Origin of the sequence: Tenacibaculum sp. TC6 (assembly GCF_050606265.1) — a bacterium.
GTDB lineage: Bacteria > Bacteroidota > Bacteroidia > Flavobacteriales > Flavobacteriaceae > Polaribacter.
In genome coordinates, this window is sequence record NZ_JBOCUK010000005.1 from 115,344 (window position 1) to 170,657 (window position 55,314).

Annotated in this window: 68 protein-coding genes and 1 riboswitch (1 of these 69 cut by a window edge); of the genes, 17 read left to right on the forward strand and 51 right to left on the reverse strand. The window is 31.9% G+C overall.

Translation table 11 applies throughout. From position 1 onward, the window contains the following. The 3 genes in view from ACQY1Q_RS04415 to thiS are tightly spaced (at most 58 nt apart) and all read right to left on the reverse strand, a layout consistent with a single transcriptional unit that may run on beyond the window. Positions 1–26: the 5' portion of a thiamine phosphate synthase gene (locus ACQY1Q_RS04415; protein ID WP_431004080.1), read on the reverse strand. It extends 586 nt beyond the left edge of the window; only the first 26 of its 612 coding nucleotides appear in the window; its start codon is at positions 24–26; its stop codon lies off the left edge, out of view. A 53-nt stretch (positions 27–79) separates the two neighbouring features. Continuing rightward, positions 80–1,939 (reverse strand): phosphomethylpyrimidine synthase ThiC, encoded by a 1,860-nt coding sequence (gene thiC, locus ACQY1Q_RS04420; RefSeq protein WP_431004081.1) that lies wholly within the window; start codon positions 1,937–1,939, stop codon positions 80–82. 58 nt (positions 1,940–1,997) lie between these two features. Further along, complete coding sequence (thiS, locus tag ACQY1Q_RS04425; protein WP_431004082.1) at positions 1,998–2,201, reverse strand: sulfur carrier protein ThiS; 204 nt, start codon at positions 2,199–2,201, stop codon at positions 1,998–2,000. Between the two features lie 69 nt (positions 2,202–2,270). Then, positions 2,271–2,365: riboswitch (TPP riboswitch) on the reverse strand. A gap of 283 nt (positions 2,366–2,648) precedes the next feature. On the opposite strand from thiS, the gene ACQY1Q_RS04430 reads away from it, so the two are divergent. Next, a complete protein-coding gene (locus tag ACQY1Q_RS04430) occupies positions 2,649–3,101 on the forward strand; it encodes a hypothetical protein (protein WP_431004083.1) in 453 nt (150 codons plus the stop codon). A gap of 53 nt (positions 3,102–3,154) precedes the next feature. Here the strand turns inward: ACQY1Q_RS04430 and ACQY1Q_RS04435 are convergent, their stop codons facing one another. The 3 genes from ACQY1Q_RS04435 to ACQY1Q_RS04445 form a co-directional block, all read right to left on the reverse strand. Then, positions 3,155–4,108 (reverse strand): arginase, encoded by a 954-nt coding sequence (locus tag ACQY1Q_RS04435; protein WP_431004084.1) that lies wholly within the window; start codon positions 4,106–4,108, stop codon positions 3,155–3,157. Positions 4,109–4,172: 64 nt separating this feature from the next. After that, the gene (locus ACQY1Q_RS04440) at positions 4,173–5,456 is read right to left on the reverse strand and encodes a citrate synthase (RefSeq protein WP_431004085.1); all 1,284 of its coding nucleotides are present in this window, start codon (positions 5,454–5,456) and stop codon (positions 4,173–4,175) included. A 375-nt stretch (positions 5,457–5,831) separates the two neighbouring features. Next, entirely contained in the window at positions 5,832–6,590 is a 759-nt protein-coding gene (locus ACQY1Q_RS04445; protein ID WP_431004086.1) for a hypothetical protein, read from the reverse strand. A gap of 530 nt (positions 6,591–7,120) precedes the next feature. Between ACQY1Q_RS04445 and ACQY1Q_RS04450 the strand changes: the two genes are divergently transcribed. Beyond that, on the forward strand, positions 7,121–7,978 hold the full coding sequence (locus tag ACQY1Q_RS04450; protein ID WP_431004087.1) for a hypothetical protein: 858 nt from the start codon (positions 7,121–7,123) through the stop codon (positions 7,976–7,978). Between the two features lie 196 nt (positions 7,979–8,174). On the opposite strand, the gene eno is transcribed toward ACQY1Q_RS04450, so the two are convergent. The 34 genes from eno to rpsL form a co-directional block, all read right to left on the reverse strand. Continuing rightward, positions 8,175–9,464 (reverse strand): phosphopyruvate hydratase, encoded by a 1,290-nt coding sequence (gene eno, locus ACQY1Q_RS04455; RefSeq protein WP_431004088.1) that lies wholly within the window; start codon positions 9,462–9,464, stop codon positions 8,175–8,177. A gap of 130 nt (positions 9,465–9,594) precedes the next feature. After that, a complete protein-coding gene (carA, locus tag ACQY1Q_RS04460; protein ID WP_431004089.1) occupies positions 9,595–10,704 on the reverse strand; it encodes a glutamine-hydrolyzing carbamoyl-phosphate synthase small subunit in 1,110 nt (369 codons plus the stop codon). Positions 10,705–10,803: 99 nt separating this feature from the next. After that, on the reverse strand, positions 10,804–11,280 hold the full coding sequence (gene rplQ, locus ACQY1Q_RS04465; RefSeq protein WP_431004090.1) for a 50S ribosomal protein L17: 477 nt from the start codon (positions 11,278–11,280) through the stop codon (positions 10,804–10,806). Positions 11,281–11,341: 61 nt separating this feature from the next. Next, positions 11,342–12,334, reverse strand: a complete 993-nt coding sequence (locus tag ACQY1Q_RS04470; RefSeq protein WP_431004091.1) for a DNA-directed RNA polymerase subunit alpha — start codon at positions 12,332–12,334, stop codon at positions 11,342–11,344. Between the two features lie 96 nt (positions 12,335–12,430). Beyond that, entirely contained in the window at positions 12,431–13,036 is a 606-nt protein-coding gene (rpsD, locus tag ACQY1Q_RS04475) for a 30S ribosomal protein S4 (protein ID WP_431004092.1), read from the reverse strand. Positions 13,037–13,159: 123 nt separating this feature from the next. Next, positions 13,160–13,546 (reverse strand): 30S ribosomal protein S11, encoded by a 387-nt coding sequence (gene rpsK, locus ACQY1Q_RS04480; protein WP_431004093.1) that lies wholly within the window; start codon positions 13,544–13,546, stop codon positions 13,160–13,162. Between the two features lie 33 nt (positions 13,547–13,579). Then, positions 13,580–13,945: a 30S ribosomal protein S13 gene (rpsM, locus tag ACQY1Q_RS04485; RefSeq protein WP_431004094.1), complete on the reverse strand. Its 366-nt coding sequence runs from the start codon at positions 13,943–13,945 to the stop codon at positions 13,580–13,582. A gap of 2 nt (positions 13,946–13,947) precedes the next feature. Continuing rightward, on the reverse strand, positions 13,948–14,064 hold the full coding sequence (ykgO, locus tag ACQY1Q_RS04490; protein ID WP_013621733.1) for a type B 50S ribosomal protein L36: 117 nt from the start codon (positions 14,062–14,064) through the stop codon (positions 13,948–13,950). Positions 14,065–14,076: 12 nt separating this feature from the next. Then, positions 14,077–14,292, reverse strand: coding sequence for a translation initiation factor IF-1 (infA, locus tag ACQY1Q_RS04495; protein ID WP_004568721.1), 216 nt, complete (start codon positions 14,290–14,292; stop codon positions 14,077–14,079). A gap of 1 nt (position 14,293) precedes the next feature. Next, entirely contained in the window at positions 14,294–15,616 is a 1,323-nt protein-coding gene (gene secY, locus ACQY1Q_RS04500; protein ID WP_431004142.1) for a preprotein translocase subunit SecY, read from the reverse strand. A gap of 14 nt (positions 15,617–15,630) precedes the next feature. Continuing rightward, entirely contained in the window at positions 15,631–16,083 is a 453-nt protein-coding gene (gene rplO, locus ACQY1Q_RS04505; RefSeq protein ID WP_431004095.1) for a 50S ribosomal protein L15, read from the reverse strand. An 11-nt stretch (positions 16,084–16,094) separates the two neighbouring features. Then, entirely contained in the window at positions 16,095–16,277 is a 183-nt protein-coding gene (gene rpmD, locus ACQY1Q_RS04510) for a 50S ribosomal protein L30 (RefSeq protein WP_431004096.1), read from the reverse strand. Positions 16,278–16,288: 11 nt separating this feature from the next. Continuing rightward, positions 16,289–16,810: a 30S ribosomal protein S5 gene (gene rpsE, locus ACQY1Q_RS04515; RefSeq protein ID WP_431004097.1), complete on the reverse strand. Its 522-nt coding sequence runs from the start codon at positions 16,808–16,810 to the stop codon at positions 16,289–16,291. 11 nt (positions 16,811–16,821) lie between these two features. Beyond that, on the reverse strand, positions 16,822–17,172 hold the full coding sequence (rplR, locus tag ACQY1Q_RS04520; RefSeq protein WP_431004098.1) for a 50S ribosomal protein L18: 351 nt from the start codon (positions 17,170–17,172) through the stop codon (positions 16,822–16,824). Between the two features lie 19 nt (positions 17,173–17,191). Further along, on the reverse strand, positions 17,192–17,737 hold the full coding sequence (gene rplF / locus ACQY1Q_RS04525; protein ID WP_431004099.1) for a 50S ribosomal protein L6: 546 nt from the start codon (positions 17,735–17,737) through the stop codon (positions 17,192–17,194). 15 nt (positions 17,738–17,752) lie between these two features. After that, complete coding sequence (gene rpsH, locus ACQY1Q_RS04530; protein WP_431004100.1) at positions 17,753–18,151, reverse strand: 30S ribosomal protein S8; 399 nt, start codon at positions 18,149–18,151, stop codon at positions 17,753–17,755. A 382-nt stretch (positions 18,152–18,533) separates the two neighbouring features. Next, positions 18,534–18,803, reverse strand: a complete 270-nt coding sequence (gene rpsN, locus ACQY1Q_RS04535; protein ID WP_431004101.1) for a 30S ribosomal protein S14 — start codon at positions 18,801–18,803, stop codon at positions 18,534–18,536. A gap of 5 nt (positions 18,804–18,808) precedes the next feature. Next, positions 18,809–19,360 (reverse strand): 50S ribosomal protein L5, encoded by a 552-nt coding sequence (rplE, locus tag ACQY1Q_RS04540; protein WP_431004102.1) that lies wholly within the window; start codon positions 19,358–19,360, stop codon positions 18,809–18,811. A 2-nt stretch (positions 19,361–19,362) separates the two neighbouring features. Further along, complete coding sequence (gene rplX, locus ACQY1Q_RS04545) at positions 19,363–19,671, reverse strand: 50S ribosomal protein L24 (protein ID WP_431004103.1); 309 nt, start codon at positions 19,669–19,671, stop codon at positions 19,363–19,365. A 13-nt stretch (positions 19,672–19,684) separates the two neighbouring features. Then, entirely contained in the window at positions 19,685–20,053 is a 369-nt protein-coding gene (rplN, locus tag ACQY1Q_RS04550) for a 50S ribosomal protein L14 (RefSeq protein WP_132793408.1), read from the reverse strand. Between the two features lies 1 nt (position 20,054). Continuing rightward, positions 20,055–20,312 carry a 30S ribosomal protein S17 gene (rpsQ, locus tag ACQY1Q_RS04555; protein ID WP_075342609.1) on the reverse strand — a complete coding sequence of 86 codons (258 nt, stop codon included), beginning with the start codon at positions 20,310–20,312 and terminating at the stop codon, positions 20,055–20,057. An 18-nt stretch (positions 20,313–20,330) separates the two neighbouring features. Further along, positions 20,331–20,522 (reverse strand): 50S ribosomal protein L29, encoded by a 192-nt coding sequence (gene rpmC, locus ACQY1Q_RS04560; protein WP_431004104.1) that lies wholly within the window; start codon positions 20,520–20,522, stop codon positions 20,331–20,333. Positions 20,523–20,533: 11 nt separating this feature from the next. After that, on the reverse strand, positions 20,534–20,965 hold the full coding sequence (gene rplP / locus ACQY1Q_RS04565; protein WP_431004105.1) for a 50S ribosomal protein L16: 432 nt from the start codon (positions 20,963–20,965) through the stop codon (positions 20,534–20,536). 19 nt (positions 20,966–20,984) lie between these two features. Further along, positions 20,985–21,701, reverse strand: a complete 717-nt coding sequence (gene rpsC / locus ACQY1Q_RS04570; RefSeq protein ID WP_431004106.1) for a 30S ribosomal protein S3 — start codon at positions 21,699–21,701, stop codon at positions 20,985–20,987. 11 nt (positions 21,702–21,712) lie between these two features. Beyond that, entirely contained in the window at positions 21,713–22,117 is a 405-nt protein-coding gene (gene rplV / locus ACQY1Q_RS04575; RefSeq protein ID WP_431004107.1) for a 50S ribosomal protein L22, read from the reverse strand. Positions 22,118–22,126: 9 nt separating this feature from the next. Beyond that, positions 22,127–22,405 (reverse strand): 30S ribosomal protein S19, encoded by a 279-nt coding sequence (gene rpsS, locus ACQY1Q_RS04580; RefSeq protein WP_105004307.1) that lies wholly within the window; start codon positions 22,403–22,405, stop codon positions 22,127–22,129. A gap of 6 nt (positions 22,406–22,411) precedes the next feature. After that, on the reverse strand, positions 22,412–23,236 hold the full coding sequence (gene rplB / locus ACQY1Q_RS04585; protein WP_431004108.1) for a 50S ribosomal protein L2: 825 nt from the start codon (positions 23,234–23,236) through the stop codon (positions 22,412–22,414). Between the two features lie 13 nt (positions 23,237–23,249). Beyond that, positions 23,250–23,540: a 50S ribosomal protein L23 gene (gene rplW, locus ACQY1Q_RS04590; protein WP_431004109.1), complete on the reverse strand. Its 291-nt coding sequence runs from the start codon at positions 23,538–23,540 to the stop codon at positions 23,250–23,252. A gap of 8 nt (positions 23,541–23,548) precedes the next feature. Continuing rightward, positions 23,549–24,178, reverse strand: coding sequence for a 50S ribosomal protein L4 (gene rplD / locus ACQY1Q_RS04595; protein ID WP_431004110.1), 630 nt, complete (start codon positions 24,176–24,178; stop codon positions 23,549–23,551). Further along, the gene (gene rplC / locus ACQY1Q_RS04600) at positions 24,178–24,795 is read right to left on the reverse strand and encodes a 50S ribosomal protein L3 (protein WP_431004111.1); all 618 of its coding nucleotides are present in this window, start codon (positions 24,793–24,795) and stop codon (positions 24,178–24,180) included. The genes rplD and rplC overlap by 1 nt, the downstream gene beginning before the upstream one ends. A 289-nt stretch (positions 24,796–25,084) precedes the next feature. Then, entirely contained in the window at positions 25,085–25,390 is a 306-nt protein-coding gene (rpsJ, locus tag ACQY1Q_RS04605) for a 30S ribosomal protein S10 (protein WP_075342599.1), read from the reverse strand. Positions 25,391–25,395: 5 nt separating this feature from the next. Beyond that, on the reverse strand, positions 25,396–27,513 hold the full coding sequence (fusA, locus tag ACQY1Q_RS04610; protein WP_431004112.1) for an elongation factor G: 2,118 nt from the start codon (positions 27,511–27,513) through the stop codon (positions 25,396–25,398). A gap of 6 nt (positions 27,514–27,519) precedes the next feature. Continuing rightward, positions 27,520–27,996, reverse strand: a complete 477-nt coding sequence (rpsG, locus tag ACQY1Q_RS04615; protein WP_431004113.1) for a 30S ribosomal protein S7 — start codon at positions 27,994–27,996, stop codon at positions 27,520–27,522. Between the two features lie 31 nt (positions 27,997–28,027). Then, on the reverse strand, positions 28,028–28,408 hold the full coding sequence (rpsL, locus tag ACQY1Q_RS04620) for a 30S ribosomal protein S12 (protein WP_431004114.1): 381 nt from the start codon (positions 28,406–28,408) through the stop codon (positions 28,028–28,030). Positions 28,409–28,552: 144 nt separating this feature from the next. On the opposite strand from rpsL, the gene ACQY1Q_RS04625 reads away from it, so the two are divergent. The 7 genes from ACQY1Q_RS04625 (at position 28,553) to ACQY1Q_RS04655 (ending at position 38,677) form a co-directional block, all read left to right on the forward strand. Further along, positions 28,553–30,211, forward strand: a complete 1,659-nt coding sequence (locus ACQY1Q_RS04625; protein ID WP_431004115.1) for a hypothetical protein — start codon at positions 28,553–28,555, stop codon at positions 30,209–30,211. Positions 30,212–30,347: 136 nt separating this feature from the next. Continuing rightward, positions 30,348–33,587: a SusC/RagA family TonB-linked outer membrane protein gene (locus ACQY1Q_RS04630; RefSeq protein ID WP_431004116.1), complete on the forward strand. Its 3,240-nt coding sequence runs from the start codon at positions 30,348–30,350 to the stop codon at positions 33,585–33,587. A gap of 14 nt (positions 33,588–33,601) precedes the next feature. Further along, entirely contained in the window at positions 33,602–35,065 is a 1,464-nt protein-coding gene (locus ACQY1Q_RS04635) for a SusD/RagB family nutrient-binding outer membrane lipoprotein (protein WP_431004117.1), read from the forward strand. Positions 35,066–35,392: 327 nt separating this feature from the next. Then, entirely contained in the window at positions 35,393–36,295 is a 903-nt protein-coding gene (locus ACQY1Q_RS04640) for a DUF898 family protein (RefSeq protein WP_431004118.1), read from the forward strand. A 22-nt stretch (positions 36,296–36,317) separates the two neighbouring features. Beyond that, positions 36,318–37,001 (forward strand): SDR family NAD(P)-dependent oxidoreductase, encoded by a 684-nt coding sequence (locus ACQY1Q_RS04645; RefSeq protein WP_431004119.1) that lies wholly within the window; start codon positions 36,318–36,320, stop codon positions 36,999–37,001. Between the two features lie 10 nt (positions 37,002–37,011). Next, complete coding sequence (locus ACQY1Q_RS04650) at positions 37,012–37,596, forward strand: SprT-like domain-containing protein (RefSeq protein WP_431004120.1); 585 nt, start codon at positions 37,012–37,014, stop codon at positions 37,594–37,596. A gap of 16 nt (positions 37,597–37,612) precedes the next feature. After that, complete coding sequence (locus ACQY1Q_RS04655; protein ID WP_431004121.1) at positions 37,613–38,677, forward strand: mannose-1-phosphate guanylyltransferase; 1,065 nt, start codon at positions 37,613–37,615, stop codon at positions 38,675–38,677. A 36-nt stretch (positions 38,678–38,713) separates the two neighbouring features. On the opposite strand, the gene ACQY1Q_RS04660 is transcribed toward ACQY1Q_RS04655, so the two are convergent. Both ACQY1Q_RS04660 and lpxK read right to left on the reverse strand, forming a co-directional pair. After that, positions 38,714–39,184 carry a thioredoxin family protein gene (locus ACQY1Q_RS04660; RefSeq protein WP_431004122.1) on the reverse strand — a complete coding sequence of 157 codons (471 nt, stop codon included), beginning with the start codon at positions 39,182–39,184 and terminating at the stop codon, positions 38,714–38,716. A 51-nt stretch (positions 39,185–39,235) separates the two neighbouring features. Continuing rightward, positions 39,236–40,267, reverse strand: coding sequence for a tetraacyldisaccharide 4'-kinase (gene lpxK, locus ACQY1Q_RS04665; protein WP_431004123.1), 1,032 nt, complete (start codon positions 40,265–40,267; stop codon positions 39,236–39,238). Positions 40,268–40,327: 60 nt separating this feature from the next. Between lpxK and ACQY1Q_RS04670 the strand changes: the two genes are divergently transcribed. Both ACQY1Q_RS04670 and ACQY1Q_RS04675 read left to right on the forward strand, forming a co-directional pair. Further along, on the forward strand, positions 40,328–41,422 hold the full coding sequence (locus tag ACQY1Q_RS04670) for a Nif3-like dinuclear metal center hexameric protein (RefSeq protein WP_431004124.1): 1,095 nt from the start codon (positions 40,328–40,330) through the stop codon (positions 41,420–41,422). A gap of 3 nt (positions 41,423–41,425) precedes the next feature. Then, positions 41,426–42,196: a zinc ribbon domain-containing protein gene (locus tag ACQY1Q_RS04675; protein WP_431004125.1), complete on the forward strand. Its 771-nt coding sequence runs from the start codon at positions 41,426–41,428 to the stop codon at positions 42,194–42,196. A 68-nt stretch (positions 42,197–42,264) separates the two neighbouring features. Here ACQY1Q_RS04675 and rpsU read toward each other — a convergent pair whose 3' ends face one another. Further along, the gene (gene rpsU / locus ACQY1Q_RS04680) at positions 42,265–42,453 is read right to left on the reverse strand and encodes a 30S ribosomal protein S21 (RefSeq protein WP_431004126.1); all 189 of its coding nucleotides are present in this window, start codon (positions 42,451–42,453) and stop codon (positions 42,265–42,267) included. Between the two features lie 323 nt (positions 42,454–42,776). Next, complete coding sequence (gene prfA / locus ACQY1Q_RS04685) at positions 42,777–43,853, reverse strand: peptide chain release factor 1 (RefSeq protein ID WP_431004127.1); 1,077 nt, start codon at positions 43,851–43,853, stop codon at positions 42,777–42,779. 79 nt (positions 43,854–43,932) lie between these two features. Here prfA and ACQY1Q_RS04690 point away from each other — a divergent pair, with 79 nt between their 5' ends. From ACQY1Q_RS04690 to ACQY1Q_RS04710, 5 genes are all read left to right on the forward strand, one after another. Further along, positions 43,933–44,364 carry a hypothetical protein gene (locus tag ACQY1Q_RS04690; RefSeq protein ID WP_431004128.1) on the forward strand — a complete coding sequence of 144 codons (432 nt, stop codon included), beginning with the start codon at positions 43,933–43,935 and terminating at the stop codon, positions 44,362–44,364. A gap of 106 nt (positions 44,365–44,470) precedes the next feature. Further along, complete coding sequence (locus ACQY1Q_RS04695) at positions 44,471–45,151, forward strand: TetR/AcrR family transcriptional regulator (RefSeq protein WP_431004129.1); 681 nt, start codon at positions 44,471–44,473, stop codon at positions 45,149–45,151. After that, positions 45,141–46,802, forward strand: coding sequence for a peptidase domain-containing ABC transporter (locus ACQY1Q_RS04700; RefSeq protein ID WP_431004130.1), 1,662 nt, complete (start codon positions 45,141–45,143; stop codon positions 46,800–46,802). Before ACQY1Q_RS04695 ends, ACQY1Q_RS04700 begins: the two co-directional genes overlap by 11 nt. A 6-nt stretch (positions 46,803–46,808) precedes the next feature. Next, positions 46,809–48,164, forward strand: coding sequence for an HlyD family secretion protein (locus ACQY1Q_RS04705; RefSeq protein WP_431004131.1), 1,356 nt, complete (start codon positions 46,809–46,811; stop codon positions 48,162–48,164). 53 nt (positions 48,165–48,217) lie between these two features. After that, positions 48,218–49,609: a TolC family protein gene (locus ACQY1Q_RS04710; protein WP_431004132.1), complete on the forward strand. Its 1,392-nt coding sequence runs from the start codon at positions 48,218–48,220 to the stop codon at positions 49,607–49,609. Between the two features lie 372 nt (positions 49,610–49,981). Here the strand turns inward: ACQY1Q_RS04710 and ACQY1Q_RS04715 are convergent, their stop codons facing one another. Genes ACQY1Q_RS04715 through ACQY1Q_RS04745 form a run of 7 tightly spaced genes read right to left on the reverse strand, consistent with a single transcriptional unit; the run spans position 49,982 to position 54,255 of the window. Then, positions 49,982–50,266, reverse strand: a complete 285-nt coding sequence (locus ACQY1Q_RS04715; RefSeq protein ID WP_431004133.1) for a hypothetical protein — start codon at positions 50,264–50,266, stop codon at positions 49,982–49,984. Position 50,267: 1 nt separating this feature from the next. Further along, positions 50,268–50,543, reverse strand: a complete 276-nt coding sequence (locus ACQY1Q_RS04720) for an ATP-dependent Clp protease adaptor ClpS (RefSeq protein ID WP_431004134.1) — start codon at positions 50,541–50,543, stop codon at positions 50,268–50,270. Positions 50,544–50,550: 7 nt separating this feature from the next. Then, complete coding sequence (gene prmA / locus ACQY1Q_RS04725; protein WP_431004135.1) at positions 50,551–51,384, reverse strand: 50S ribosomal protein L11 methyltransferase; 834 nt, start codon at positions 51,382–51,384, stop codon at positions 50,551–50,553. After that, positions 51,384–52,142 (reverse strand): triose-phosphate isomerase, encoded by a 759-nt coding sequence (tpiA, locus tag ACQY1Q_RS04730; RefSeq protein WP_431004136.1) that lies wholly within the window; start codon positions 52,140–52,142, stop codon positions 51,384–51,386. The genes prmA and tpiA overlap by 1 nt, the downstream gene beginning before the upstream one ends. Positions 52,143–52,201: 59 nt before the next feature. Further along, the gene (locus ACQY1Q_RS04735; protein ID WP_431004137.1) at positions 52,202–52,699 is read right to left on the reverse strand and encodes a TlpA family protein disulfide reductase; all 498 of its coding nucleotides are present in this window, start codon (positions 52,697–52,699) and stop codon (positions 52,202–52,204) included. A 7-nt stretch (positions 52,700–52,706) separates the two neighbouring features. After that, positions 52,707–53,177 (reverse strand): TlpA family protein disulfide reductase, encoded by a 471-nt coding sequence (locus ACQY1Q_RS04740; protein ID WP_431004138.1) that lies wholly within the window; start codon positions 53,175–53,177, stop codon positions 52,707–52,709. A 1-nt stretch (position 53,178) separates the two neighbouring features. After that, complete coding sequence (locus tag ACQY1Q_RS04745; protein WP_431004139.1) at positions 53,179–54,255, reverse strand: ABC transporter permease; 1,077 nt, start codon at positions 54,253–54,255, stop codon at positions 53,179–53,181. Positions 54,256–54,318: 63 nt separating this feature from the next. Between ACQY1Q_RS04745 and pyrF the strand changes: the two genes are divergently transcribed. Then, a complete protein-coding gene (gene pyrF / locus ACQY1Q_RS04750) occupies positions 54,319–55,146 on the forward strand; it encodes an orotidine-5'-phosphate decarboxylase (RefSeq protein WP_431004140.1) in 828 nt (275 codons plus the stop codon). Positions 55,147–55,314: the final 168 nt, after the last annotated feature.

Consider the following 55,314-nt stretch of genomic DNA (forward strand, 5'->3'; position numbering starts at 1 on the left):
CTTTCCGGAGCGATTACTACAATCATACAATCAATTTTTGAATTACGAATTATGAATTTGGAAATTTTTAATTCGTAATTTACAGATAAACTTCTGACCCTTTTGTTTTAAACTCTTCTGATTTTTCTTTCATTCCTTCTTCTATGGCTTCTGAAGACTCTAATTCTTTTTGCGCCGCATAATCTCGAACTTCCTGAGTTATTTTCATAGAACAGAATTTTGGTCCGCACATAGAACAAAAATGTGCAATTTTAGCACCTTCAGCCGGAAGTGTTTCATCATGATATTCTTTTGCTAATTCCGGATCTAAACTTAAATTGAATTGGTCTTCCCATCGGAATTCAAAACGTGCTTTACTTAAAACATCATCTCTATGTTGTGCTCCCGGGTGTCCTTTTGCTAAATCAGCGGCATGTGCAGCTAACTTATAAGTAACTACTCCGGTGCGTACGTCTTCTTTATTTGGTAAACCTAAATGTTCTTTAGGTGTTACATAACATAACATTGCTGTACCGTACCAACCAATCATTGCGGCTCCAATTCCAGAAGTAATATGGTCATATCCAGGTGCTATATCTGTAGTTAAAGGGCCTAATGTATAAAAAGGTGCTTCCCCACAGGCTTCCAATTGTTTATCCATATTAGCCTTAATCATGTGCATAGGTACGTGCCCCGGTCCTTCAATAAAACATTGTACTTCATGTTTCCATGCTATTTTGGTTAACTCTCCTAATGTTTCTAATTCGGCAAACTGAGCTTCATCATTAGCATCAGCTATACACCCCGGTCGTAACCCATCGCCTAATGAAAAGGCTACATCATAAGCTTTCATAATTTCACAAATCTCTTCGAAATGGGTATATAAAAAACTCTCTTTGTGATGTGCCAAACACCATTTTGCCATAATAGATCCTCCTCTGGAAACAATTCCGGTAATACGTTTTGCTGTCATTGGCACATATGCTAAGCGTACTCCTGCGTGTATGGTAAAATAATCTACACCTTGTTCTGCTTGTTCTATTAGTGTATCTCTAAAAATATCCCAAGTTAAGTCTTCAGCAATTCCGTTTACTTTTTCTAAAGCTTGATAAATGGGCACTGTACCCACAGGTACTGGTGAATTACGGATAATCCACTCACGAGTTTCGTGAATATTTTTTCCTGTAGACAAATCCATAATATTATCAGCTCCCCAACGGCATGCCCAAACTGCTTTTTCTACTTCTTCTTCAATAGAAGAGGTAGTAGCCGAGTTACCAATGTTTGCATTTATTTTTACTAAAAAGTTACGACCTAAAATCATAGGTTCTGCTTCCGGGTGATTGATATTTGAAGGAATTACCGCACGCCCTCTGGCAACCTCTTCTCTTACAAATTCAGGAGTAATCTTTTCAGGAATACTTGCTCCGAAATCTTGCCCCGGATGTTGTTTAGACAAACGAGTCATTTCATCTATTCGTTGATTTTCTCGAATGGCTACATATTCCATTTCAGGCGTAATTATTCCTTTTTTAGCATAATGTAATTGCGTTACATTTTTTCCTTTTTTAGCTCTTTTGGGTTTATGTTTTAAGTTAAATCGTAAATGATCTAAACTTGCATCTTTCAATCGTTCGTTACAATATTCAGAAGTAAACTCATTTAAAATTTCTACATCTTCTCTGTTCACTATCCATTCTTCTCTAATGCGCTCTAACCCATTATGAATGTTAATTTCTTTAGTCGGATCAGTATAAGGACCTGAAGTATCGTACACCGTTATCGGTTCATTAGGAGTTCTTTTCTTTGTCATTGAATCTACTGTATCGCTCAATTCAATTTCACGCATAGCAACTTCTATCTGCGGATGAATTTTTCCTTGAACATATATTTTTCTCGAATTTGGAAACGGTTGTCTAGTTATTCCGTTTTGTTTAGGTGCAGTATCTTTTTTCTTCATTTGTTAAGGTTGTTAGTTTTGAATACAAAAATGTATTTGTTTGTTATTTGTAGTTAGTTTATCCTCCTTGTGTAGATTTTATGATTAAAATAGCATCATTATCATGAAGTATTTGTGAAGTCCAATCCTCTCTTTTTATTACACTTCCGTTAATAGCAATAGCAATACCATTGGTATGTAATTTTAATACAGCTACCAGTTCGTGTAATGTTAAGGTATTTGAAAATTTCTTTTGAACGTCGTTTACTTTTATTGTTATCATATGAAACTTTTTAAAGTAAACTGTAGAAGAAGTTTAGTATCGCTCTGTAAAAAAAAATACGATACTAAAAAAGATGTGACAACTTTTCCCTACGCTGGTGTTAACCATATCAGGTTCAAAGGATCTTTCTCAAACTAGCGAACTAGCTACTCCTAAAGTTTACTACAACAAATATAAAGGTTTATTTTTTCCTAATCTTCTTTTTCTACCTCCTTTTCAATCAATCATACTTAAAAAACTAACTTTCAATACATTAAATTTAAAACCACTTTTACTTTTTTAGAACTTTGATATAAAACTTGAAATTTTAATCTAATTCAAAATATTGATTCTACTTACCTGATTAACTTCTAAAGTTTGGAAAAAATGAGATTTCTATTCCTCTTACTGAAGTTATCTGGCATAACTAAAAAATTAAAATTATTCATTCATTAAAAAAAAGAAATTATGGCAACTACCTTAGAAAAAACTCACATTGAGTCTAATCAAGAATTAGAAAAATTGGCCTCAGGAACGGTTAGCATTATTGCTAAATATGCTTTCCAAAATCCATATTCTATAAATGGTCCTTTCGGAACCTTAGAATTAACGATTACGGAAGATTCTTCTTCTGTTACTAAAAACGCTTTTGGTGATATTGTAATTAACACTTTATGGGGACTTGGCTCTTACACAAACCTAAAGTTTACTGGACCTGCAAAATTTAATGGTAGTACCGGTTATACTTCTATTGAAGCTGATTCAAAAGGTACAATTACTGTACGCCCGAATCCACCTAAATCTATTGAAGCTAAAGTGAGCATTACATTGCAACCCGGGTTTCAAGAAGGAACATTAAGTGTTGAAGGTTTTTTTAGTGATTTTGCTATAAAGGCCACTTATGTTCATTATCAAAAATAAGACATGATATTTATAAAAAAACGAGCTTAATTAAGCTCGTTTTTTGTAGATTTTTATATATTCTCTATTGTTTTCGTTATTTCTTCAAGTACTTCAAAAGCAGTTTCTGCCATTTTATTTCCTTTTAAATCTAATAACGGGTTTACTTCAACAAACTCTATGCAAGCCACTTTTTTACTTGCCAACAGTCCTTTTATAATTTCTATAATTTCGTATTGATCAAATCCTTTTGGCACCGGTGTGCCTGTTCCGTAAGAAATCATATCACAATCCATTGCATCTACATCAAACGACACATAAATTACATCGCAATCACTAAGTTTCTCAAGGGTTTCATTAACACAAACCTCAATTCCTCTGAAACGAACTTCTGCTACTTTATAATTTTTTATTCCGTACTTTTCAATTTGTTTATCTTCTGGCTCTTCAGTGTCTCTAACTCCATAGAAAACTAGATTTTCAGGTGCTACCTTTTGTCCTGGGACTCCTACATTTTTCATTTGTTCCCAAAACTCTGCAGTTTCTCTGCTTACATCATTAATTTGACAGTCTAAGTTATCATCAGCTATTGTTGCCGCTAACGGCATTCCATGAATATTTCCCGATGGTGAAGTATAAGGTGAATGTAAATCTCCATGTGCATCAATCCAAACAACACCTACTTTCTTTGTAGGATTAGCAGCTTTTATACCACTAATAGTTCCTAACGCAGAAGAATGATCTCCGGAAATAACTATAGGAAAGTTTCCTTCTTGTAAATTTACTTTAACGTGATTTGCTAATCGTTTGCATTGATTAAACACGTTTTCTATTCGTTTAGCAAAGGAATTATTTTCTCTGTTATAAATAGATTCATTTTCAGTTATTACATCTTCATGTGTAAATCTATCAAAATAATTACTTCCTCTATTAATAGCAGCAATTTCTATGGCATCAACTCCCATATCGGAACCCCGCGTTCCTGCTCCTATATCAGATCTATTTTTTATAATTTTTATTTCTTTCATTTGGTAAGTATGAATTCAATAAAAAAATGCCATCTATAAATTAAATGACATTTTGTTAATTTTTTTATTTGTTTATTTTCCCAACAAAAGGACGGTAGTTATATCCGGTATATACCTGACGTGGTCTTCCTATTGGTTCTTTCCTTAAACGCATTTCTCTCCATTGAGCTATCCATCCAGGTAAACGTCCTAAAGCAAACATTACGGTAAACATTTCTACCGGAATTCCCATAGCACGGTAAATAATTCCTGAATAGAAATCTACGTTAGGATATAATTTTCTATCTACAAAGTATTGATCTTCTAAAGCTTCTCTTTCTAAACCTTTAGCGATATCTAAAATTGGATCACTTACTCCTAAATCTGCTAATACTTCATCAGCCGCTTTTTTAATAATTCTGGCACGTGGATCAAAATTCTTGTACACACGGTGACCGAATCCCATTAAACGGAATGGATCATTTTTGTCTTTTGCTTTAGCCATGTATTTTTTGGTATCTCCTCCATCAGCTTTAATTGCTTCTAACATTTCAAGAACCGCTTGGTTAGCACCTCCATGTAAAGGTCCCCATAAAGCAGAAATACCTGCAGATAAAGAGGCAAATAAACCAGCATGAGAAGATCCTACTATACGTACTGTTGATGTAGAACAGTTTTGCTCATGATCTGCATGTAAGATTAATAGTTTATCTAAAGCATTAATCATAATAGGGTTTAATTCATACTCGTCATTTGGTTTTTGAAACATCATTGTTAAAATATTTTCAACATACCCTAATTTACGAGATCCGTAGTTTAATGGTAATCCTTGTTTTTTACGTAAAGTCCAAGCCACTAACACAGGGAATTTACCCATAATTTTTACGATAGCTTTATACATATCTTCTTCTGAATCAACATTTACAGAAGAAGGATTAAAAGCTGTTAATGCAGAAGTTAAAGAAGATAACACTCCCATTGGGTGTGCATTTTTAGGAAATGCATCTAAAATTTTCTTTACATCATCATCAACAATAGCTTGATCTAAAATATCACTATAAAATTTATTTAATTGCTCTTCAGTTGGTAATTCACCAAAAATAAGCAAGTAAGCCACTTCTAAAAAATCTGCTTTTTCAGCTAACTCTTCAATAGCATACCCTCTGTATCTTAAAATACCTTTCTCTCCATCTAAAAATGTAATAGCACTTTGGCAAGAACCTGTATTCTTAAAACCTGGGTCAATTGTTACCGCACCGGTAGTATCCCTTAAGGTTTTAATATCGATTGCTGTTTCGTTCTCAGTTCCTTTTATCAAAGGAAATTCATATGTGCTTTCGCCAATCTGTAGTTTTGCTATATCTGACATTTTTTATCTAAAATTATTTATAATTGAAGTGAGTTGCGAAGATACCATTTTTTATAAAATTTTAAAAGTTCCTTATTATAGATTTTTAACATCAAAAAATAAGAATTATTTATTTCACAATTTATAAATTTCTACCTGAATGTCTACGGTTTAATTAGCGTTATTTTTTCTTAATGCTATTCTTTTTCAGTTAGTAAACATTTTTTTGAATATAGCTTTAAAAGCTAAAAAGCTGTTTTTATCGTTTATACTTTTTTATCTTACTCTAATATTTTCTTCACCTAAAAGAAAACTTTGCTTACTTATAGAGCAAACAAAGTTTTACAAATTTTTGAGATATCAAATCAACATTAATTTTATTTCTTTCTAAGATATTTAATTGGCATATCTTTTAGTTCCGTATTTTCTTACTAAATCTTCATTTTTATTTCCGGAAAGGTCAGCAATAAATCTCATAGTATGTTGAGAATCTTCGACTGAGATTCCATAAGGATCAACAAACGGGTTTAATGGTATTCCAATCATATATACGAGTGAACTACCCGGAGTTAAAGTTCTTTTAGCTTCCGTAACATCGTGAAATACTAATCTTGCTATATAATATGAATCAACGCCATTTGCCAAAGGCACTTCTACAAAATCTTGCTGAGGATGCCCATGTCCTTCAACATTGTTAAGAATAGAAACATGTCTTTCTCCACTTGTATTTTTAGGAGCTACAAACATTAAAACAGCCGCATCAATATGCATGGATTGTTTTGATCTATTAGTAAAAGTATAGGCATATGTTTTATACCAACTTCCTCCTGAACTTGAAACTTTAAGTGTTAACGGCACATTGGATACAAATGTGCTAAAATCATTAAGTTCACTTAATATCGGATTAGACCCTGAAAGTGTATGATCACCCGGAATAGGGATGGATTCACCAAGTATTTCATAATTTTCAGGCCAAGGAACTTGAGTAAAATCATCCGGACCATTAAACACTAAATTCTGATAATTTGTTTCTTTTTCAATTGTTCTATGCACAAAGGAATTTGTGTCATACACATCTTCTTTTTCTTCTACACATGATGTGAAACATAATGTGATAAAAAATATAATTAAAGGATAATTTAATAGGCTTTTCATTTTTTTAAATAGTTTTTTGTTATTATAATTTTTACAGTGAAGTTGATTCGATTATCTCCGCTTTTCTGAAATGAATTCATTTTAAATTCTTTATTTACAGAATAAAACCAGAAGAAGTCAAAAACCTATAAAATAAGCTTTTAACATTTTATTTATAGCCTAACTTTTCTTATAGCATATTATTAATGTACTTATTTTATCTCTTTCCTTAAAATATTATATACAAACAACCTGAAACATCTTCTTAACAACCTACTTTACATGACAAAATAAAAAAACTGATAATCAATACAATAAAAAAACAATTATTATATTCTACTAATTGATTTTATGTTGTTTCATTTAATCTACTTTAATTATTCTTTTTTATTTTTCAATAAAAATATACAAAAGGGATTTCTTTGAAATTTTGGGCCTATTCAAAAATAACATTACAGGAAAAAATGTTAATTTTTTGTTATTTTTTTGTTAACCCGATATCTATCCTTACTTTTCATCACACAAATTCAATTCTAAAACCCTTCTTAACAATGAAAAAAATTAAATTTTCTATTGCATCATTATGCATCGCTCTTCTTACTGTACAATGTACTACTCAAGAAGAGAACAATTTTACAAACGACAATGCACCTATAGGCATTACCTCTCCAAGCATGTTAGAAGTTAATAATGCTGAGTGTTATACAGTTGATGGTTTTGGTCCTAACTCTTATTGGGCTGAATATATAGTAAATCAATCGACTACTGATTTTTTAAAATCTCAACACAACAAAGCTGCTAACTTTTTTGGTATGGGTAATGTGCCTTTATATTTAGCAGGGGGAAGCGGAACTTTTAATGCTCTATCATATCCTGGTGGTTATATAGTTTGGGGTGAAGAATTATTAGCTAGTGCTTTAAATTATGGAAATGTATCTATTGCATACGTAGCTGCGCATGAAATGGGACATCAGGTACAGTTTAGAGATAACACCATACCTAGTTCAAATCATGTTAGTGCTACTGAATTAGAAGCTGATGGATTTGGAGGTTATTTTATTCGAAGATCTTATACTAGTAATTGGAATACAGCTGCAGGTGCTTATAATTTCTCACAAACACTGGCAGGACCATTAGGAAGTTCTCACGGAACTGCTGCACAAAGAAGATCTGCGTTTAGATTAGGGTATTTATTAGGAGATAATGGTAGTTATACTAACAGAAATTTTGATAGAACCTTTTTCTATTACTATGACTATTATGTAAAAGATGGTAGATTAAGATCAGACTTAAAGAAACCATCATACATAGAGCAAAGTCAGCACGAATCTATTTTAGCTCATGTGGAAGAATTACATAAAATTTACACAGGCGAAATTTCTAAGGATGAATTCTTAAACTTAAATTAAAAAATTAAATAATAACGAATTGAATTTAATTTCGGAGGCTGTCTTACAATGTAAGATAGCCTTTGCTTTTATAAACTGCTTAGATGATTGTTGTTTATATTCTTACATTTTTTATCAGGGGTATAAAAACGGACATCAGCAAAAATTAAAAGCTCGTGTAAATACACGAGCTTTTAATTTTATATATCAATTTCTCTTATTTTACTTTGAATGCTTTTTCTTGCGGATAGTAAGCTACCTCTCCAAGTTGTTCTTCAATACGTAGTAATTGGTTGTATTTAGCCATACGATCAGAACGCGAAGCCGAACCGGTTTTTATTTGTCCACAGTTTAATGCCACGGCCAAATCAGCGATTGTATTATCTTCTGTTTCTCCTGAACGATGACTCATTACTGATGTATAACCAGCATTGTGTGCCATATTAACAGCAGCAATAGTTTCTGTTAATGTACCTATTTGATTTACTTTAATTAAAATTGAATTGGCTATTCCATTTTCAATTCCTCTAGATAATCGCTCTACATTAGTCACAAATAAATCATCGCCTACTAACTGTACTTTATTTCCAACTTTTTCTGTTAAAAGCTTCCATCCTTCCCAATCATTTTCATCCATTCCATCTTCAATAGATATAATTGGATATTTTTCACATAATTGAGCTAAGTATTCTGCCTGTTCTTCAGAAGTTCTAACAGCACCTTTATCTCCTTCAAATTTGGTGTAATCATATTTACCACCTACATAGAATTCTGCCGAAGCACAATCTAAGGCTATCATGATTTCTTCTCCAAATTTATACCCTGCATTTTTTGCTGCTAAAGCAATAGTTTCAATAGCATCTTCTGTTCCTTCTAAAGTCGGAGCAAAACCTCCTTCATCACCTACTGCTGTAGATAAGTTTCTATCATGCAACACTTTTTTTAATTGATGAAAAACCTCAGAGCCTACTTGCATAGCTTCAGTAAAGCTTTTTGCTTTCACAGGCATAATCATAAACTCTTGAAAAGCTATAGGAGCATCAGAGTGTGAACCTCCGTTAATAATATTCATCATTGGAACCGGTAATGTATTAGCAGAAACACCACCTACATAACGATATAACGGTAACCCTAATTCATTAGCTGCAGCTTTAGCTACCGCTAATGAAACACCTAAAATAGCATTAGCTCCTAAATTAGATTTATTTGAAGTTCCGTCTAAATCAATCATGATTTTATCAACCATATTTTGTTCAAAAACAGATACTCCTAATAATTCCTGTGCTATTATAGTATTTACATTTTCTACTGCTTTAAGTACTCCTTTACCCATATAGGTATTTCCTCCATCACGCAACTCAACAGCTTCATGTTCTCCTGTAGAAGCCCCTGAAGGTACTGCTGCTCTTCCCATAATTCCGTTTTCAGTAGTTACATCTACCTCTACAGTAGGGTTTCCTCTAGAATCAAAAATTTGACGTGCATGAACGTTGATTATAATACTCATAGTTGTTTTTGTTTATTAGTAATTATAGGCAGCCAATTTACAAAATACTGCCTTTTTATTATTTTAAATTCTTATGATTTTGCGAAAACGTTATCAAACACAAATTCCCGCTTTGAAGCGGGAATTTATATTAAGCTTTTGCCTTTTTTATATTTTCAATAAACTGATCAAATAAGTACTCAGCATCATGAGGTCCAGGGCTCGCTTCCGGATGATATTGAACAGAAAAAACATTTTTACTTTTCATTTGAATACCTGCAACAGTATTATCATTTAAATGTACATGAGTTATTTCCACATCAGGATGTGCTTCTGCTTCTTCTCTGTTAATAGCAAAACCATGGTTTTGAGAGGTAATTTCTCCTTTTCCTGTTACTAAATTCTTTACAGGATGATTAATTCCTCTGTGGCCGTTATGCATTTTATAGGTAGAAATTCCATTAGCAAGTGCTATAACTTGATGTCCTAAACAAATACCAAACAATGGTAAATTTCTAGCTATAATTTCTTTAGCGGTATTTTGTGCATCAGTCAAAGGCTCCGGATCACCAGGGCCATTAGAAATAAAATATCCATCAGGATTAAAATCGCTCATTTCTTCAAAAGTAGCATTGTAAGGATATACTTTAATATAAGCACCTCTCTTTGCTAAATTTCTTAGAATGTTTTTTTTAATTCCGATATCTAATGCTGATATTTTTATCAGAGCATTTTCATTTCCAATAAAATAAGGTTCTTGAGTAGACACTTTAGAGGCTAACTCTAATCCTTCCATATTTGGAACCTCAGATAATTTCTTTTTTAACTCGTCAATATTATCTATTTCTGTTGAAATAATAGCATTCATAGCTCCATTATCTCTAATATAAGAAACTAATGCTCTGGTATCAACATCAGAAATAGCAACTAAATTATGTTTTTCAAACCAATCTTTTAAATTTCCATCTGATGCAGGTCTTGAATGTGTAAAACTGAAATTTCTACAAATTAACCCTGAAATTTTAATTCCTTCAGACTCTATTTCATCATTATTTACTCCATAATTACCAATATGGGCATTAGTTGTAACCATGATTTGACCATAGTAAGACGGATCTGTAAAGATTTCCTGATAACCTGTCATTCCGGTGTTAAAACAGATTTCTCCTGTAGCGGTACCTTCAATTCCTACTGATTTACCATAGAAAATAGTTCCATCAGCTAATAATACTAAAGCTTTTTTTCTCGACTGATATTTCATTTAGTGTGTTGTGTATAATTTGGTTGCAAAAATATTTAAAAAAAAGGGATAAACATTAAATGTTCATCCCTTTTATATAATTGATAAAAATTTTCATTTTTATTCTTCTTCTTGTGATGTCTGAGTTTCAACAACAGGAGTTTCAGTTTTTTTAGCACCTCCTCGACGGCTACGACGAGTAGTCTTTTTAGCTTTTCCTCCATTTGCATTATACAATTCGTTGTAATCAACTAATTCAACCATTGCCATTGGAGCGTTATCTCCTTGACGATTTCCTAATTTGATAATACGAATGTATCCACCCGGTCTGTCACCAACTTTTACAGATATTTCTTTAAATAATTCTGTAACTGCATATTTGTTACGTAAGTAACTGAATACTACACGACGGTTATGAGTTGTATCTGTTTTAGACTTTGTAATTAAAGGCTCAACAAATCTACGTATAGCTTTCGCTTTCGCTTCAGTAGTATTAATTCGCTTGTGCTCTATTAAAGAACAAGCCATGTTTGACAACATCGATTTTCTGTGTGCTGTCTTTCTTCCTAAATGATTGATTTTCTTTCCGTGTCTCATGACATTTGGGTTTTTCTTTCATCTTGCTACAAACTCTTAACGAGGAGCAAAATATGAAAGGTTAATCTCTATCTAACTTGTATTTACTTAAATCCATTCCGAAATTTAATCCTTTGTTGTGCACTAACTCTTCTAATTCAGTTAATGATTTTTTTCCAAAGTTTCTGAACTTCATTAAATCACTCTTATTAAATGATACTAAGTCTCCTAAAGTATCAACTTCTGCAGCTTTTAAACAATTTAAAGCACGAACTGATAAATCCATATCAACCAATTTCGTCTTTAACAACTGACGCATGTGTAATGATTCTTCATCATATGTTTCAGTTTGTGCTATTTCATCCGCTTCTAATGTAATACGCTCATCAGAGAATAACATAAAGTGGTGAATTAAAATTTTAGCAGCTTCTGTTAAAGCATCTTTTGGATTTATAGAACCATCTGTATCGATATCGAAAACTAATTTTTCGTAATCAGTTTTTTGCTCCACACGGAAGTTCTCTACTGCATATTTTACATTCTTAATTGGCGTGTAAATTGAGTCAGTAAAAATAGTTCCTAATGGTGCTCCAGCTCTTTTATTTTCTTCAGCCGGAACAAAACCTCTACCTTTTTCGATAGTGATTTCAGCATTAAAGTTTACAGATTTATCCATGTTACAAAGTACTAAGTCAGGGTTTAATACTTGAAAACCTGAAATAAACTTTTGTAAGTCACCAGCCGTTAATTGCTCTTGTCCTGATACAGCAATAGAAACAGTTTCTCTGTCAGATTCTTCAATTTGCTTCTTAAAACGAACTTGTTTTAAGTTTAAGATAATTTCAGTAACATCTTCTACAACTCCTTCTATTGTTGAGAACTCATGATCAACCCCATCAATACGTAATGATGTAATGGCAAATCCTTCTAAAGAAGATAATAGTACTCTTCGTAAAGCATTACCAACTGTTAATCCAAAACCTGGTTCAAGAGGTCTAAATTCAAATCTACCTGTAAAATCAGTAGATTCTATCATTATTACTTTATCAGGTTTTTGAAAGTTTAAAATTGCCATATTTTTCTTCGTTTTAATTGTTACTCAGTTGCGCGGTTTATAAGTCTGAAGAAATTCAAATAAACCCTTTGGCTGAATACCAATGTGATTAATTTATTACTTAGAATATAATTCTACGATTAATTGTTCTTTGATGTTCTCAGGAATTTGGATTCTTTCCGGAGCTTTAACAAAAGTTCCTGATTTTAAATCAGCATTCCAAGTTAACCATTCATAAACACTACTGTTAGCAGCTAATGCATTTTCGATAGCGTCTAATGATTTTGATTTTTCTCTTACAGCTACAACATCACCAGCTTTTAATCTGAATGAAGGAATGTTAACAATTTCTCCGTTAACAGTAATGTGACGGTGAGAAACTAATTGACGAGCACCTCTACGAGAAGTAGCAATACCTAAACGGTAAACAACGTTATCTAAACGAGACTCACATAATTGTAATAATACCTCACCGGTAATTCCTTTAGATGCAGATGCTTTTTTGAATAAGTTACTGAACTGACGCTCTAATATACCGTAAGTATATTTTGCTTTTTGCTTTTCATTTAACTGAATAGCATATTCAGATTTTTTAGCTCTTCTTTTACCAGCTCCGTGTTGTCCTGGAGGGTAATTTCTTTTTTCGAAGCTTTTATCATCTCCGAAAATTGCCTCGCCAAATTTACGAGCAATCTTAGTTTTTGGTCCTGTATATCTTGCCATTTCTAATTAATTAAGTAGGGATTATGAATTAAGGCTATCCTTCGATAATCGTTTTTCTCCTACTAGGTTAAAATTTATACTTAATAAAATAATAGTAAAGTATAAACTGAAACAAAGTTCAGCTTATACTCTTCTTCTTTTAGGTGGACGACATCCGTTGTGAGGAATTGGAGTAACATCAATGATTTCAGTTACTTCGATACCTGTATTGTGGATTGATCTGATTGCAGATTCTCTACCGTTACCTGGTCCTTTTACATATACTTTAACTTTACGTAATCCAGCTTCTTTAGCAACTGAAGCACAATCTTCAGCAGCTAATTGTGCTGCATAAGGAGTGTTTTTCTTAGATCCTTTAAAGCCCATTTTACCAGCTGAAGACCATGCGATTACATCACCTTTTTTGTTTGTTAAAGATATGATTATGTTGTTAAATGATGCAGTTACGTGAGCTTCACCAACTGATTCAATTACAACTTTACGTTTTTTTGTTACTTTAGACTTTGCCATAATTCATTACTATTAGTAAAAATAATCTAGCGATTATTTTTTCTTGTTAGCTACAGTTTTTCTCTTACCTTTTCTCGTACGAGAGTTATTCTTAGTTCTTTGACCTCTTAATGGTAATCCAAGTCTGTGACGAATACCTCTTTGACATCCGATATCCATTAAACGTTTAATGTTTAATTGAATCTCAGAACGTAACTCACCCTCGATAGTGTAAGTTCCAACTTGTTCACGAATTGCTGCTATTTGATCATCAGTCCACTCTTGAACTTTGATATTCTCATCTATTTGTGCGTTAGCTAAAACTTCTTTAGCTCTGCTTTTTCCTATACCAAAGATGTAAGTTAAAGCGATAACTCCTCTTTTATTCTTTGGAATGTCAATACCTGCGATTCTAGCCATAACTACCCTTGTCTTTGTTTAAATCTAGGATTCTTTTTGTTTATTACATATAATCTGCCTTTTCTACGTACAATTTTGCACTCGGCACTTCTCTTCTTGATTGATGCTCTTACTTTCATCAGTTTTATTTTTTAATATCTGTAAGTAATTCTTGCCTTAGATAAATCATAAGGACTCATTTCTAATTTTACTTTATCTCCTGGTAATAATTTAATGTAATGCATACGCATTTTACCAGAAATATGAGCCGTAACAATATGTCCATTTTCTAATTCTACACGAAACATAGCATTAGATAATGCCTCTGTTATTGTTCCATCTTGTTGAATTGCTGATTGTTTAGCCATATTATTTTAATGATTTTCTGTTACTGTTACCTGTTTTCATTAAACCGTCATAACGACTATTTAATAAGTACGAGTTGATTTGTTGAATAGTATCAATTGCAACTCCTACCATAATGATTAAAGATGTTCCACCATAAAACATTGCCCAATTTTGAGTTACTCCAAATTTCACAATAATTGCCGGTAAGATAGATAAAGCTGCTAAAAATAATGATCCTGGAAATGTTATTTTAGATAACACTGAATCTAAATAATTAGCTGTTTCTTCTCCTGGTTTATACCCTGGAACAAAACCATTACTTCTTTTTAAATCTTCTGCCATTTTATTTGTAGGAATTGTAATCGCTGTATAAAAGTAACTGAAGACAATAATTAAGATAGCAAATATAACGTTATACCATAAACCGAAATTATCAGCTAAACTGTTTAAAGCTGGGTATTTTTGACCTAAAGCTACAGGTAAAAACATAATAGCTTGGGCAAATATAATAGGCATTACACCTGCAGCATTTAACTTTAAAGGAATGTATTGTCTAGCGCCATCTACATCCTTAATATTGGTAACTGCAGTACGACGTGCATATTGAACTGCTACTTTTCTTACAGCTGTTACTAATAATACGGTTAATAAAATTACTACAAACCAAACTACTAACTCAATTAAAATCATCATGATTCCACCTCCACCAGCATTCTCTGTTTTAGAAACTACTTCTTGTAAAAAGGCAACCGGGAAGTTAGCAAGAATACCTACAGTAATTAATAATGAAATACCATTACCAACTCCTTTGTCTGTAATACGCTCACCTAACCACATTGCAAAAATGGTTCCGGCTGTTAATAAAATCATTGATGAAACCCAAAATGTTAAACCTGTTACTAAGAAAGCTGACTCAGGTAATCCGAATTGGGTTTTAATTGCAGTAATATAAGTTGGCCCTTGAACCAACGTAATTAAGATTGTTAACCATCTGGTTATTTGAGTAATCTTTTTTCTTCCACTTTCTCCATCTTTTTGTAGTTTTTGTAAATATGGTACCGCAATACCCATTAACTGAACTACAATAGATGCAGAGATATAAGGCATTATACCAAGTGCCATCACTGATGCTCTGGCAAATGCCCCTCCTGTAAATGCGTTTAATAAACCTAAAAGACCACCTCCAGTTTGATCTTTCAATGCTGTTAATTGTGTTGGATCTATTCCTGGTAACGGAACAGCAGCCATAAATCTATACACAGCGATTAAACTTATAGTTAAAAGTATCTTTTCTTTTAACTCTTCAATCTTGAAAATGTCTCTTAAAGTATTTATAAAATTCATCATTTACAGTTTTCTTATAAGGTAACCACCTCACCTCCAGCAGCTTCAATAGCAGCCTTAGCCGATGCAGTAAATTTATGTACAGTAATATTCAATTTAGCTTTTAACTCTCCACGACCTAATATTTTAACTAAGTCATTTTTACGAGCTAAACGGTTTTCAACTAAAACATCCATATTCACTGTATCAGTTATTTTACCGTTTTCAACTAAATCTTGTAACTTATCTAAATTAACACCAACATACTCTTTACGATTAATGTTAGTGAATCCAAATTTTGGCACACGTCTTTGAAGAGGCATTTGCCCTCCTTCAAATCCTACTTTACGAGAATATCCTGAACGAGATTTAGCTCCTTTGTGTCCTCTTCCTGCAGTAGTAGCTCTACCAGAACCTTCTCCACGTCCAACACGCTTCCCTTGACTCTTTGTTGCTCCAACTGCCGGCTTTAAGTTATGTAAACTCATCTTATATTATCTTATTTAATTTCTTCAACAGAAATTAAGTGTTGAACTTTATTTACCATACCCAAAATTGTAGCTGATGCTTCATGCTCTACAGTTTGGTTCATCTTACGTAAACCTAACGCCTCTAAGGTTCTTTTTTGGTTTTTAAGGCGACCGATTTGGCTTCTTACTTGTGTAATTCTTATTTTACTCATCGTCTTAAAATTTATCCGTTAAAAACTTTCTCTAAAGAAATTCCTCTTTGTCTAGCAATAGTTTCAGCACTACGTAATTGTAATAATGCATCAAAAGTTGCTTTAACCACGTTATGAGGGTTAGAAGATCCTTGAGATTTTGATAATACGTCTTTTACTCCTACAGATTCTAATACTGAACGAACAGCACCCCCTGCAATAACTCCAGTACCGTGTGAAGCTGGTTTAATAAATACCTTAGCCCCTCCGAATTTACCTTTTTGCTCATGTGGTAAAGTACCATCTAAAAGAGGAATACGAACTAAATTCTTCTTAGCTTCTTCAACTGCTTTAGCAATTGCTGAAGAAACATCTTTAGACTTACCTAATCCGTGTCCTACAACTCCGTTACCATCTCCAACAACCACGATAGCAGAGAAACCAAATGCTCTACCTCCTTTGGTTACTTTAGTAACACGTTGCACGCCTACTAATCTATCAACAAGCTCTAATCCGCTTGGTTTTACTCTTTCTACGTTTTTATATCCTAACATAATATAATTTCTTAAAATTTTAAACCAGCTTCTCTTGCAGCGTCTGCTAATACTTTTACTCTTCCGTGGTATAAATACCCGTTACGATCAAAAGCAACAATTTCATATCCTGCTTTTACCGCTTTTTCAGCTATCGATTTACCTACTGCAACAGCAGCTTCCGCTTTAGAGCTAGATGAAATATCTTTATCTCTTGATGAAGCTGATGCTATAGTAATTCCAGCTACATCGTCAATTAATTGAGCATAGATTTCTTTATTACTTCTAAATACTGATAATCTTGGCTTTTCAGTAGTTCCTGTAACAACTTTTCTAATTCTATACTTAATACGTTGTCTTCTTTCAAGCTTTGATAATGCCATAATAATTTTCTCTTATTTATTATGCAGATTTACCTGCTTTTCTTCTTAATACTTCTCCTACAAACTTAATTCCTTTTCCTTTATAAGGCTCTGGTTTACGGAATGAACGAATTTTAGCAGCAACTTGGCCTACTAATTGCTTGTCATGTGAAGTTAACTTTACGATCGGGTTCTTACCTTTTTCAGATACCGTTTCAATTTTAACTTCCGGAGCTAATTCTAAAATAATGTTATGAGAAAAACCTAAAGCTAAATCTAATTTTTGACCTTGATTCGAAGCTCTATAACCAACTCCCACTAACTCTAACTCTTTAGTAAAACCTTTGCTAACACCTTCAATCATGTTATTGATTAAAGCACGGTATAAACCATGTTTAGCTCTGTGTTCTTTACTTTCTGATGGTCTTTCAACTGTAATTGTACCATCTTCAACTTTTACAGTAATACCAGAAGTTAACTCTTCAGTTAATTCTCCTAATTTTCCTTTTACTGTTACCACGTTTCCGTCTACTTTAATTTCAACACCTTGTGGCAATGCGATTGGATTTTTTCCTATTCTACTCATCTTACAAATGTGTTTTTAGTAAACGTAACATAATACTTCTCCACCAACGTTTTCTTGACGTGCTTTTTTGTTTGTCATAACTCCTTTAGAAGTTGACACAATAGCAATACCTAAACCGTTTAATACTCTAGGCATTTCTTTAGCACCTACGTACTTACGTAAACCTGGTGTTGAAACTCTTTGAATTTTTCTAATAACCGACTCTTTTGTCTCTCTATCGTACTTTAAAGCTATCTTGATAGTACCTTGTACTGTATCGTCGTTAAATTGATAGCTTAAAATGTACCCTTGATCAAACAAAATTTTAGTCATCTCCTTCTTCAATTTAGAAGCTGGAACTTCAACCACTCTGTGACCTGCAGCGATAGCATTTCTCACTCGAGTAAGGAAATCCGCGATTGGATCTGTGTACATAATAATTAATTTGCGGTTTTGGTTTTTAGCCGTTTCTATTTTACCTACGAATGGTCGTAACCACTAAACCTGAAACCAGTTAATACTCATTGTTTTGTTTTAAATATTATTTCGTTATATCTGTTTTATAAGCTTTTATTTACTTACAAGATATAATTACCCTATAAAAAACAGAGTGCAAATATACACAAACTTTTTGAAAAAAAAACGTTTTTAATAATTATCGTTTTGACTCTTAATTTATTGAGTTTTATTTTCTTCTGATGTATAAAATAACACCTTATTTTTAAAGGGTTGAAAATCAAAAGTGCTAATGCATAAATAAAAAAATAAGGCATACAAAAATATTGTATACCTTATATTTATCTATAAAAACTGTCTGTTACCAGCTAGCTTTTTTAACTCCTGGAATTAATCCTTGGTTAGCCATTTCACGGAATGTTACACGAGAAATTCCGAATTGACGCATATATCCTCTTGGACGTCCCGTTAATTTACAACGGTTATGCTTTCTAACTGGAGAGGCATTTTTAGGTAACTTTTGTAATGCTTCATAGTCTCCTGCTTCTTTTAAAGCTTGTCTCTTTTCAGCATATTTTGCTACCATTTTAGCTCTTTTGCGCTCACGCGCTTTCATTGATTCTTTAGCCATCTTAATTAATTCTTTTTAAACGGTAAACCTAATTCTGTTAATAATGATTTAGCTTCCTTGTCAGTTTCTGCTGATGTTACGAATGTAATATCCATTCCACTGATTTTCTTAACTTGATCAATATTAATCTCCGGGTAGATGATTTGTTCAGTAATTCCTAAGCTGTAATTACCTCTACCATCAAAACCATTTGCTTTAATTCCGTCAAAATCTCTTACACGTGGTAAAGAAGCTGTTATTAAACGATCTAAAAATTCGTACATTTTATCTCCTCTTAACGTAACTTTAGCACCAATTGGCATTCCTTTACGTAATTTGAAGTTTGCAACGTCTTTTTTAGAAATAGTTGAAATAGCTTTTTGACCTGTAATAGTTGTTAACTCATCAATAGCATATTCAATTAATTTCTTATCAGCTATAGCTGCACCTACACCTTTGCTTACAACGATTTTTTGTAATTTAGGTACTTGCATTACATTCTTATAACCGAATTCTTCAGTAAGAGCTTTGATAACTCTGCTCTTGTACTCTTCTTTTAATCTTGGTACGTAACTCATGGTTATATTGCTTTATCTGATTTTTTTGATACTCTTACCTTCTTATCTCCCTCCATTTTATAACCAACTCTTACTGCTTCACCGTTTTCAACTAAAGCAACGTTAGAAATATGTAATGGAGCTTCTTTTTTTACGATACCTCCTTGTGGATTAGCAGCACTTGGTTTAGTATGTTTAGATACCATGTTTACACCTTCAACTACTACTCTATCTTTATCTTTAAGGATACGTAAAACCTTTCCTTCAGATCCTTTATGATCTCCTGCGATAACTTTAACAGTATCTCCTGATTTGATTTTAAACTTCTTCATCTTATCTTCGATTTTAAAGCACTTCAGGTGCTAATGATACTATTTTCATAAATTGTTTCTCACGTAATTCACGAGCCACAGGACCGAAAACACGAGTACCTCTCATTTCCTCTGCAGGATTTAATAATACACATGCATTATCGTCAAATCTGATATATGATCCGTCTTTACGTCTAACTTCTTTCTTAGTACGAACAACAACTGCACGAGATACCTGACCTTTCTTTACAGTTCCGTTTGGAGTTGCAGATTTTACCGTTACAACGATTTTATCTCCAACGCTAGCGTAACGCTTTTTTGTTCCTCCTAAAACTCTAATCACTAAAACTTCTTTTGCTCCAGTGTTATCTGCGACTTTTAATCTTGATTCTGTCTGTAACATATTATTTAGCTCTTTCTAGGATTTCTACTAATCTCCAACGCTTAGATTTACTTAATGGACGAGTTTCCATTATTTTTACAGTATCTCCAATGTTGCAATCATTATTCTCGTCATGTGCAACGTACTTCTTCGTCTTTAATACGAACTTACCGTACATTGGGTGCTTTACTCTCTTTACCTCGCTTACAACAATAGATTTCTCCATTTTGTTACTAGATACAACACCGATTCTCTCTTTTCTAAGATTTCTTTTTTCCATCTTTAAAACTGACTAGAATTATTGTAATTCTCTTTTTGTTAATTCCGTAGCAATTCTTGCCACAGTTCTTCTTAAGGCACGTAACTCTAATGGATTTTCCAATGGAGTTATAGCATGCGCCATCTTAAGATCAGTATAGTTTTTCTTCAACGCTCCTAGCTTTTCCTGTAAGTCAGCTGTTGATAATTCTTTAATTTCTGATTGTTTCATTGTTTATAGAATTAAGCGTTATAATCAAAATCTCTTGCGATGATAAACTTGGTTTTCACAGGAAGTTTTTGAGCAGCTAAGCGTAACGCTTCTTTTGCTACTTCCATTGGTACTCCACCAACTTCAAACAAGATTCTTCCTGGTTTTACTACTGCTACGAAATGATCAGGAGCACCTTTACCCTTACCCATACGTACCTCTAAAGGTTTCTTTGTAATTGGTTTATCCGGGAAAATTTTAATCCAAAGTTGTCCTTCCCTTTTCATATAACGAGTTGCCGCGATACGAGCTGCTTCTATTTGGCGAGATGTAAGTAAGTTTTGGTCTAGTGATTTAATACCGAACATTCCGTTAGAAAGTTCAGTACCTCTACCAGAGTTACCACTCATATTACCTTTGCCCTTCTGAACTCTACGGAACTTTACTCTTTTTGGCTGTAACATGTCTAATTTCTTTTAAAAATTATTTTCTTCTGCGAGGTTGACGTTTACCTGTTCCTTTATTAGAATTTCCTTTTTGTTTAGATAATCCTACTAATGGAGATAATTCACGTTTTCCATAAACCTCACCTTTCATAATCCATACTTTCACACCTAATCTTCCGTATGTAGTATGTGCTTCGTCAAGTGCATAATCTATATCTGCTCTGAAAGTAGATAGAGGAATTCTTCCTTCTTTAAAATGCTCTGAACGTGCCATTTCAGCTCCGTTTAAACGACCTGAAATTTGGATTTTAATACCCTCAGCGTTCATGCGCATTGCAGCAGCGATAGCCATTTTAATTGCTCTCTTGTAAGAAATTCTATTTTCAATTTGACGAGCAACACTAGCTGCAACTAATTTTGCATCTAATTCCGGACGTTTAATTTCGAAAATATTAATTTGAACTTCTTTTCCTGTGATTTTCTTAAGCTCTTCTTTTAACTTGTCTACCTCTTGCCCTCCTTTACCGATAATAATACCTGGACGAGCTGTAGTGATAGTAACGGTTACAAGTTTTAAAGTACGCTCAATAATAATACGAGAAACACTTGCTTTAGATAATCTAGCCTCAATGTACTTTCTTATCTTATCATCTTCAGCAATCTTATCTCCGTAGTCATTTCCACCATACCAGTTAGAATCCCATCCTCTGATGATTCCTAAACGATTTCCTATTGGATTAGTCTTTTGTCCCATTTCTACTTTGATTAATTACTGTTATTTTTAGTTCCTAGCTCTAAAGTTACGTGATTAGAACGTTTTCTGATTCTATGAGCACGCCCTTGTGGAGCAGGTCTTAATCTCTTTAACATTCCAGCACTATCAACGCAAATTGATTTTACATATAATCCAGCATTCTCTATACTTGCATCTTCATTTTTAGCTTGCCAGTTAGCAATAGCTGATAATAATAATTTTTCTAAGTTACGAGATGCTTCTTTAGAGCTGAATTTTAAGATTTGTAAAGCTTTTTCCACTTCTACTCCTCTAACTAAGTCGGCTACCAAGCGCATTTTTCTTGGTGATGTAGGACAGTTAGTAAGCTTTGCGAAAGCTTTTTGCTTTCTAGCTTCTTTTAACTGTGTTGCCATGTTATGTTTACGACTTCCCATAATTTCCTACTATTTTTTTCCTTTATTTTTTGCACCTGCATGTCCTCTAAAAGAACGTGTTGGTGAAAATTCTCCTAATTTATGACCTACCATGTTTTCAGTTACGTAAACCGGAACAAACTGACGTCCATTATGAACTGCAATTGTTTGCCCAACAAAATCAGGAGTAATCATACTTGCTCTAGACCAAGTTTTAATAACTGATTTACTTCCAGATTCTACGTTAGCTAACACTTTTTTCTCTAACTTATAGTGAACGTAAGGTCCTTTTTTTAATGATCTTGCCATGATTTATTATTTCTTTCTACGTTCTATAATATACTTGTTACTAGCTTTAGTTTTAGATCTAGTTTTGTATCCTTTAGCCGGTATACCATTTCTAGATCTTGGGTGACCTCCTGTAGAACGTCCTTCACCACCTCCCATTGGGTGATCAACAGGGTTCATTCTTACAGCGTTAGTTCTTGGTCTTCTACCTAACCATCTGCTTCTACCTGCTTTACCAGATACTAATAACTGATGATCTGAGTTAGATACTACCCCTACAGTTGCCTTACAAGTTAATAAGATTAATCTTGTTTCACCTGAAGGTAACTTAACTATAGCATACTTACCGTCTCTTGCCATTAACTGAGCAAAAGAACCAGCAGAACGTGCCATAACAGCTCCTTGACCTGGATGTAATTCAATACAAGAAATAGTTGTTCCTAACGGAATATCACTTAAGAACATAGAGTTTCCTACATCCGGAGTTGCTCCTTTACCTGAAACAATCGTTTGACCTACTTTTAATCCGTTTTGTGCAATTACATAACGTTTTTCTCCATCAGCATAAACCACTAATGCAATAAATGCGGTACGGTTTGGATCGTACTCAATAGTTTTTACTGTTGCAGGGATACCGTCTTTATTTCTTTTGAAATCTATAATACGGTATTTTTGTTTATGACCTCCACCGATGTTACGTGTAGTCATTCTACCCTGGTTGTTTCGACCTCCAGATCGTTTTTTCGGAGCTAATAATGATTTCTCCGGCTTATCAGTAGTAATGGTGTCGAACCCATTTACAACTCTAAAACGCTGACCTGGTGTTATTGGTTTTAATTTTCTAACTGACATTTCTTATCTTCTCTTAAAGATTGTTATAAAAATCAATAGTTTCACCTTCTGCTAACTGTACAATTGCTTTTTTGTAACCACTAGTTACACCTGTTACTAAACCTTTTTTAGTGTATTTAGTTTTTCTTTCAGCTGGTTGGTTTAACGTTTTAACTGACGTTACTGCCACACCATAAGCTGCTTCAACTGCACCTTTGATTTCTAATTTGTTAGCTTTCTTATTTACAACAAATGTATAACGATTAAATATTTCGCTATTATTTGTAGCTTTTTCCGTAATAATAGGTTTTATTAAAATACTCATTTTCTTCCCTATTTACTTAAATTAGATTCAATTCCTTCTATTGAGCTTTCAGCAATAATTACTTTACTTGCGTTTAAAACGTTGTAAGTATTAACTCCTGAAGCATCTACTACTTTAGAATTTTTCAAGTTACGAGAAGACAAGTAAACATTCTTGTTTTCGTTACCTAAAACAAATAAAGATTTTTTAGTATCTAATTCTAAAGCTTTTAACACATTAACAAAATCTTTAGTTTTTGGAGCTTCAAAATTGAAATCTTCAATAACTACTAAATTGTTATCTTTTGCTTGAATACTTAAAGCTGATTTACGAGCTAAACGCTTTAAGTTTTTGTTTAATTTGAAAGAATAGTTTCTTGGTCTTGGACCGAAAACACGACCACCACCTCTAAAAACTGGAGATTTGATACTACCTGCACGAGCTGTACCTGTTCCTTTTTGTTTTTTAATCTTTCTTGTACTACCAGCAATCTCAGCTCTTTCTTTCGATTTATGAGTACCTTGTCTTTGATTAGCCAAATACTGCTTTACATCTAAATAAATTGCATGATCATTTGGCTCAATACCGAATACTTCGCTAGAAAGTTCAACTTTTCTACCAGTATCTTTTCCTGTAATGTCTAATACTGCTACTTTCATTATTTCTCGATAGTTACATAAGAGTTCTTGTGTCCTGGAACCGCTCCTTTAACAACGATAAGGTTTTTTTCAGGAACCACTTTTAATACTCTTAAATTTTGAACTTTAACTCTTTCACCTCCCATACGTCCTGCCATACGCATTCCTTTGAATACTCTTGCAGGATAAGAAGCTGCACCAACAGAACCAGGTGCTCTTAAACGGTTATGTTGACCGTGAGTTGCTTGTCCAACTCCGCCAAATCCATGACGTTTAACAACCCCTTGAAATCCTTTACCTTTAGATGTACCCGCAACATCTACGAATTCACCTTCAGTAAATAACTCCACAGTGATTGAGTCTCCTAATTTGTACTCCTCTTCAAAGTAAAGAAATTCAACAACTTTCTTTTTAGCAGATGTACCAGCCTTTTTAAAGTGACCATCTAAAGCTTTGTTAGAGCTTTTTTCTCTTTTGTCATCGAAACCAAGCTGCAAAGCGTTATAGCCGTCAACCTCTTCGGTTCTGACTTGGGTAACAACGCAAGGACCTGCTTCGATTACAGTACAAGGAATATTTTTCCCGTTCTCATCGAATAAGCTGGTCATTCCAATTTTTCTTCCTATTAACCCAGACATATTTGTTAATTTTCAGACGAATAGATTTATTTTATCCAGCGCGTCTATTAATAAATGATTGTTTGAAACGAATGTTTCTGTTTTTCCTTTGTGTTTTTCAAAAAAAAAGAGCGAAAAAAACACCTTCACTCTGAATTTGTTTTTACCGTTTTTCCTTCGCGAAACCCTCAGGACATGTTATTTCTGCATACTTTACAGAAATTTTCACACGCCGAAACCTAAATTTCGGTGTGCAAAAGTAAAAAAAACTTTCGGTTTAACAAAATTAAACCGAAAGTTATTGATTTACTTATACTTTTATCTCAACTTCTACTCCACTTGGTAATTCAAGTTTCATTAAAGCATCAATAGTTTTTGAAGAAGAACTATAGATATCTAATAAACGCTTGTAAGCAGATAATTGAAATTGTTCTCTAGATTTTTTGTTTACGTGCGGAGAACGTAATACTGTAAAAATTTTCTTATGAGTTGGTAATGGAATTGGTCCGTTAACAACAGCTCCAGTACTTTTTACAGTCTTAACGATTTTCTCAGCAGATTTATCTACTAAGTTATAATCGTAAGATTTTAATTTTATTCTTATTTTTTGACTCATCTTAATTAACCTTTAGCTTTAGCAATAACTTCCTCTGAAATGTTACTTGGAGTTTCAGCATAGTGAGAGAACTCCATTGTAGATGTTGCTCTACCAGAAGATAATGTACGTAAAGACGTAACATAACCAAACATTTCTGATAATGGAACGATAGCCTTAACAACTTTAGAACCAGCACGATCACTCATATCGTTAACTTGTCCACGTCTTCTGTTTAAGTCACCAACGATATCTCCCATGTTTTCTTCTGGAGTTAACACTTCTAACTTCATCATTGGTTCCATGATTACAGCTTTTGCAGCTTTCGCAGCAGCTTTGTAACCCATTTTTGCAGCTAATTCGAATGATAACTGATCAGAATCTACAGGGTGGAAAGAACCATCAAGTAAGGTAACTTTCATTGCATCCATTTCATAACCAGCTAAAGGACCATTCTTCATTGCTTCTTTGAATCCTTTTTCTATTGAAGGCACAAATTCCTTAGGAACGTTACCACCTTTAATTTCAGATACAAATTCTAATCCGGCTTTACCTTCTTCAGCAGGTTCCATTCTAAATACGATATCAGCAAACTTACCACGTCCACCAGATTGCTTTTTATAAACTTCTCTGTGTTCTGCAGTTCCTGTAATAGCCTCTTTGTATTCAACTTGTGGTTGACCTTGATTTACTTCAACTTTAAATTCTCTTCTTAAACGGTCTACAATAATATCTAAGTGTAACTCACCCATTCCAGATATAATTGTTTGTCCTGAAGCTTCATCAGTTTTAACAGTAAACGTAGGATCTTCTTCAGCTAACTTAGCTAAAGACATTCCTAACTTATCAACATCTGCCTTTGTTTTTGGTTCAACAGCAATACCAATTACAGGGTCTGGGAAATCCATAGATTCTAACACTATTGGGTGTTTCTCATCAGATAACGTATCTCCTGTTTTAATATCTTTAAATCCAACAGCTGCTCCAATATCTCCAGCTTCAATATATTCAATTGGATTTTGTTTGTTAGAGTGCATTTGGTAAATACGAGAAATACGCTCTTTTTTACCAGATCTGTTATTCATAACATATGATCCTGCATCTAATCTACCTGAATAAGCACGGAAGAAAGCTAAACGCCCAACGAATGGATCTGTTGCAATCTTAAATGCTAATGCAGAAAACGGTTCTTTTGCATCTGGTTTACGAGAGATTTCTTCTCCTGTTTCCGGATCAGTACCGATAATTGCTTCTTTATCTAATGGAGAAGGCAAGTAACGACATACAGCATCTAACATGAACTGTACTCCTTTATTCTTGAATGAAGAACCACATACCATTGGAATGATAGACATATCCATTACAGCAGCACGTAAAGCAGCATGAATTTCTTCTTCTGTAATAGAATCTTCATCTTCCATGTACTTCTCTAACAAGTTCTCATCATAAGCAGCAACTTCTTCAATAAGTTTACCACGTAATTCTCTTGCTTCTTCTTTTAATTCCTCAGGAATATCGATTACATCAAAAGTAGCTCCTTGAGTCTCATCATGCCAAATGATAGCACGGTTTTTAACTAAATCTACAATTCCTTTAAAATCAGCCTCATCACCAATATTGATTACAATAGGCACAGCATTAGAACCTAACATGTCTTTAACTTGCTGACAAACTGCTAAGAAGTTAGCCCCTTGACGGTCCATCTTGTTAACAAACCCCATACGAGGCACTTTATAGTTATCAGCTAATCTCCAGTTAGTTTCTGATTGAGGCTCAACTCCATCTACTGCTGAAAATAAAAACACTAATCCATCTAATACACGTAACGAACGGTTTACCTCAACCGTAAAGTCAACGTGACCCGGAGTATCAATAATATTAAAATGATATCCTTTAGCATCTTCAGTTGGCTTTCCATTTTCAGTAGGGAACTGCCAAGTACAAGTTGTAGCAGCAGAAGTGATAGTAATACCTCTTTCTTGCTCTTGCTCCATCCAGTCCATTGTAGCAGCACCATCATGTACCTCACCAATTTTGTGTGATACTCCCGTGTAATAAAGAATACGCTCTGTAGTTGTTGTTTTACCGGCATCAATATGCGCAGCAATACCAATATTTCTTGTGTATTTTAAATCTCTACCCATTGCTTATTAAAATCTAAAGTGTGAGAATGCTTTATTTGCTTCAGCCATCTTATGAGTATCCACTCTTTTCTTAACAGCAGCTCCTTCTTCTTTAGCAGCAGCTAAAATTTCTGCAGCTAAACGTTGTGCCATTGTTTTTTCATTACGCTTACGCGCATAAGAGATCATCCACTTTATCGCCATAGAAACCTTACGGTCTGGACGAATTTGCATTGGGATTTGGAAAGTAGCACCACCTACACGACGAGAACGAACCTCTACGTGTGGCATTACATTTGACAATCCATCTTTCCACACTTCTAAAGACGATTTTTCTTCATCAGTCTTCTTTTCATTTACGATATCAAGTGCATCGTAAAACACTTTAAATGCTACAGATTTTTTACCGTCCCACATTAAGTTATTCACAAAACGTGTAACTAATTGATCATTAAATCTTGGATCCGGTAACAAAACTCTTTTTTTAGCTCTTCTTTTCCTCATGTCTTTACATTAAAAAAGTTACTAATTATTATTACTTTTTGTCTTTAGGGCGTTTTGCACCGTATTTAGATCTACGTTGAGTTCTTCCGTCAACTCCCGCTGTATCTAAAGCTCCACGTACAATGTGATACTTAACCCCTGGTAAATCTTTTACCCTTCCACCTCTAACTAATACTATCGAGTGCTCCTGAAGATTATGTCCTTCACCTGGAATATACGCGTTAATTTCGTTACCATTCGTCAATCTAACACGAGCAACTTTACGCATTGCTGAGTTAGGTTTTTTTGGCGTTGTGGTATAAACACGCGTACAAACTCCACGTCTTTGAGGACATGCCATCAAAGCAGCCGATTTACTCTTCTTAGTTATTTTGGCTCTTCCTTTACGAACTAATTGTTGAATAGTTGGCATACTAATTAATTACTATTTTTCGTTTGTACTTAAATAATTTCTCTTATTTTTAAGAGTGCGCAAATGTACGACATTTTTCTAATTATTCAAATATCAACAAGTTATTTTTAAACAACATAACATTTTTATAGCATTTCATTAAAATTGAGAAACCTTTATTTAACAGCTAATACGACTAAAAAAAACTATAAAACACAGATTATAAGTATTTTGTTTTTTTTATTTTCTACAAATACATTTACGCAAAATTATTTTCTATCTATTACCTCAAAAGATAGCATTGAGGTTAATATTTTAAAAAAAATAGATTTCCGACAAAAACATTCTTCAGAAAAAAAACTCTTACAGGAGGTAGAATTAGTCGCATCTAAATTAAAATCTTTAGGTTATTTTAATTTAAATATAGAATACACAAAAAAGGATAGTAATTATTCGTATTTCTTCAGCTTAGGAACAAAAGTGACAAAAGCTATTATTAAATTTAATAATTCATCTATAGAAATTCCTTTCGAGATACTCGAAGCTTTTCTTACTCAAAAAACAGTTGAACTTGATAACAAAGGACAATCATTTTCGGAAGTTCAATTACAAAATATAGAATTAGAAAACAACATTCTTTATGCTGAATTGATAACCAAAACCAACAACACTAGGCATATTGACAAAACAATTATAAAAGGCTACAGTCAATTCCCTAAAAAATACATCAAGAATCATTTTTTTATAAAAAACAATTCTATAATCAGTAAAAATAAATTAGGCCATATTTCAGAATCTATAAACTCTTTAAAATTTGTTACAGAAACACAAAAGCCTCAATTACTTTTCAGTAAAGACTCAACCCTGTTATTTTTATATTTAAAAAAAGTGAATACAAATTCTTTTGATGGTTATATTAATGTTACCTCAAAGGAAAATAATTCAGGAATTCAAGTCAATGGCAACTTATCTCTTAATTTATGTAATATTTTTCATGAAGGTGAATCTTTTAATTTACTATGGAATTCTTCTAATCAAAACAAATCGTTTAAAATACATGCTGAAATTCCTTATATTTTCAACTCTCCTATTACTCCAACAATAAATTTTAACTTACATAAACAAGATTCCACTTTTTTAAACGCTGAATTTTCAATTAGGTTAAGTTATAATTTATCCAGAAGATCGTCTATATCTATAAACTCTATTACAACCAGTTCTTCAAACACTCTCAATAAACAAAATGAAACTATAGCCACATATAATAGTTCTTTTTTGGGGATACAATACGCTTATACAATTAACAATAAAGATAAATCTTTTTTTAATTTTCCTAAATTTCAACTTGAAACATCGTCTTTAATAGGTAAGCGAACTTCTAATACAGATGACGGCACACAATTAAAATTCAACTCGTTTATGAGTTATACCTATTCATTAAATAGCAGAAACACTTTACTTCTAAATAATCATATAGGTTATTTAAAATCAAATAATTATTTGAATAACGAACTTTTTAGAATAGGTGGTCAGCAAACCATTAGAGGATTTAACGAACAAAGTATTTTAACTTCTACATATATCTTATTTAACTTAGAATACCATTATTTACTAAATAAGCTCTCATCTGTTTATTCAATTACAGATTATGGAAAATATAAATTCAACAACAATAACAATTCATTAATAGGTCTAGGGATAGGCTACAAGCAATTCGTAAAAAACACTCTCATTAATTTAGAGTATTCTGTAGGAAAAACAGAAAAAAACGACTTTGATTTTAAGAACTCCTTTATTACTATTAAAGTTTTGAGTTTTTTTTAGGAAATTAAAAAAATACCACATACAACCTCAACAAAACTGTGCTCTAGTCATTTTTATTAATAATTAGTTAACAAATTTGTTGTTTTTTTAAGTTTTATTTAAGACTTTTGAGGCAATTAATTCAAACAATTACGCAATGAAAACAAAGTTTAATGGAATTTTAACGCTATTGCTAGCGTTGGTTGTGCAGATTTCATTTGCACAAGAAAAAACAATTTCAGGGACTGTTACAGATGAATCTGGGCCGTTACCTGGAGTAACTGTGCTAAAAAAAGGGACTTCACAAGGTACTGAAACTGATTTTGATGGTAAATATTCTTTAAAAGCTAAATCAGGTGATATTTTAGTTTTTAGTTTTGTAGGAATGAAGACTATTGAAAAAACAGTTGGTAGCTCTAACTCTATCAATGTATCAATGACAAACGATAACGTTCTTGATGAGGTTGTAGTAACCGCATTAGGTATTTCGAGAGATAAAAAATCTCTAGGTTATGCAACTCAGGAAGTTGCAGGAGAAGAACTAACTAACAACAAAAGTGGTAACTTTGTAAATGCTTTATCTGGTAAAGCCTCTGGTGTTCAAATTAGAAAAAACAATAACCTAGGAGGTTCAACCAATGTGGTAATACGTGGTAATGCATCTCTTACTGGAAGCAACCAAGCTTTATTTGTTATTGATGGTGTTCCTATCAACAACACTAACACAAATACTTCTGGGCAATCTCAAGGAGCTGGTGGTTATTACGATTATGGTAATGCCGCATCTGACATTAATCCTGAAGACATTGAATCTATCAACGTTTTAAAAGGAGCTGCTGCATCTGCATTATATGGGTCAAGAGCAGCTAACGGTGTGATAATGATTACAACTAAAAAAGGAAAAGACTCTAAAGGTATTGGAGTTACTATTAATTCAGGAATTACCTTTGGTAAAATCGACAAAAGTACTTTTGCTAAATACCAAACACAATATGGAGCTGGTTATGGACCTTATTATGATGACCCTGACGGCAACTGGTATCTAGAAGATATTAACGGAGACGGTAATGATGATCAAGCTGTAGTTTACACAGAAGATGCTTCATACGGACCTGCCTTTGACTCTAACTTAATGATTTACCAGTGGGATTCATTTGACCCAGATTCTCCAAATTACAAAAAAGCCACTCCTTGGGTTAACGCTAAAAATGGACCGATTACGTTCTTTGAGACTCCTGTTACTATAACAAACTCAATATCTTTAGACAAATCATTAGACAAAGGAAACTTCAGATTAAACTACACTCAATTTGACCAATCTGGTTTAATGCCTAATAGCGAGATTAAAAAGCATAACTTTTCTATGGGTGGAAGTTTCAAGCTAAATGACAAGCTAACTGCTACAGGATATGCCAACTATATAAAAACAAGTGGGCTTGGAAGAAACTCTACTGGTTATGGAGACAACATCATTTCTAACTTTAAGCAATGGTGGCAAACAAATGTTGATTTACAACAACAAAAAGACATTTATTTTGCAACAAGAAGAAACGTAACTTGGAACCCTGCAACTTCAGAAGCTGGTTCTGCACCAATTTTTTGGGACAACCCGTATTGGACAAGATATGAGAATTATCAAAATGATTCAAGAAATCGTTTTGTAGGTAATGCCTCATTAACCTATGAATTAACTGATTGGCTAAATGTTACTGGTAGAATTGCAACCGACACGTATTCTGAATTACAAGAAGAAAGAAGAGCTAACGGAAGTGTTCCTTCTAATTTTGGTGTAAGTAGAGGAACTGTAGATTCTGGTTATGGTAGAAAAAACATTTCTAACACCGAAACCAACTACGATTTAATGTTCAATTTCAACAAAGACTTAACTGATAAAATTAACTTAAAAGGTATTTTAGGAACTAATATTAGACGTAACCACTTCCAATCTATATATGCATCTACAGCAGGTGGATTAGGTGTTCCTAGACTTTATTCTTTACAAAACAGTGTTGGACCTTTACCTTTACCTATAGAAGTTGACAGTAAAATTGGTGTAGATGGAGTTTATGCTAGTGCTTCTTTTGGATATGACGGAACTGTATTTTTTGACGCTACTTTAAGGAGAGACCATTCTTCTACTTTACCTAAAGACAATAGCACTTTTTATTACCCATCTTTTGCAGGAAGTTTTGTATTCTCAAAGCTTACAAATGCTAATTGGATATCTTTTGGTAAATTAAGAGCTAATTATGCAGAAGTTGGTAATAGTGCACCTTTCGATTTTTTATATGACACATTTACTGTGAATATCCCTCCTGGAACGGCAAGTACATCAGTTGGAAACACTAAGAAAAATCCAAATTTAAAACCTGAAAGAACAACAAGTTTTGAAGCTGGTTTAGAAATGAAATTATTCAAGAATCGTTTTGGTTTTGATTTTGCTTACTACAAGAACAACTCTGTTGACCAAATTGTTAGAGTACCAGTATCTACCGCAACAGGTTACTTAAACAAGGTGTTAAATGCCGGAGAAATAGAAAACAAAGGTTTTGAAGTTTCTTTAAATGGTACCCCCATTAAAACAGATGATTTCACATGGAACGCAAACGTAAACTGGTCTAAAAACAAAAGTAAGGTACTTTCTTTAACAGAAGGAATCACAAACTTACAATTAGGGTCATTCCAAGGAGGTATAACAATAAATGCAACTGTAGGACAACCTTACGGAATCATCCAAGGTACAGATTACACTTACCTTAACGGGGAAAAAGTTGTAGATGATTCTAATGGTCAATACATCAAAACAAGCACCTCTGACCAAAAGATTGGAGACACTAACCCTGATTGGTTAATGGGTATCTCTAACAGTTTTAAATATAAAAACATATCATTAAGCTTCTTAATTGATATTCAGCAAGGAGGTAGTATTTTCTCATTAGACCAATACTATGGATTAGCTACAGGATTATACGAAGAAACTGCTTTTATAAATGATTTGGGCAATCCTGTTAGAAATTCTATTGCAGATGGTGGAGGTTTCATAAACCCTGGAGTTAACCCAGATGGATCTGCTAACACAACACGCATTAGAGCAGACAGATTTGGTGCCTTTGGTTACAGAAGAGGATTACCTGATGCTGCATTTGTTTATGATGCTAGCTATGTTAAATTACGTGAGGTTACTCTTACCTATAATTTTACAAATGCATTGTTAGATAAAACATTCTTAAAAGCGGCTTCTATTAGTTTTACAGGATCTAACTTATGGATTATTCATAAAAACTTACCTCATGCAGACCCTGAATCTGGTTTATCTTCTGGTAACTTACAGGGATACTCTGTAGGATCTCTTCCTACGACTAGGGATTTTGGTTTTAACGTTAAATTACAATTCTAAAAAAATATTAAATAATGAAAAAAGTACTAATATTAGTAGCGGCCATTTTAATTGCTTCTTGTACCGACAACTTAGAAGGGTTAAACAAGAACATTAAAGATCCTGCTTCAGTACCTGGAGAAAGTTTGTTTTCCGGGGCTCAAAAAGCTCTTGTTGATCAAGTTGTTGACTTGAATGTTAATAATAACAACACTAAACTTTGGGCACAATATCTACAAGAGACTACCTATACAGATGAAAGTAATTACGATCAGGTAACTCGTACCATTCCTCAAAATCATTGGGATGCTTTATATAAAGATGTTCTTAAAGACTTAGACGAAGCTAAAAAAGTAATTTCAGAAACTACATATACAACTGATGAATTAAACGCTTTAAAACCAAATAAATTAGCAGTTATTGAAATCTTAAATGTTTACACATATGCTTTGTTAGTTGAAACTTTTGGTAATGTTCCTTATACAGAAGCATTGGATATTGAAAACCTAACACCTAAGTATGATGATGGGTTAACCATTTATAAAGATCTTATCTCTAGGTTAACAACAGCTATGAATGCTTTAGACACTAACTTAGGAAGTTTTAGTGAAGAAGGAGGAAAAGCAGATAATATATATAGAGGAGATGTGGCAATGTGGAAAAAATTTGCCGCTTCTTTAAAATTAAGAATGGGTATATTACTTTCGGATGTTGATAATGCTTTTGCTAAATCTACAGTTGAAGATGCTGTTAACTCTGGAGTATTTACAAGTAATGCAGACAATGCTGATTTTACTTACTACTCAGCAGACCCTAACACAAACCCTATTCATGCTAATCTTGTATTAAGTGGAAGACATGATTTTGTTGCAGGAAAAACTATAGTGGATGTAATGAACAACTTAAACGACCCTAGAATAGCTAATTACTTTGAAGAAATTCCTGGAGGTGGTTATCTTGGTGGTACTATTGGTTCAACAGCTAGTTACAAGACTTATTCTCATGTTGACCCTGTTGTTGAAGCTGCTACTACTCCTGGTGTTATTTTAGACTACGCTGAGGTTGAATTCTTATTAGCTGAGGCTGCAGCGCGTTCATTTAATGTAGGAGGAACTGCTAAAGAACACTATGACTCAGCTATTACAGCTTCTTTTCAAGATTGGGGTCTTACAACTACAGACGCAGTTACTTATTTAGCTACTCCTAGCGTAGACTATGCTACTGCTATAACTGCAAGTACTGCATCTACACCATGGAAAGAGGTTATAGGTACTCAAAAATGGATTGCTTTATTCAATAGAGGTTTAGAAGCTTGGACATCTATTAGATTATTAGATTTCCCTCTAATGGCAGTCCCTACTGATGCTGTCTCAGGGTTCCCTAATAGATACACTTACCCTATTGTAGAACAAACTTTAAACGGTTCAAATTATGCTGCTGCCGCTTCAGCTATTGGAAGCGATACAGCTGAACAAAAGCTTTTTTGGGATAAAAATTAATAAAATTTATTTTTAATAAACTGAGCTGGTAATTAAGTATTACCAGCTTTTTTTTATATACTTCAAATTTTCAAAGCTATAATTTAGAACACTATCAAATTTCGAGAACTATAATACCATTTGAAATTTGAAGTAACCGCAATAAAACGTTCTTTTTTCCTTAATATTTAAGAATAAAATCTTCATTTTATTTTACAATAATTTCAAACATCAACTGGTATAAATATTAATTTACTTTGCAAAACCGAAAATAAATTGGGATTTTTGACATAAAAAAATGTCATAGAGAAAAATTACAATACTTCAATAAATAATAAGATTTCCTATATGACTAATGATTTTACATTTGCTGTGTTATTTTTTAAAAACTTTCTTTTAATTATAATTACTCTTGGCTTTTATTATCCTTGGGCAAAAACAGAACTTATAAAATATTATACAAAAGTAACTTTTTTCAATAATTCTAATTTTAAATTCAGTGGTAACCCTAGAGAAATATTTAAGAGTTATATTATTATTGTTCTATTTTTTATCCCTTATACCTTTCTAATTACTTCTATAACCTCTAAAAACAGTTTATTCCAAATTATCACATTATCAGCGTTTTACTTAACATCCCTGATCCTTATCCCCTTAATCATCCATGGATTTGTACAGTGCAGAACCAGTAATACACATTGGAAAGGTGTATATTTTAAATATTTGGGTGATAAATTCGAATTCTTATGGAAATATTTAACAGGAATCATTTTAACAATCTTTACTCTAGAAATCTATTCGTCATGGTTTCAAGTCGATTTACAAAAATACATTATTAGTCATTTACGTTTTGGCAATCTTTCTTTTAATTTTACAAGAAAAGGAGATACTTTATTTTTAATTAACTTAAAATTTCTTCTTCTATTTCCAATCACTTTAGGTATTTATACTTTTTGGTATTTTAAAAATTTATTGGAGTTTTATATTGACTCAATAGAAGTTACACAAGACGGTAAACAAACATCTCTTAAAATAACTCTTCAAATTGGTGATGTATTTCAATTAATGACAACTAATTTTTTACTAATTATTCTAACGTTAGGAATAGCTACACCATGGGTAATCGTTAGAACTTACACTTTTATATTTAACTTTTTAGAAATTGCTCCTGACTTAAATGTAAATGCAATTCAACAAACAAACTATAATAACAATACTAATCAAGGTTTTTTAGATCTGGATTTAGTTTAATAGATAACTAATTAATAAAATAATGCACAAAAATATAGTTATAACAGGTACAAGTAGAGGTATTGGTTATGAATTAGCTAAGAAATTTGCTGATGCCGGTAATCAAGTATTAGCTCTATCAAGAAATACAACTCCTTTAGACCAATTAAACCATAAAAATATTGTCTCTATTTCTGTAGACTTAGCCAAAGAGGAAGCCATTAAAAAAGCTGTTGATTATATTAATAATAACTGGAAAAGAGTAGACATCTTAATCAATAATGCCGGAAAACTAGTTAATAAGCCTTTTTCTGAATTAACTACATCCGATTTTGAAGAAGTATATAAAGTCAACGTATTTGCTGTAGCTGAATTAACAAGGCAACTACTTCCGTTTATGCCTAAAAATAGTCATGTTATTACTGTAAGTAGTATGGGAGGTATTCAAGGTAGTATGAAATTTCCCGGATTAGCAGCCTATAGTTCAGCCAAAGGAGCAGTAATAACACTTTCAGAATTATTAGCTGAAGAATATAAAGAGCTGCAAATTGCTTTTAATGTTTTAGCTTTGGGGGCTGTACAAACTGAAATGTTACAAGAGGCTTTCCCTGGATATGTTGCTCCTATATCAGCCGTAGAAATGGCTAATTATATTTTTAATTTCGCTTTAACAGGCAATACATATTTTAACGGTAAAGTTTTACAAGTTTCAAGTTCAACTCCATAAACTAACTTTTTTGCCTTTACAAAAATATATACCACACAAAGCTATACCTTTAATTGAATATTTAATTAAAGAACATCAGGTTACACTTAAAATTGTAGCTCAACGACAAACGAAACACGGTGATTTCAGAAAACTTCCTAATGGAAAAATGCAAATAAGTGTAAATAACAATTTAAACTCGTACCAGTTTCTCTTAACCTTAGTACATGAAATTGCTCATCATGTTACTTATCAAAAATTTGGAAGAGTGCAACCTCATGGAAAAGAATGGAAAACCGTATTTCAACATTTAATGCTTCCTTTTTTACAACCGGATATTTATCCGTTAGCCATGTTACCTTATCTAGCGAATTACTTAAAAAATCCTAAAGCAAGTACTGATACTGATGTAAAATTATCATTAGCTTTGCGTAATGGTATGGCAGAAACGGGAAAGAGTTTTATCTTTGAACTTCCTAATGGAAGTATTTTTAAGTTTAAAGATATACTTTATAAAAAAGGAAGTAAAAGAAGAACACGTTATGAATGCTTAAACTTAAATAATAAACGTGTATACCTTTTTAATCAAAATGCCGAAGTACTTCTAATAGAATAGCTAAACAGACAATAGTATGAAAAGTAATTATTATGCAGTCATTATGGCTGGTGGGGTTGGATCAAGATTTTGGCCTGTAAGCACTGAAGAATATCCTAAACAGTTTCATGATATGTTAGGGACTGGTGAGTCTTTAATTCAAAAAACATTTAACAGAATTAATCAATTAATTCCCTCTGAAAACATTTTAATTGCTACTAATAAGAGTTATGAAAGTTTAGTATTAGAACAACTTCCTAAAATTAATAAAAGCCAAGTTTTACTAGAGCCTGCTATGAGAAATACAGCTCCATGTATTTTATATGCTGCTTTAAAAATTCATAAAGAAAATCCTGATGCTGTCATGCTTGTTGCTTCTTCAGATCATTGGATAGAAGATGAAAATGAGTTTTTAAATAATATCAAAACATCATTCGATTCTTGTGAAAAAGAAGATATACTGATGACATTGGGTATTCAACCTGATTCTCCTAATACAGGATATGGATATATTCAATTTGAAAATGAATTTTCGACCATTAAAAAAGTTAAAAATTTTACAGAAAAACCTGATCTTAAAAAAGCAAAAGAATTTTTAGCTAGTGGTGACTATTTGTGGAATGCAGGAATTTTTGTTTGGTCTGGTAAAAGTATATTAAATGCTTTCAAACAATTTCTTCCAACTATGTTTACCACGTTAAATAATGAAACTGTTTATAATACGGATTCTGAAAAAGATTTCATTGAAAGCAATTACAGCTCATGTGAAAATATATCTATCGATTTTGGTATTATGGAACATGCTAAAAATGTATTTGTATTACCTGTAAATTTTGGGTGGAATGACCTAGGCACCTGGGGTTCCCTATACAACAAACTTCCTAAAGACTCGAATGAAAATGCCATTGTTGGAGCTCAAACTATTTTTAGAGAATCAAATGGTAACATGATTAGAACTCAACAAGGAAAAAAAGTTATTATTCAAGGACTATCAGATTTTATAATTGTGGAAAAAGATGATATCTTATTAATTTGTCCTAAAGAAAACGAACAAGATATAAAACAAATAGCTTCACAGGTTAAAGAAACTTTTGGAGAATAAAAATCGTAAAAAAACCGGAGCAAAAGCTTCGGTTTTTTATTTATAAAATTTCTTGAGAACTGTATCGAAAAAGGTGTAATAATACTCTGTCATATAACTACCTCTTTTTTCTCCCAATACTTTTTCTTTTTTATCGATAAGTATTACCATAGGAAAAGAGTTTTTATATTTTTTTGCCAATTTTTTATTATTAATATTAGCTTCTTTAGTTACCAAATCTTTATTTCTTGGAAAATCTGCTAAATATAAAATAAGATTTTCATTAGCATATTCTGTAAATTTTTGCGTGTGAAATAACTCTTTATCAAGCTTAATACAAGGTCCACACCAATCTGATCCTGAAAAATAAATTAAAACGGGTTTATTTTCTTCTTTAGCTTTTTGTATCGCTTGTTCATATGACGGCTCCCAATTAACTTGAATATCTTCTGTATTTACAATCATTTCCTGTGAGTAAGAAACCTGAATTATGAGAAGAAATAAAAAGAAAACACTTATTTTTTTCATTTAAAAAACTTTACTCACTAAAATAACAAAAACAGTACCAAAAGTATGTAACTAACAACCTTGATTTTGAACATAATTTAATATTCTTTTATCAAATTGCTCTTTATGGGTTAAAAACTTACTTTCAATAGGTAAGTAAAATAAATTGTCTAACCTACCTTCAAGTCTAACATAATCTTTCTCTGTAGTAACAATCATTTTTTCATTTGTTTCTAATACCCCTAATTCCTTTTGTATTATTTTAATATCGCTCTCTGTAAAATGATGATGATCCGGATAAGACAAATGTTTATACGTTATTTTTTGTGTACTTAAAAACTCTAATAACGATTTAGGTGAAGCTATTCCGGTAACAACAAGAAGTTCTTTTTCTTTTAAATCTTGTAATTTAATTTGTTGTTCTTTCCCTATTAAATACTCGCTATAGTTAATACACGAAAAAAACAATTGTTGATTTTTTATTAATGGTATTTTATTTCTCACCTTTTCTTGTTCTTTTTCAGATAAATTTTCCGGGCATTTAGTAACCACAATAATATCTGCTCTTTTAGCTCCGCTTCTACTCTCTCTCAAATTTCCGGTAGGCAAAACAAAATCATCAACAAATAAATCGTTATACTTAGTAAGTAAAATATAAAAACCTGCTTTTACTTTTCTATGCTGAAATGCATCATCTAATAAAATAACTTCCGGTCTCTTTTTAGTTACCAATAATTGTTTTATTCCATTGGTTCTATCTGCATCAACAGCAACAAGTATATCTTTAAATTTTTTATAAAATTGCATGGGCTCATCTCCAACCTCTTCAACTATATGTTGTTTACCTATTAACAAAAAGCCTTTGGTTTTTCGCTTATATCCTCTACTTAGAGTAGCTACTCGTTTATTTTTTAAAAGACGTATTAAATATTCTATTTGTGGAGTTTTACCCGTTCCTCCTACACTTAGATTTCCTACAGCTATAATTGGCAACTCAAAAGAAGTTTGTTTAAAAATGCCAGTATCAAAAAATAAATTTCTAATCGCAGTAATTGCGTTATAAAGAATGCTAATAGGAAAAAGTAAAAAACGTATTATTTTCATTACAACGAAAGTAATTAAAAATCTTAACTTTGATTCTTAATAAATCAGGTAAAGTTTATCATGCAAATAAAAGATATTACTAATTATATTGAGCAATTAGCTCCGCTTTCTTATGCTGAAGATTTTGACAATGTTGGCTTATTAATTGGTAACTATACCACTAAAGTTACCGGAGTTTTAGTTACCCTAGATACTCTTGAAAAAACAGTTGATGAAGCCATTGCTAAAAATTGTAATTTAATTGTTAGCTTTCATCCTATTATTTTTAGTGGTTTAAAAAAAATTAACGGCAATAACTATGTAGAAAGAGTTGTTTTAAAAGCGATTCAAAATAACATAGCTATTTATGCTACTCATACTGCATTAGATAACGTACATAATGGAGTATCTGCTAAAATGTGTGAAGTGTTAGGCTTACAAAACATAAAAACGTTAATTCCTAAAAAAGGAGTTATAAAAAAATTAACCACCTACATACCTGTTAAAGAGGCAAACAATTTAAGGGCTAAATTATTTGAAGTCGGTGCAGGGAATATTGGCAACTACGACAATTGTTCTTTCTCTTATAACGGAGAAGGAAGCTACAGAGGCAATGAAAATTCAAACCCAACCATAGGAAAGAAAGGTGAACTTATCTTTGAACCGGAAACCTGCATTACTGTAATTTTTGAAAGTTATTTAGAAGCTACAATTTTAAACACTTTATTCTCTAATCATCCATACGAAGAAGTAGCCTATGAAGTTATTACTTTAAACAATAAAAATCAGCATGTGGGCTTGGGAATGATTGGCGAATTTACTGATGAGTTAGATGAAAACACTTTTCTACAATTAATAAAAACAATGTTTAAAACAGGCTGTGTTCGTCATTCAGCATTATTAAATAAATCTATTAAAAAAGTAGCTGTTTTAGGAGGTTCCGGAAGTTTTGCTATTAACAACGCAATAAAAGCAAAAGCTGATGCTTACATTAGTGCTGACTTTAAATATCATGACTTTTTTAAAGCTGAAAATGCAATTTTGCTAGCAGATATAGGTCATTATGAAAGTGAGCAATTTACAAAAAATCTTTTGGTTGATTATCTTAACAAAAAATTTAGTACTTTTGCAATTATTTTAAGCGAAGAAAGTACAAATCCAATATACTATATATAAAAGATGGCAAAAAAAGAAGTAACGGTAGAAGAGAAATTAAGAGCGTTATATGATTTACAGCTAATAGATTCTAGAATTGATGAAATTAGAAACGTTCGAGGTGAATTACCTTTAGAAGTTGAAGATTTAGAAGATGAAGTTGCCGGATTAAATACCAGACTTTCTAATTTAGCTAATGATTTAGTAAACTTAGAAAACGATATTAATAGTAAAAAACAAGCTATTACTGAAGCAAAAGCTCTTATTGCTAAATACGAAGAACAACAAAAGAATGTTCGTAACAACCGTGAATTTGATTCTTTAACAAAAGAAGTTGAATACCAAGAGTTAGAAATTCAATTATCTGAAAAAAGAATTAAAGAATACAAAGCTAAGATAGCTCAGAAGAATGAAGTAATTTCAAACACAAAAGCTAAGTTAGCTCAACAAGAAAATCATTTAGCACATAAAAAAGGTGAGCTTGATGCTATTTTAAAAGAAACAGAAAAGGAAGAGCAATTATTAAACCAAAAGTCTCAAGAATTTTCTGAATCTATTGATGATCATTTACTAAACGCGTATAACAGAATCCGTAACAAAGTAAAAAACGGATTAGCTGTTGTTTCTATTGAGCGCGGTGCTGCTGGTGGATCATTCTTTACAATTCCTCCACAAGTTCAATTAGAAATTGCAAACCGTAAAAAAATTACAATTGATGAGCACAGTGGTCGTATTTTAGTTGATGCTGCTCTTGCTGCTGAAGAACGTGAAAAAATTAACAGTTTATTTTCATAGACCGTATTATAAACAATATAAAAAAAGCTCAATCGTTATGATTGAGCTTTTTTTATTATCTTATTTTCTTAATCTTCTTTAAAAAGTTGTTCTTTATAAGCTGCCTTTTTAACTTCAGCTCGTCTTAACACAGAAGGTTTTACATATTGCTTTCTTTCCCTTAACTGTTGTAGCATTTTTACGTCTTTGAATTTACGCTTATAACGCTTTAAGGCTCTATCAATATTTTCACCTTCCTTCACTATAATTTTTAACATACCCTATATAATTTATTTAATTATTATTCAACTTCTTATATTCAACCCCTATAAAAACTAATTAAATGATCTTAAAAATCCTTATAGCATGAATTATTAACTCTACTGAGTTAAATAATTCTATTTAAAAAAGAAAAAACTTTACAAAATGTAAAACTTTGAAGATTTTAGTAAAAATCTAAAAGAAAAGTATTAAAACCCGAGGAGATTCCTCCTTTAAAGACAGAATACAAATTGACGGCTAAAGTATAACTTATTTAATTAAAAGCCAAAAAAGTGAGGATAAATAAAAAACTCAACCATCTTGGTTGAGTTTTTTTACTTTATATAGCTTCACCTAAATCTTTTAGTTTAGATGTATTTTCTGCAAGCATTAATTCATCTATAATCCTCTGAATATCACCGTTTACAATATTCTGTAAATCATATAGAGTTAATCCGATACGGTGATCTGTTACACGCCCTTGCGGATAGTTATAGGTTCTAATTTTAGCAGATCTATCACCCGAAGTAACCATTGATCCTCTCTTAGCAGCATCTTCAGCCTGTTTTTTGGCTAACTCCATATCATATAAACGAGAACGTAAAACTCTAAACGCTTTTTCTTTATTCTTATGTTGCGATTTCTGATCCTGACATTGCGCTACCAATCCGGTAGGAATGTGTGTTAAACGAACTGCCGAATACGTTGTGTTAACCGATTGCCCACCCGGACCTGATGAACAGAAGTAATCAATACGAACATCTTTAGGATTAATCTCTACATCAAATTCTTCTGCTTCAGGAAACACCATGCAGGTAGCTGCTGATGTATGTACACGTCCTTGTGTTTCAGTCTGCGGAACACGCTGTACACGATGTACTCCCGCTTCAAACTTTAAAGTTCCATATACATCCTCTCCTGTTACTTCAAACTGAATTTCTTTAAATCCACCGTTAGTTCCTTCACTATAATCTACAATAGATACATTCCATCCTTTATTTTCACAGTATTTAGAATACATTCTAAACAAATCTCCTGCAAAAATACTGGCTTCATCTCCTCCTGTACCTGCACGTAGTTCAACTACAGCATTCTTAGCATCTTCAGGATCTTTAGGTATTAATAAAAACTTAATTTCATCTTCTAAAGCAGGAATTTGCTCTTTTGCTCCTTCCATTTCCATTTTGGCCATTTCAACCATTTCAGCATCACTTCCGTCAGCAATTATTTCTTTAGCCTCTTCTATATTAGCTAGAAGGCTTTCATATTCTTTAGCCCTTTTAACTATTTTTCCTAAATCTTTATATTCTTTATTTAACTGTACATAACGCTTTTGATCTGAAATAACATCCGGTTGAATGATTAAATCAGACACTTCATCGAAACGTTGTTTAACTATCTGTAATTTATCTAGCATTGCATCAATTCTTGGTGTGCGAATTTACAATTTTTCTTTAAATTTGAGTAATTCACAACTAACTAATAACAAACTTCTTATGAGATTTCTATTTCTATTTTTCTTGGCAACAGCATTCTTTTCATGTAATTCAAAACCTAAAACCACAAAACCATCTTTTATAATTGGTTCTTGGGAAAGATTAAATAATGAGCCTAATCATTTAACTTATGAAAAGTGGCATTCTGATTTTAAAGGAGTAGGATACACTTTAAAAGATAAAGACACTACTTTTAAAGAAATATTGGCCATTGAAAATATAAACGATACTTTATTTTTAAAAGTTACCGGAGTTAATGAGCAACCTACCTTATTCCGATTCTCCTCTCAAACAGATACTTCATTTACTTGTGAAAATAAACAAAATGAATTTCCTAAAAAAATAACATACTGGAAGCATAAAGAAAAACTACATGCTCAGGTTTCTAATGAAGATTTTAAAATCGATTTTGTATTTAAAAGACTTAAGTAATTAGGTCTTTTTTTATTTGAGTAAAAACATTTAGACATATTTTAACATATAGTTTTACCAATATTAATAGTAATACTATTATTTTTGCGTTAAATATTTTTAAAAAATGAAAAACTTACTTTCTAATATTAAAATTTTCACTCCTGAGGGCACGTATATTAAAGACCCTGAGTCTTCTGCTTTGGGTAAAAAAATTGTAGAAAACAGTATTCTTTTAATTGAAGAAATTGGTTTTGAAAATTTTAATTTTAAAAAATTAGGACAAAAAATAAGTTCTAATGAAAGTTCTATTTACCGTTATTTTGAAAGTAAACACAAATTATTAATTTATTTAACTTCTTGGTATTGGGGATGGATAGAATATCAATTAGTAATGGAAACTTTTAGTATTAATAACACAAAAGAAAAATTAATCAAAGCCATTGAAATTGTTACAAGAACAACCAAACAAGACAATAATTATGGACACATTAACGAGGTTTTATTAAACAAAATTGTAATTAATGAAAACTCAAAGTCATACTTAACCAAAGATGTTGATATAGAAAATAAAGTAGGTTTTTTTATGGCTTATAAAAGAGTAGTAAAAAGACTGGCAGAAATTATATCGAATTATGACAGTCACTACCAACATCCTTTAAGTTTAGCAGGCACTATTACTGAAAGTGCTCTACACCAACATTTTATGAAAGTACATTTTCCCTCTATAACCAACTGTAATAATACCATTACACCAACCGATTTTTTAATTGATTTAACTCTTAACACATTAACTAATGACAAATAATATTCTTACTCCCTGGAAACGTTTTTTAGGACTGGTAAAATTAGAGAGAAAAGACATATTACAAATTGCCTATTTTGCCATTTTTGAAGGAGTTGTTGCTTTATCGCTTCCTCTAGGTATTCAGGCTATTATAAATCTTTTACAAGGCGCACAAGTTTCTGCCTCTTGGACTATTTTAATCATATTGGTTACTTGTGGAGTTGCCTTTTCAGGAATTTTAAAGCTGATGCAAATGCGAATTATTGAAACTATTCAACAACGCATTTTTACAAGAGCTTCTATTGAGTTAAGTTATCGTTTTCCTAAAATAAAAATGATTGAGTTACGCAATTATTACTTACCAGAACTTGCGAATCGTTTTTTTGATACATTAACTATTCAGAAAGGATTATCAAAAATATTAATTGATGTTCCTTCAGCCTTCCTGCAAATTCTTTTTGCTTTAATGCTGTTATCTTTTTACCATCCTTTCTTTATCTTTTTTGGCCTATCATTAATTCTTTTGATTTATGTAGTTTTTAAATATACGGCTCAAAAAGGATTAGATACTAGTTTAATAGAGTCAAAACATAAATATAAAGTGGCACACTGGTTACAGGAAATTGCCAGAACTGTAATAAGTTTCAAGCTATCCGGAAGAACAAATTTAGCTCTTAAAAAATGTGATAGCTATGTATATGATTATTTAAATGCCAGAGAAATGCACTTTAAAATCTTAGCACTTCAATACAAAAAAATGATTGGTTTTAAAGTATTAGTTACTTTTGGACTATTATTCATGGGAGGGTTTTTAGTGTTAAACCAAAAAATGAATATCGGACAATTTGTTGCCTCAGAAATTATTATCCTTCTGATAATTAACTCTGTTGAAAAGCTAATTGTAGGGTTAGAATCTTTTTATGACGTGTTAACCTCTATAGAAAAGTTAGGGCAAGTTATAGACAAACCTCTTGAACCACAAGAGGGTGAAATTATTACCGATGATAAAATTTCTATAGAACTTCAGAATGTTAGTTATGAAGTAAATGATTTAAATAATCCTATTGTAAAAAACATTTCTTTAACAATTAAACCTAAAGATAGAATACTTATTGAAGGTGAAAGTGGAAGTGGTAAATCTAGTTTATTAAAATTAATCTCAGGTATCAACCTACCTACATCTGGTCATATTTTTGTAAATAACCTATCCATCAACAGTTTACAAATAAATGATTATAGAGGACAACTAGGCTTATCCTTATCAGGTGAAACTCCTTTTAAAGGTACCATTAGAGAAAATATAACTTTTGGTAATACCAGTATTACAGACGATGAGATTTATAAAGTATTGGATTGTGTAGGATTAACAGATTTTATAAAAGTACAACCTAAAGGACTTAATACAATTTTAAAACCTGAGGGAAAACAAATTGCCTATACCGTTTCTAAAAAAATTGTATTAGCTAGAGCAATAGCTAAAAGACCTAAGGTATTAATCCTTGAAGATCCGTTAGATCAATTTAAAAAAGTAGAAGCTCAAGGAATTATTGAGTTTTTAACAGATCCTTCTCAACCTTGGAGTTTACTTGTTGTTAGTAACAATACTATTTGGAAAGGAAAATGCAATAAAAATATTGTGTTAGAAAAAGGAGGAATTAAAAATTTAAAGTAATAGGTTATGTTAAACATATCTAACAATAAAATTTCAAAATATATAAATATTACTTCTTTAAAATCTGGAAGTGAAATATTTACTAAACAATACCATAAAAAGTTTAAGCAATTTTTGCTCTTTTTTACCATTTTTTTATTCATTATTTTGTTTTTGCCTTGGACTCAAAACATAACCAGTAAAGGAAATGTAACAACTTTAAAACCTAGTCAAAGACCACAAACTTTACAATCACAAATTCCGGGGCGAATTGAAGAGTGGTTTGTACAAGAAGGTGATTTTGTAAAAAGAGGTGATACTATTCTTAGGATTTCAGAAATTAAAAGTGAATATTTTGATGATAAATTAGCTGAAAGAACCGGTAACCAGCTTAACGCTAAATCTTCTTCGGTAGCTGCCTATAAAAACAAGATTATAGCATTACAAAATCAAATTTCTGCCTTACAACAAGAAAGAAAGTTAAAACTGGAGCAAGCTAAAAACAAGTTAATGCAAGCTCATTTAAAAGTTAAAAGCGATAGTATTGACTTAGAAGCCATTAAAACGAAAGCTAATATTGCTAAAATACAGTATGAACGTACCATTGCTCTACAACAAGAAGGTTTAAAAGCAGTAAAAGACGTTGAAGAAAAACGTACAAAATTACAAGAGGCAGATGCTAAGTTAATCTCTCAGCACAATAAATTGTTAACTTCTAAAAATGAAATTATAAATGCTGATTTAGCTATTTCAACCCTCAATGCAAGTTATGCTGATAAACTATCTAAAGCTCAAAGTAGTTTATTTACCGCACAATCTGATGCTTATGAAGGAGAAACTCAGGTTTCAAAGCTTGAGACCAGTTTGGCTAATTATAAAAAGCGAAGCAGCCTATTGTATGTAACAGCTCCACAAGACGGTTACATTAATAAGGCTATTAAATCTGGTTTAGGTGAAACCTTTAAAGAAGGTGAACAATTGGTAAGTATTATGCCTGCTAATTATGAATTAGCGGTTGAAATGTATGTAAGACCCATCGATTTACCTCTAATTCATATTGGAGAAAAAGTAAGAGTACAATTTGACGGATGGCCTGCAATTGTTTTTAGTGGTTGGCCAAATGTTTCTTATGGTACGTATGGAGCCAAAGTTATTGCTATTGAAAACTTTATCAGTAACAATGGTATGTATAGAGTGTTAATCTCTCCAGACGACAATACAGAACCTTGGCCTAAGGCTATACGAATTGGTTCCGGAGCTCAAACAATTGCCCTGTTAGAAAATGTACCTATCTGGTATGAATTATGGAGACAAATAAATAGCTTCCCTCCTAATTTCTATCAACCGGAAAATAAGACCGATTCTAAGTCTGAAAAAAAATAATAACAAGGTATTGAACACACAATCTTATGTGTAAAACTCAAATGCAAAAAACAATGAAAAGATTTTTATTTTTTCTATACTTTATAACTTCTACCGCTTTTTCTCAAGAAAGTACTAACATACTTACTCTTGAAGAGTATTTGGGGTATGTAAAAAAATTCCACCCTATTTTAAAACAAGCTCAGCTAGTTTCATCTAGTGGTGAAATCAAACTATTAAAAGCAAGAGGCGCCTTTGATCCTAAAATAGAAGTTGATTATAGTCGAAAGAACTTTAAAGATACCGAATACTATAATAAGCTAAACACAACTTTTAAAATACCAACTTGGTACGGAATTGAGTTTAAAGCTAATTATGAAAGTAATGACGGGTATTATTTAAACCCCGAGCTCAAAACACCTAAGGAAGGATTATATAGTGCCGGCGTATCATTATCTTTAGCTAAAGGGTTGCTTACTAACCAAAGAATGGCTTCTTTAAAACAAGCAAAACTATATAACGATCAGTCTATTGAGAAACAAAAGTTACTTGTAAATGATATTTTATTTGAAGCCATAAATACCTATTTTAAATGGTTAAAAAACTATCAAACACAAATTGTTTATACCGATTACCTAACGAATGCCAAAGTACGGTTAGAGAACGTTAAAAAAAGTTTTTTGTCAGGTGATAAACCTGCGGTTGATACCTTAGAAGCTAGTATTAACTATAAGAACAGGTTGTTAGACTTAGAAAAATCTAAGATTACTTATATAAAATCAAAACTTGAAACAGCTAACTTTTTGTGGTTAAATGATAATATTCCATTAGAATTAACAAATACTGTAATTCCGGATATCAATACCGTTCAAATAATAGATACTGTACTAACTAATTCTATTGAAAACACATTAAATTTTAATGTTGAGGAACATCCTAAAATGAAGTATTTACAATTAGAAAAAGAAAGTCTTTTAGTTGAAAAAAGACTCAAGTTAAACAACCTTTTACCTAAGGTAGATTTACAGTACAACTTTTTATCATCTAACTACAAAAGTATTAACTCATTTAATACTTCAAACTATAAAGGGGCTTTAAATATTAGTTTACCTTTATTTTTAAGAAAAGAGCGTGCTGATTTAAAATTAGCGAAACTAAAGATTAAAGAAATTGATTTTGACATTTCTGCCACCAAAACACAAATTGAAAATAAAGTTAAAGGAACTGTACAGCAAATAGATTCTTATAAAGAACAAAACAGGATTTTAGAAAATTTAGTTAATGACTATAAGCAACTTGTAAAAAGTGAAGAACGTAAATTTTATTTAGGAGAAGGTTCTTTATTCTTAATTAATTATAGAGAAGTTAAGTTAATTGAAAATCAATTAAAATTTATAGATACGCAATTTAACTATTTTGTTTCTAAATCTGAACTTATCAAAGTACTTAACAGATATACTTTATAAAATTAAAAAGACCTTGAATTCTCATCCAAGGCCTTTTCGTCTAACCAAACTTAGTATAAAAACTAACTACTACTATTTTTAATATTTTACTTCTTTCTCTTTTATTTAAAAAGCTCTCCTTTCAGGGATTGTTGTCTACATAAGGGAAATCTTACTCAGAGAAGCTCTTTATATGTTTATAAAAAATTATAAACAAAACTTAGGGAAAAACAAACTATAAACTAACTATATTTCTATTTATTGTATTCTCAATGAACTTTTGTAATCTAAAAACATCCTTTTTGTTTTTGTTTACACTAATAAGACACGTCAATTTTTAAAAGGTCACTCCCCACAAAAAAAAATCTCAAAAATTTTCTTTTTGAGATTCTTCTAGTATAAATATTTTCTTAATACAACTCTATGCTTGGGTATTGATTTATCGTAATTCTCCACCAACAACTCCAGTATTTCCGGGGGGTTCTTCCCTATTTCCTTTTTAGAAGTATATTTAGAAACATAAAGATTATAACTTTCTATTTCTTCGGAAATATTTTTTTCAAAAATTAGAAAATGTTGTTCATTTAATTCTGTAAAACATATTTCTTTACCTAAAAAAGCTTCTGAATTATCTTTAAAAAAATCAGAAAACTCATAATATCTAAAAACATTTTCCATGTTACACTATTTCAGCGGAAAGGCCTAAATCTAATAATCTTGAACATTTAGGTTCCAATTCATTAAACTCACCTGTTTTAACTGCACATTTTCCTTTATAATGCACTAAAATTGTACATTGTTCTGCTTGTTCTGGTGTATGTTCACAAACACTAATTAAACTATCAATAACAAAATCAAATGTGTTTACATCATCATTATACAATATTATTTCATGTTTGCTAGTTTCTTCTGTTAGAATATCTAACTCTTCTTGAATTTTTTCAATTGTACTCATTCTGCTTTTATTTTTGATAACGCAATGCTATCCATTTATTTCTTTCAATTGTTCTATGTAGAGACAATCCATACTTTGAAACTTCTTCGTCTAATATAGGAATATCTTCTTTATAAAAACCACTCAACAGTAAAACTCCCTTCTCACGAAGACAACTTGTATAAACTTTCATATCGTTCAACAATATATTTCTGTTGATGTTTGCGATAATAACATCGTATTCTTTTCCTTCTAACAATGATGCGTCTCCTTCATACACCTCAATATGGTTACAGTTATTTCTTTGCACATTTTCAATAGAATTTTCGTAACACCATGCGTCAATATCAATAGCATCAATAGGTTGTGCGCCTTTCATCTCTGCAAAAATTGCCAAAATTCCAGTTCCGCATCCCATATCTAGCACTTTTTTACCTTTTACATCTAAATCTAATAAGTGTTGAATCATCATATGAGTCGTTTCATGATGTCCGGTTCCGAAACTCATTTTAGGTTCAATAACAATATCATACTCTAAATTAGGGTTCTCATGAAATGGTGCTCTAACACTTACTCTATCATCAACCTGTATTGGGTTAAAGTTTTTTTCCCATTCTTCATTCCAATTCGTTTGCTCAACTTCATTTTGAGTGTATTGAATAGTAAACTCCGGTGAGCTTAAAATAAATACGTCTTCTAAAATATCTGCTCTCCAATCTTCTTTTTGAATATAAGCCGTTACGCCTTCTTCATTTTCTACAAAACTCTCAAATCCTTCTGCTCCTAACTCTGCTATTAAGATTTCTGTTCCCGGTTCTTTAGGGCTTATTGTAAAATTGTATTCTATGTAAATATTATCCATTAAATTGCGTCAATTATTGCTAAAAAATCTGCTGATTTTAATGAGGCTCCTCCTATTAATCCTCCATCAACATCTTGCTTTGAAAAAATTTCTTTGGCATTGTCCGGTTTTACACTTCCTCCGTATAAAATAGACACCTCTTCAGCCATTTCTTTAGTATATTCTTTTACTAATACTTCTCTTATAAAAGCATGCATTTCTTGCGCTTGTTCCGGTGTTGCGGTTTCTCCTGTTCCAATTGCCCAAACCGGTTCATAAGCTAATATGATATTGGTAAAGTTTTCTTTTAATAAATGAAACAAACTTTCTTTAAGTTGGGTTTCAACTACGTCAAAATGTTTACCTCCTTTTCTGTCTTCTAATTGTTCTCCAAAACAAAAAATTATTTCTAAGTTATTAGCTAAAGCTGCATCTACTTTTTGAGCTAACATTTGATTGGTTTCCCCAAAAAAACTTCTTCTTTCCGAATGCCCTAAAATAACTGTTTTTACGCCTAGGTCAGTTAACATATTTGCTGAAACCTCTCCTGTAAAAGCTCCGTTTTTAGCTTCATGCATATTTTGAGCTGCCACCTCAATAACTGATTTTTTAGTTTTTTTTACAGCTGAGTTAAGGTTTACAAAACTTGGAGCAATAATTACTCTTTTGCCTTTTACTTTTTCCTTTTTTAGTCCTTTTTTTATTTCCTTAATAAGTTCTTTGGCCTCGGTAAGATTTTTATTCATTTTCCAGTTACCGGCTACGATATTTTTTCTCACTGTACTAATTTTTATAAATAGTTATTGAAGTTTAGTTACATTTATTCAGCAAAAATACATCATTTTTTTAAGGTAGTATCTAAAACGTTTTCTTGTAATGTAATTGCATTAAAAACAAGTATCTGTCTGTTCTCTCCAATTACCAAATATCTTGGAATCCAATCTAACTGTAAAAAATTACCAAAATCACCATCCCAACCCGATTTTAAAAAATATTGTTCTCCTGATAGTTTATACGTTTTTAACGCATTTTTCCATTCGTTAAATGATCTATCAATAGAAATATGTACAAAAACCACTCCTGTATCTGAAGCATATTTTTCATATATTTTTTGATTTTCCGGTAAACTCTTAATACAATCTTTACACCATGAAGCCCATATATTCAATACTATTTTTTTATTAGGATATGCATCTAATAATTCTTGAAACGAAATCTCATGAGCATTAACCATAGTTAATCTTTCTTTTAAAGCTTTTTCAGAAAAAACAGTTTCCTCTTTTTTTGCACAACTGCTCAAAAGAATAAAAATAAATAGTACAGTAATTTTTTTCATAAATGTTTTATATTTTTTTTCCTACTTCAACCACTTTCGCTGTTTTATACACTTTTATATTTCCTTGTTTATCAATTAATAAAAACCTAGGAATTGTTTTTAGTTTTAAAAACTTACCTAATTCTCCTTTTCCTTTTTTAGGGATGTAAAAATGTTCGCCTTTTACCTCTAAGGACTCCAATGCTCTTTTCCAGTCGTGATAAGAGTGATCTACGGATAAAAAGACAAAATTTATTTCGGAATTACTTTGCTGAAGTTGTTTTACCTCTTTAAAACTTGCCTGACTAAAGGGGCAATAACTGGCATAAAGTTGAATAATCGTATTTTTACCTTTATGATTACTCACTATATCACTAAACAAAATAGAATCTCTATCAATAGTAACCAGCTTTTCTTGTAATGAGAGATTATTAAATTTTTTAGGTTGAAAAACCCCACAACTTACAAATAATAAAGAAATTACAACTAAGTACTTCATTTTAGATTAATTTAACCCTAGGATCTAACCAGCTATATAAAATATCAACTACTATATTAATTATAATAAACAGGGTAGCTATAACAAGTACACTTCCCATAATAACCGGTAAATCTAAAGTATTTAACGAGTTAACTATTTCTTTTCCTAATCCATTCCAGTTAAAAATATACTCTACAAATACAGCTCCGGCAAGCATTGAAGCAAACCACCCGGAAATAGCTGTTATTACCGGATTTAGTGAATTTTTCAACGCATGTTTCTTTATTACTTGATAAGTAGTTAAGCCTTTCGCTTTAGCTGTTCTTATATAATCTTGTCCAAAAGTTTCTAATAACGAGTTACGTGTTAATTGAACTACTACAGCTAAAGGTCTAATGCCTAAAACAAATGCAGGCAAGATTAAATTCTTCCATTGTTTATAAATACCTTCTCCAAAATCATCTACAACATATAAACTACCGGTCATTTCTAAGCCGGTTAAATTGTGTAGTACAAATCCAAACAACCATGCACACAAAATGGCAGAGAAAAAAGAAGGAATACTCATTCCTAAAGTGCTAAAAACGGCTATTATTTTATCCATAATCGTATCTTTATAAACAGCAGATATAATTCCTAACAAAATACCTATAACAATAGCTATGGTAATAGCACAAACTGCTAAAATAGCTGTATTGGGTAGTGTTTCTGAAATAACTTCAGAAACCTTTTTCCCATTCTTTTGATAGGACTCTCGTAAATAAGGAGTTTTTAAAACTATAGTCGTTTTTCTTAAACTTAATATTTTTAAATAATTGTATTTATTATCTGACAAATAAGTATAATTTTCTGAATTCTTACTGTGAAAGGAAAGTAACGAAAGATCATTTAAGTAATATAAGTACTGCGTTAAAACAGGTTGATCAAATCCATACTTTTTTCTAATATTTTGTAATTGCTCTGTATTTTCTCTTTGATCTAACATCATTCTTGCAGGATCACCCGGAAGGATATTAAAGAGCAAAAATATCACAGTAACAACCCCAAAGAGTGTTAAAAAGCCATAAAAAATCTTGTTTATAATATACTGGAACATTAGTAACAAAGATAAAAGAAACTGCTAAAAATGTTTACTTTTGCTTAACTTTTATAACAACTCATGACAACACAACAACTTGTATCTGAAATTAAAAAGAAAAAATCATTTTTATGCATTGGTTTAGACGTTGATTTAACTAAAATACCTACGTATTTACTTGAAGAGGACGATCCTATTTTTGCTTTTAACAAAGCTATTATTGATGCTACTCATCATTTATGTGTTGCTTATAAACCTAATACTGCATTTTATGAAGCCTATGGGTTAAAAGGTTGGCAGGCCTTAGAAAAGACCATTCAATATATTAACAAAAATCATCCAGAAATTTTTACCATTGCTGATGCTAAGCGTGGTGATATAGGTAATACTTCAACAATGTATGCCAAAGCTTTTTTTAACGATTTAGCATTTGACAGTGTTACAGTAGCCCCTTATATGGGAAAAGATTCTGTTGAGCCTTTTTTAGCTTTTGAAGATAAACATACTATTTTACTGGCTTTAACATCAAATCAAGGAGCTTTTGATTTTCAAACCAAACAAACAGATTCTGATGAACTGTATAAATTAGTTTTAAAAACCTCTAAAACATGGCATAACTCACACAATTTAATGTACGTAGTTGGTGCTACTAAAGCTGAGTTTTTATCGGACATCAGAACCATAATTCCTGATAGTTTTTTATTAGTTCCGGGTGTAGGAGCTCAAGGTGGTAGTTTACAAGAAGTTTGTAAATACGGAATGAATGATTCTATTGGTTTATTAGTGAATTCTGCCAGAGGTATAATTTATGCAAGCAATCAAAAAGATTTTGCAGAAGTTGCTTCTGAAAAAGCAAAAGAGCTACAAAACGAAATGGAACTTATATTAAAACAAAAAAGTCAAGGTTAATGACTCCTTGACTTGGTAATTAATTCAAACAATATACCAACGAGAACAAAGTAATGTAAGCTTCCCAAAAAACCGAACTGTTTAAAAATAGAAAGATTAATTTTAACTTTAAACAGAAAACGATGCGCAAGAGTAAATTTTCACCCTCACAGATTGCCAAGATTTTAA

What these genes read in the sequence shown, in the direction of transcription:
- prmA (WP_431004135.1), bottom strand. Translation starts at nt 51,384, where the DNA reads ATGGATAATATTTACATAGAATACAATTTTACAATAAGCCCTAAAGAA.
- ACQY1Q_RS04720 (WP_431004134.1), bottom strand. Translation starts at nt 50,543, where the DNA reads ATGAGTACAATTGAAAAAATTCAAGAAGAGTTAGATATTCTAACAGAA.
- rpsN (WP_431004101.1), bottom strand. Translation starts at nt 18,803, where the DNA reads ATGGCTAAAGAATCAATGAAAGCGCGTGAGCGCAAAAGAGCTAAAATG.
- rpmD (WP_431004096.1), bottom strand. Translation starts at nt 16,277, where the DNA reads ATGAGTAAAATAAGAATTACACAAGTAAGAAGCCAAATCGGTCGCCTT.
- ACQY1Q_RS04715 (WP_431004133.1), bottom strand. Translation starts at nt 50,266, where the DNA reads ATGGAAAATGTTTTTAGATATTATGAGTTTTCTGATTTTTTTAAAGAT.
- ACQY1Q_RS04630 (WP_431004116.1), top strand. Translation starts at nt 30,348, where the DNA reads ATGAAAACAAAGTTTAATGGAATTTTAACGCTATTGCTAGCGTTGGTT.
- ACQY1Q_RS04710 (WP_431004132.1), top strand. Translation starts at nt 48,218, where the DNA reads ATGAAAAGATTTTTATTTTTTCTATACTTTATAACTTCTACCGCTTTT.
- rplO (WP_431004095.1), bottom strand. Translation starts at nt 16,083, where the DNA reads ATGAGTTTACATAACTTAAAGCCGGCAGTTGGAGCAACAAAGAGTCAA.
- rpsG (WP_431004113.1), bottom strand. Translation starts at nt 27,996, where the DNA reads ATGAGGAAAAGAAGAGCTAAAAAAAGAGTTTTGTTACCGGATCCAAGA.
- thiC (WP_431004081.1), bottom strand. Translation starts at nt 1,939, where the DNA reads ATGAAGAAAAAAGATACTGCACCTAAACAAAACGGAATAACTAGACAA.
- ACQY1Q_RS04450 (WP_431004087.1), top strand. Translation starts at nt 7,121, where the DNA reads ATGAAAAAAATTAAATTTTCTATTGCATCATTATGCATCGCTCTTCTT.
- carA (WP_431004089.1), bottom strand. Translation starts at nt 10,704, where the DNA reads ATGAAATATCAGTCGAGAAAAAAAGCTTTAGTATTATTAGCTGATGGA.
- ACQY1Q_RS04435 (WP_431004084.1), bottom strand. Translation starts at nt 4,108, where the DNA reads ATGAAAGAAATAAAAATTATAAAAAATAGATCTGATATAGGAGCAGGA.
- rpsS (WP_105004307.1), bottom strand. Translation starts at nt 22,405, where the DNA reads ATGGCAAGATCATTAAAAAAAGGACCTTACGTTCACTATAAGTTAGAG.
- ACQY1Q_RS04670 (WP_431004124.1), top strand. Translation starts at nt 40,328, where the DNA reads ATGCAAATAAAAGATATTACTAATTATATTGAGCAATTAGCTCCGCTT.
- pyrF (WP_431004140.1), top strand. Translation starts at nt 54,319, where the DNA reads ATGACAACACAACAACTTGTATCTGAAATTAAAAAGAAAAAATCATTT.
- ACQY1Q_RS04640 (WP_431004118.1), top strand. Translation starts at nt 35,393, where the DNA reads ATGACTAATGATTTTACATTTGCTGTGTTATTTTTTAAAAACTTTCTT.
- rplW (WP_431004109.1), bottom strand. Translation starts at nt 23,540, where the DNA reads ATGAGTATTTTAATAAAACCTATTATTACGGAAAAAGCTACAAATAAT.
- rpsK (WP_431004093.1), bottom strand. Translation starts at nt 13,546, where the DNA reads ATGGCAAAGTCTAAAGTAACAAAAAAACGTAAAGTTGTAATTGAATCA.
- rpsE (WP_431004097.1), bottom strand. Translation starts at nt 16,810, where the DNA reads ATGTTAGGATATAAAAACGTAGAAAGAGTAAAACCAAGCGGATTAGAG.
- ACQY1Q_RS04695 (WP_431004129.1), top strand. Translation starts at nt 44,471, where the DNA reads ATGAAAAACTTACTTTCTAATATTAAAATTTTCACTCCTGAGGGCACG.
- fusA (WP_431004112.1), bottom strand. Translation starts at nt 27,513, where the DNA reads ATGGGTAGAGATTTAAAATACACAAGAAATATTGGTATTGCTGCGCAT.
- prfA (WP_431004127.1), bottom strand. Translation starts at nt 43,853, where the DNA reads ATGCTAGATAAATTACAGATAGTTAAACAACGTTTCGATGAAGTGTCT.
- rplF (WP_431004099.1), bottom strand. Translation starts at nt 17,737, where the DNA reads ATGAGTAGAATAGGAAAAAATCCAATCGCATTGCCACAAGGTGTTGAA.
- ACQY1Q_RS04655 (WP_431004121.1), top strand. Translation starts at nt 37,613, where the DNA reads ATGAAAAGTAATTATTATGCAGTCATTATGGCTGGTGGGGTTGGATCA.
- ACQY1Q_RS04635 (WP_431004117.1), top strand. Translation starts at nt 33,602, where the DNA reads ATGAAAAAAGTACTAATATTAGTAGCGGCCATTTTAATTGCTTCTTGT.
- ACQY1Q_RS04705 (WP_431004131.1), top strand. Translation starts at nt 46,809, where the DNA reads ATGTTAAACATATCTAACAATAAAATTTCAAAATATATAAATATTACT.
- infA (WP_004568721.1), bottom strand. Translation starts at nt 14,292, where the DNA reads ATGGCTAAACAATCAGCAATTCAACAAGATGGAACAATAACAGAGGCA.
- rplD (WP_431004110.1), bottom strand. Translation starts at nt 24,178, where the DNA reads ATGAAAGTAGCAGTATTAGACATTACAGGAAAAGATACTGGTAGAAAA.
- lpxK (WP_431004123.1), bottom strand. Translation starts at nt 40,267, where the DNA reads ATGAAAATAATACGTTTTTTACTTTTTCCTATTAGCATTCTTTATAAC.
- ACQY1Q_RS04430 (WP_431004083.1), top strand. Translation starts at nt 2,649, where the DNA reads ATGGCAACTACCTTAGAAAAAACTCACATTGAGTCTAATCAAGAATTA.
- ACQY1Q_RS04645 (WP_431004119.1), top strand. Translation starts at nt 36,318, where the DNA reads ATGCACAAAAATATAGTTATAACAGGTACAAGTAGAGGTATTGGTTAT.
- rplR (WP_431004098.1), bottom strand. Translation starts at nt 17,172, where the DNA reads ATGGCATTATCAAAGCTTGAAAGAAGACAACGTATTAAGTATAGAATT.
- rplX (WP_431004103.1), bottom strand. Translation starts at nt 19,671, where the DNA reads ATGAAGAAGTTTAAAATCAAATCAGGAGATACTGTTAAAGTTATCGCA.
- rpmC (WP_431004104.1), bottom strand. Translation starts at nt 20,522, where the DNA reads ATGAAACAATCAGAAATTAAAGAATTATCAACAGCTGACTTACAGGAA.
- ACQY1Q_RS04660 (WP_431004122.1), bottom strand. Translation starts at nt 39,184, where the DNA reads ATGAAAAAAATAAGTGTTTTCTTTTTATTTCTTCTCATAATTCAGGTT.
- ACQY1Q_RS04470 (WP_431004091.1), bottom strand. Translation starts at nt 12,334, where the DNA reads ATGGCAATTTTAAACTTTCAAAAACCTGATAAAGTAATAATGATAGAA.
- ACQY1Q_RS04745 (WP_431004139.1), bottom strand. Translation starts at nt 54,255, where the DNA reads ATGTTCCAGTATATTATAAACAAGATTTTTTATGGCTTTTTAACACTC.
- ACQY1Q_RS04675 (WP_431004125.1), top strand. Translation starts at nt 41,426, where the DNA reads ATGGCAAAAAAAGAAGTAACGGTAGAAGAGAAATTAAGAGCGTTATAT.
- rpsH (WP_431004100.1), bottom strand. Translation starts at nt 18,151, where the DNA reads ATGTACACAGATCCAATCGCGGATTTCCTTACTCGAGTGAGAAATGCT.
- rplB (WP_431004108.1), bottom strand. Translation starts at nt 23,236, where the DNA reads ATGTCAGTTAGAAAATTAAAACCAATAACACCAGGTCAGCGTTTTAGA.
- ACQY1Q_RS04735 (WP_431004137.1), bottom strand. Translation starts at nt 52,699, where the DNA reads ATGAAAAAAATTACTGTACTATTTATTTTTATTCTTTTGAGCAGTTGT.
- ACQY1Q_RS04740 (WP_431004138.1), bottom strand. Translation starts at nt 53,177, where the DNA reads ATGAAGTACTTAGTTGTAATTTCTTTATTATTTGTAAGTTGTGGGGTT.
- ACQY1Q_RS04690 (WP_431004128.1), top strand. Translation starts at nt 43,933, where the DNA reads ATGAGATTTCTATTTCTATTTTTCTTGGCAACAGCATTCTTTTCATGT.
- rpsQ (WP_075342609.1), bottom strand. Translation starts at nt 20,312, where the DNA reads ATGGAAAAAAGAAATCTTAGAAAAGAGAGAATCGGTGTTGTATCTAGT.
- rpsJ (WP_075342599.1), bottom strand. Translation starts at nt 25,390, where the DNA reads ATGAGTCAAAAAATAAGAATAAAATTAAAATCTTACGATTATAACTTA.
- rpsC (WP_431004106.1), bottom strand. Translation starts at nt 21,701, where the DNA reads ATGGGACAAAAGACTAATCCAATAGGAAATCGTTTAGGAATCATCAGA.
- eno (WP_431004088.1), bottom strand. Translation starts at nt 9,464, where the DNA reads ATGAGTATTATAATCAACGTTCATGCACGTCAAATTTTTGATTCTAGA.
- ACQY1Q_RS04445 (WP_431004086.1), bottom strand. Translation starts at nt 6,590, where the DNA reads ATGAAAAGCCTATTAAATTATCCTTTAATTATATTTTTTATCACATTA.
- rpsM (WP_431004094.1), bottom strand. Translation starts at nt 13,945, where the DNA reads ATGGCTAGAATCGCAGGTATTGACATTCCAAAGAATAAAAGAGGAGTT.
- thiS (WP_431004082.1), bottom strand. Translation starts at nt 2,201, where the DNA reads ATGATAACAATAAAAGTAAACGACGTTCAAAAGAAATTTTCAAATACC.
- rpsL (WP_431004114.1), bottom strand. Translation starts at nt 28,408, where the DNA reads ATGCCAACTATTCAACAATTAGTTCGTAAAGGAAGAGCCAAAATAACT.
- rplE (WP_431004102.1), bottom strand. Translation starts at nt 19,360, where the DNA reads ATGAGTTACGTACCAAGATTAAAAGAAGAGTACAAGAGCAGAGTTATC.
- rplP (WP_431004105.1), bottom strand. Translation starts at nt 20,965, where the DNA reads ATGTTACAGCCAAAAAGAGTAAAGTTCCGTAGAGTTCAGAAGGGCAAA.
- rplV (WP_431004107.1), bottom strand. Translation starts at nt 22,117, where the DNA reads ATGGGAAGTCGTAAACATAACATGGCAACACAGTTAAAAGAAGCTAGA.
- rpsD (WP_431004092.1), bottom strand. Translation starts at nt 13,036, where the DNA reads ATGGCAAGATATACAGGACCAAAAACTAAGATTGCTCGTAAATTTGGC.
- ACQY1Q_RS04440 (WP_431004085.1), bottom strand. Translation starts at nt 5,456, where the DNA reads ATGTCAGATATAGCAAAACTACAGATTGGCGAAAGCACATATGAATTT.
- rplQ (WP_431004090.1), bottom strand. Translation starts at nt 11,280, where the DNA reads ATGAGACACGGAAAGAAAATCAATCATTTAGGAAGAAAGACAGCACAC.
- rplC (WP_431004111.1), bottom strand. Translation starts at nt 24,795, where the DNA reads ATGTCTGGGTTAATAGGAAGAAAAATTGGAATGACCAGCTTATTCGAT.
- ykgO (WP_013621733.1), bottom strand. Translation starts at nt 14,064, where the DNA reads ATGAAAGTAAGAGCATCAATCAAGAAGAGAAGTGCCGAGTGCAAAATT.
- ACQY1Q_RS04700 (WP_431004130.1), top strand. Translation starts at nt 45,141, where the DNA reads ATGACAAATAATATTCTTACTCCCTGGAAACGTTTTTTAGGACTGGTA.
- secY (WP_431004142.1), bottom strand. Translation starts at nt 15,616, where the DNA reads ATGAATTTTATAAATACTTTAAGAGACATTTTCAAGATTGAAGAGTTA.
- rplN (WP_132793408.1), bottom strand. Translation starts at nt 20,053, where the DNA reads ATGTTACAGACAGAATCAAGATTAAAAGTCGCAGATAACACTGGAGCA.
- rpsU (WP_431004126.1), bottom strand. Translation starts at nt 42,453, where the DNA reads ATGTTAAAAATTATAGTGAAGGAAGGTGAAAATATTGATAGAGCCTTA.